A 56,946-nucleotide genomic window follows, 5' to 3' on the forward strand; every position below is an offset into this window, starting at 1 on the left:
GGGGCGGGGGCGGATCGGAATTGCGGTGCCGGAGTGGGGGCGGGTGCGGGAGGTGGTGGCAACCCGATCCCCCACCTCCAGGTGCACCGATCGACGCTCACACACCCCGATTCGCCAGAAACCGGTGCCGGACGATCGATCGGTGCGGCAGGAGTGGAGGACGGGCGGGAGCCGACCGACGCCGGGCTCGGGGTCCGCGGGCACGGCGGCCCGACGGTCCCGACGGCCCCGGCGGGCCGGCGGGCCGGCGGGCCAGCGAGCCTCGACGGCCCCGACGTCACCGGTCCGCGCAACCTCCTCCCACGCGCACCGATCGACGCTCACACACCCCGATTCGCCAGAAACCGGTGCCGGACGATCGATCGGTGCGGCAGGAGCGGTGGACGGGCGGGAGGCAGACTGATCCGCGGGCCCGACGCGCGGATCCGGGGCGCGGATCCAGGGCTCGGATCCGGGGCACGAGGCGCGGCACGAGGCGCGGGTTCGACTCGCGAGACGCGGATCCGACACGCGCGTTCGGGACGCCGAGGCACAGCGACCCGGCGGCGCGGCGACCCGACAGGACCCGACCTCCACGCCTCCCCCGACGGTGCCGACCTGCGCGACCTCTCCCAACCCACGCGCACCCATCGACGCTCACACACCCCGATCCATCTGAAAGCGGTGCTGGCGGATCGATCGGTGCCCTAGGCGGATGGCCGGGCGCGAGGCAGAGTGAAACGCCGACTCCGAGCACCGGCCTGGAACGCCGACTCCGAGCACCGGCCCGGAGCACCCGCTCCGAGCACCCGACTGAAGCGTCGGCCCGGCACGCCAACCCGAAGCAACTCGCGCCCGGGCGGGCGAGCACCGCGCCGGAGCGCCGGAGCGGGCTAGTAGTGGTACGGGAACGGGCTCCAGTCGGGCTCGCGCTTCTCGAGGAACGAGTCGCGTCCCTCGACGGCCTCATCGGTGCCGTAGGCGAGACGCGTGGTCTCGCCGGCGAAGAGCTGCTGGCCCACGATTCCGTCGTCGACGGCGTTCATCGCGTACTTGAGCATGCGGATCGCGGTGGGCGACTTGCCGAGGATGGTGCGCGCCCACTCGATGCCGGTGCGCTCGAGCTCGTCGTGCGGGACGACCTCGTTGACCGCGCCGATCTCGCGTGCGCGATCCGCGTCGTACTCGCGGGCGAGGAAGAAGATCTCGCGCGCGTTCTTCTGCCCGACCTGGCGGGCGAAGTAGGCGCTGCCGTAGCCGGCGTCGAACGAGCCCACGTCGGCGTCGGTCTGCTTGAACTTCGCGTGCTCGCGGCTCGCGATCGTGAGGTCGCACACCACGTTGAGCGAGTGACCGCCGCCCGCCGCCCAGCCTGGCACGAGCGCGATGACGACCTTCGGCATGAAGCGGATGAGCCGCTGCACCTCGAGGATGTGCAGACGGCCGGCACGGGCCTGCGCCTCGGGCCCCACGGTCGTCTCGGAGTCGCTGTACTTGTAGCCGTCGCGGCCGCGGATGCGCTGATCACCGCCCGAGCAGAACGCCCAGCCGCCGTCGCGCGGCGAGGGCCCGTTGCCGGTGAGCAGCACCACGCCCACACGGGGGTTCACCCGCACCCGCTCGAGCGCGTCGTAGAGCTCGTCGACCGTGTGGGGGCGGAACGCGTTGCGCACCTCGGGCCGGTCGAAGGCGATGCGCGCGATTCGGCCGTCGAGGCTCAGGTGCGCGGTGATGTCGGTGTAGCCTTCGGCCCCCGGTGCGGTCTGCCATTCGGCGGGGTCGAAGAGATCGGAGACGGGGCGAGGCGGTTCGTGCTGCGCACCCTGCGGGGAGGGTGATGCGGACGAACTCTGCGGAGGCTGCTGCGTCATGCCCCCAGCTTACTTGCGCGGTTTCTTCGGCTTGGGGGCGGGCAGCGCCGCCGCCGTCAGGTCGATGAGCGCGGTGAGCCACTCGCGGTCCTCCCAGCGGTCGCCGCTCACCCGGAAGTAGAGCTTCGATCCCGGATAGGCGGGCGCTTCATCGGGATCGCCGAGGTACTCCCGGCCGGCGTCGGTGGGTTTCACGAACAGCTCGTCGTCGCACACGAAGGCGACGGGCTTGTCATCGCAGTACAGGCAGTACTCACCGAACATCTTGCGGCTGCGGATGGTGGGCAGCGCGCTCAGCTGGTCGGTGAGGAACTCGACGGTTTCGGCCCGGGTGCTCATGCCGCCAGGCTACCTCCCTCACCCGTCGCGCAGTAGATGATCCGCTGTTCGGATGAGTTCCCCGCCATCCGTCCGCACGGCGGCGGATCCACTGCGCGTCGAGCGCACGAGGTGGGAGGATCGGAGCATGAGTGATGCCCCCGATCCCGAGACGGCCACCCTCCCCCCGCTCGCGGAGGTGCTCGCGGCACTGCGCGTGGTCACGATCCCCACCCGCACCCGGTTCCGCGGCATCTCGGTGCGGGAGGCGGCGATCCTCGATTCCCCGCTGGGGGCGAGCGAGTTCTCGCCCTTCCCCGAGTATGGTGACGGCGAGGCGTCGGCGTGGCTCGCGGCCGCCCTCGACTTCGGCTGGTGCGAGCAGCCGGCGCCGTTGCGGGATCGCGTCGAGGTGAACGCGACGGTGCCCGCGGTGGCGGCGGATCGTGTGCCCGAGATCCTCGCCCGCTTTCCGGGATGCCGCACCGCGAAGGTGAAGGTCGCCGAGCGGGGTCAGGATCTCGCCGACGACGTGGCGCGGGTGCGGGCGGTGCGCGAGGCGATGGGACCGGATGCGCTCGTGCGCGTGGACGCGAACGGGGGCTGGGGCGTCGATGAGGCCGTGACGGCGCTGCGTGCGCTCGCCGAGTTCGACCTCGACTACGCCGAGCAGCCGTGCGGAGGCGTCGACGAGCTCGTCGAGGTGCGGCGGCGGCTGAGCACGGGCGACGCCGGGGAGGGCCCGCTGCTCGGCGAGGGCACTGCGTCCGAAGGATCCGGAGTCCTCCCTTCACCCCTCGTGCGCATCGCGGCCGATGAGAGCGTGCGCAAGGCGGCCGACCCGCTCGCGGTGGCGCGGGCGGGCGCGGCGGATCTGCTGATCGTGAAGGCGCAACCGCTCGGGGGCATCCGACGCGCGCTCGGGATCGTGGCCGAGGCCGGTCTGCCGGTGGTCGTGTCGAGCGCGCTCGACACCTCGGTCGGCATCGCGATGGGGCTGCACCTCGCGGCGGGGCTGCCGCTCGCCGAGCGCGACGGGGCGCAGGGTGCGGTGCTCGCCGGCGCGTGCGGCCTCGGCACGGTGGCGCTGCTCGAGGGCGACGTGTGCTCCGATCCGCTGCTGCCGCGCGACGGCGCGATCGAGGTGCGGCGCCCAGAGCTCGATCCCGAACTGCTCGCCCGTTACGCGGCTCCCGCCGCGCGCGAACGGTGGTGGCGGGAGCGCGTGGCCCGCTGCCACGCGCTGCTCAGCGCCTCCCGGTGATCGCAACCGCGCGGCGAGCACCGCGGGCGGGCGCTCAGCCTTTGAGCCCCGGGAAATCCTCCTCGCGCCACTCGGTGGCGATCCGCTGCCCCTGCCGGTGCGCGGCCAGCTCGCGCTCCCGCAGCTCGACTCGGCGGATCTTGCCCGACGAGGTCTTGGGCAGTTCGAAGAACTCGACCCGGCGCACGCGCATGTAGGGCGGCAGAGCGGCTCGGGCGTGAGCGAGGATCGCGCGGGCGGTGTCGGCGTCGGCGGAGGCCCCGGCGGCGAGCGCGACGTACGCCTTCGTGACGTTGAGCCGGGTGTCGTCGGGGGCGCCGACCACGGCGGCCTCGGCCACGAGCTCGTGTTCGATGAGCGCGCTCTCGACCTCGAAGGGGGACACCTTGAAGTCGCTCGACTTGAAGATGTCGTCGGTGCGTCCGACGAAGGTGAGCACCCCCGTCTCGGGATCGCGCTGGGCGACGTCACCCGTGTGGAAGAGCCCACCCGAGGTCGCTCTCTCGGTCGCCTCGGGGTTGCCGAAGTAGCCGGGCATGAGGTTCTTCGGCCGCTCGGGGGTGAGCCGCAGGCAGATCTCGCCCTCCTGCGTCTCGGCTCCGGTGAGCGGGTCGACGAGCACCGCGTCGACGCCGGGCAGCGGGATGCCCATGGCGCCCGGCACGATGGGGTCACCCGGCATGTTGGCGATCAGGGCGGTGGTCTCGGTCTGGCCGTAGCCGTCGCGGATGTCGAGGCCCCACCATTCTCGGATGCGGGCGATCACCTCTGGGTTGAGCGGCTCGCCTGCCGAGAGCAGTTCTCGGAGCGCGCGCGGCTTGCGGTCGAGGCGGTGCTGGATGAGCATGCGCCACACGGTGGGCGGCGCGCAGAAGGTGTTGACCCCTGCGCGGTCGAGTTCGGAGACGAAGTGCTCGGCGTCGAAGCGCGTGTAGCCGAGCACGAAGATGGTGGCGCCCACGTTCCAGGGCGAGAAGAAGCTCGACCAGGCGTGCTTGCCCCAGCCGGGTGCGCTCACCACGGAGTGCACGTCGCCGGGGCGCACCCCGATCCAGGCCGTGGTGGTGAGGTGCCCGAGCGGGTAGCTGGTGTGGGAGTGCTCGACGATCTTGGGCAGGCTCGTGGTGCCCGAGGTGAAGTAGATGAGCGAGGGATCGGCGCTGGCGGTGGTGTGCGGGATCACCGCGAGCGAGGCGGCGCTCGACTCCTCGTAGCGCAGCCAGTCGAAGAGGGCGGCGCGGTGGTCGCGGTGCGCCTGCTCGAGACCGACGCCGACGCGCCCGTAGTCGCCGGGCACGTCGGCGAATTTGAGGGCGTCGTCGGCCGCGGCGAACACCCAGCGCACGCGGCCGCGCTCGATGCGGTCGCGCAGTTCGTGCGCGCCGAGCACCACGGAGGTGGGCAGGATCACGACGCCGAGTTTCAGGGCGGCGAGCATGATCTCCCAGAGCTCGATGCGGTTGTCGAGCATCAGCATCGCGACGTCGCCCTTGCGCGCGCCGATGCCGCGCATCCAGTTGGCGACCTGGTCGGAGCGTCGCTTCATCTGCGCGAAGCTGCGCTTCTGCTCGCCGCCGTCGGCGTCGACGATCCACAGCGCGGTGTCGTCGTTGCCCTCGGCGATCACATCGAAGACGTCGTGCGCCCAGTTGAAGCTCGGCCCGACGTCGGGCCATCGGAATTCGGCGCGGGCGCGGGCCGGGTCGCCTGCGAGGTCGAGCAGTTGGTCGCGGGCGTCGAAGAATGCGCGCGTGGCGTCGATGTCGGTCATGGTCACTATTCTGCCCTTCTCTTCAGCCCCTCGACCGGGATGCGCGGCGCGACGCGGGCCGGAAGCCGGTTTCGGGTCGCCGCACGCTCACCGCGGGGTCGGTTTCGGCGGTGCGGCGCCTGAGTGCGAACACGAGCTGCACGATCACGGCGGCGAGCATGAGACCGCCCATCGCGACACCGAGCCCGCCGCGGACATCGCTGCCGCTCATGGTGGGCACCACCCAGAAGAAGAGCACGCACTGCGCGAGCGCCGCGACTGGGATCGCGACGAAGGAGATCGCGGCCAGGGAGAGGCTGGTGCGGCGGCCGGTGCGCACGAGGAAGGCGATCACGCCGACCGAGGCGGCGACGACTGCTCCGGCCAGGGCGAGCAGCGCGGTGAACGGCAGCCGGTAGGAGTTGAGGTATCGCCCGTAGGCCCCCGCGTCGACCCGCGCGAAGGTGCCGGGTGCGAAGTCGAGTCTGGCGCCGAGGTCGGTGTTCTGGTTGAGCTCGTGTTTGCCGAGCCAGGAGTTGAGGTCGGGGTCGACTGCGAACGGCTCGGCGGGCTCTTCGAGCGCGCTCGAAGAGCCGGGGCGCGACTTGACCTCGTCGACGTCGAGTTCGACGACGAGGGCCCCGTCGTCGCGCCGCTGCTGCGAGCCGATCCGCAGTTCGTGCGCGCCGCTGCGGTCGTCGTAGACGCGGTTCTCGTAGACCCAGGGCCGCATCCAGTTGCCGTGCTCGCCCGGCTGCTTGCGCAGGTCGTGGTCGGAGACGATCCAGCCGGCGTCGACGATCTCGTCGACGAGATCCGGTGCGACCACGAGCTGCACCCGGATGGGCCGCACCGGCGATCTGCCGTCGAAGTAGGCGCCGGCCGTGGTGTAGTACTCGTCGTCCCAGAAGGAGTAGAGGGCGGTCCAGCGCACCTGCTCGACCGGGCCGCCCGCCTTCGGGGCCTCGACGGCGGCGTCCGAGAGCGTGTACTCGATCTCGATCTCGTGCGTGCCGTCGAGCACCTGCTCGAATTGGGTCACGACCGCCAGGCTTTCGCGCTGCGGCACCTCGCGGAACGGAGCGGGGTCGCCGTCGATGCGCACGGACCCGACCTCGACGCCGAGCCGCTGGCCGAGGCGCGCGCTGGGCCACTCGCGGGCGAACTGCGGCACTCGCGAGGCCGAGCCGTCGAAGCGCACGGTGTTCGTCTCGGTGACGCTCAGCCGCGCGCGGCCCGATTCGTCTCGTGAGAGCTCCGCCTCGATCTCGAAGCCCTGCACCTCGGAGTAGAAGGTGCCCGGCAGCTCATCGTGCCGGGTGACACGATCGATCGAGCTGTCGTACGGGGGCGGTTGCGCGGAGACCGTGAAGATGGATCCGGCGAGCACGAAGATCGCGGCGACGATCGCGAGCAGGGCCGGGGCCGAGATGAAGTGGTCGGTGCGCCATCCGCGGCCGGGCTCGTCGTCTCCGGTCTCGCCGGCGGCGTGCAGCACGACCGCTCGGCCGGCGTCGCGGGCTCCCTCGAAGAGCAGCGCGTACGGCAGCAGCGGGTCGTCGAGCGGGCCGCGATCCCGCAGCCGGGTCGCCCGTGCGAAGACATCGATGCCTTTGAGCTGCTGCACCGCGAGCGCGCCGTCGCGGGTGAGCGGCCGGGGCCGCCACACGGCCGCCACGGTGACGACGGCGAGCAGCGTCGAGGCCATCACGAACGCGAACGGCCACCACACGACCAGCAGGACGACCTGATGCGACAGCTGCCGCAGCAGCCCCCACTGCACGAGCGCGATGGCGACGGGCGCGAACAGGAACACGTCTCGCACGTAGCTGTCGGGAGCCCAGCGCAGGCCACGGGCCTCGACGGCGCCGCTCAGCCTCCAGCGCGCCCTCCACTTCCACATCGACGGCAGGTTGCCGAGGCGCCCGGCGCGATGCCCGGCCCGGGCTGCACGGGCGATCCAGCGCGCGCGAGCCGCACCCCCGGTCTTGGGCCTCGAACGGCCGCGGCTGGCCGACGCGGGCGGGCGCTCGAGCGCGTTCATCAGCTCGGCGTGCCGCGGCCGTCGCAGCAGCTGCGCCGCGAACTCGGGGGTGATGCGCTCGGGCGGCTCGCTGCGCGACAGATACCAGGGATCTCCGGCGCTGTCGGCCCAGACGACGCGGCGCGCTGCGAGGGAGAAGAGCAGCAGCACGGCGAGCAGGGCGAGCGGCAGCAGCGGTCCGTAGCTCTGCACCCAGAACAGCGTCGTCTTCGGCGGCAACTCGAAGGTGCCCTCGCGGAAGCTCGCGTCGACCCAGATGTCGGCGTTGGGCGGCAGCGTGTCGTCGTTCGTGAAGGAGTAGCGCACGCCCTCGGCAGACTCGCCCTCGGGCGTCAGCCACTCGGTACCGCTGATGAGCAGCCAGCCGACGTAGGCCCGCGGCTGACGCACGAGGGCATCATCGAGTTCGGGGGCGAGCGCGAGCGAGACCTCGATGCCCTTCGTCGCCTGCGGCCACGTGGGCGCGAAGAGCGGCCACGACAGCGCATCGACGGTGCGGCCGGTCGCCTCGTCGAGTTCGGGGGCGATGAGGTGGTGCAGGTCGTAGGCGATCGTGATGCGCTGCTGCCCCGCGAAGCGCTCGCCGTCGGGCCTCGTGAGGCGCACCGTGGTGGTGGTCGCCGCCGGTTCGACCGCTGCCGTGGCCGCTTCGCCGTCGACGGTGGCGGCGTGCAGGGCGAACTCGACGTCGTGGCCCTCGAACTCCGTGACGATGGTGCGCTCGACCGCCGCCTCGGGCCCGTTCCTGAAATCGGCGGTGTAGCTCTCCTCGACGCGCGCGACGAACGCACCCTGGTCGTCGCGCTCGACGACGTAGTCGACCTCGACATCGCGCGCGATCCAGTCGACCTCGTCGACCTTCGCCGACGCGATCACGTCGTCGAAGTCGAGGGGCTCGTTGATGACCGGCCCGACGAGCAGGAAGACGCCGATCGCCGCGATCAGCCCGCACGCGAGCCGGATCACCCATCGCAGCGAGACGCCGCCGACCGCCCGCAGGCGGGCCTCGACGGCCGTGAGCACGCCGGCGAGCCATCGGAAGAGCGCGGTGTGCTCGGGCTGCGGATCGGGGATCCTGCCCGTGTTCAGCAGCTCGGGATCAGACGCGTCGAGGTCGAAGGGGTCGAAGCGCTCCGATCGCTCATCGTCGTGGTGCGGCGTCTCTCGCATGCTTCGACCCTAACGACGACCACCGACACTCGGCGCCCGTGTCAGCTGCGGAACACCGTGTGCAGTCGCGGGTCGCCCACCGCGTCGCGCCCGCCGAGGTCGTCGATCTCGAAGAGCACCGCGGTGCCCGCCACCTCGTAGTCGAGCTTGCGCAGCACCTCGTGCGCCGCCGCGAGGGTGCCGCCCGTCGCGAGCACGTCGTCGATCACGAGCACTCGGGAGCCCCGCGGGAAGTCGGCGTGCGCCTCGACCTCGGCGATGCCGTACTCGAGCGAGTAGCCCACCCCGGCTGCGGGGCGGGGCAGCTTGCCGGACTTGCGAATCGGCATGAGGCCGGTGCCGCTCGCGTAGGCGGCCGCACTCGCCAGCAGGAAGCCGCGCGCCTCGAGCCCCGCGATCGCGTCGAAGGTGCCGCGGAACGGGGCGATGAGCGCGTCGACGGTGGCGCGGAAGGCGGGCCCGTCGGCGAGCAGCGGAGTGATGTCGCGGAAGAGGATGCCGGCGCTCGGGTAATCGGGGATCTCGAGGATCAGGGACTCGGCGCGCTCGAGCTCGGCGCTCGACTCGGGGTAGTAGGGCATGTCGAGGGGCTCGTTCGTCGTCTCCGTCACGCGAACCAGAGTACCGGCAGGCGGCGCGGCGGAGCGCGCGGATCCCCGGGATCCGAACAGCACGACCGCCGCCATCCCACCCGGCCCGCGAGCGGTCGCGGAGGGCGCGCGAGGGCGACACGCCCGTGCGCCGCGGAACCCGCCCCGATTTGAAGAGCGGAGCGGAGTCGTGTAATGTCTTCCTGGTTGGTGAAACCAACGTGCGCCCCTAGCTCAGCTGGATAGAGCATCTGACTACGGATCAGAAGGTCGGGGGTTCGAATCCCTCGGGGCGCGCCAGAAGAAGATCCCGGTCAGGAATCATACCTGACCGGGATTTCTTTTCCGGCTCAACAGGTGCCGAGCTTGTGCCGAGTTGCGCGCTCACGCCGCTCGCGAGCAGCCAGTGAAGTTGCAGCTGCCCGGGCGATAATCACCTGCCGGATCCTCCGCGTTTCACGCGCTCAAGAAGTCCCGAAGAATCGGCAGGAGTTTCTCGGGCTCATCGATGTTCGGCTCGTGGGCGAAGTCGCCCAGCAGGCTCCTCGATCCTGGCGTCAGTTCACGAAGGCGCTCCGACCAACCGGTTTCCAGCAGACGATCCCGCTTCCCCTCCACGAACCAGACCGGCACCGAAACACTCCCCAGGTCGCCAAGGAAGGTGTCCTCTCTCGGGGGGCTCTGCCGATTCGGCGCGCGCAGCCTCGGCGCGTTCTGCGCCTCCCAGTGCCCTGGCATGAGGCTGAGCTCGAGACGCGTCTCGATGTGATCTTCCAGATCGTCGACGTTTGATACGACCAGCGAAGTGATCTTGCGGGCCGCCTCGAGCGTGGAATCGAAATCGGCGAGTGCCTCGATTCCCGATGGGAGCCGGTACGGCCCCCCGCTTCCCGACAGCGTAAGAACCCGACTCACCGGCCATGCCCCGGGTGACTGCGCAACAGCTCGCAAAGCGAGGGATCCCCCGAACGACGCCCCGATGAAGGCCGCATCCCCGATACCGAGCGTGCGGCAGAAATCCGAGATGTGATCGACGCGGAAGGAGTACGGCGAGCGATCGAGGAATACCGCTTTGTCGGTCTCGCCGAACCCGAGCAGGTCCGGGGCCACGACGTGGTAGTCCTCAGCCAGTGCGCCGATCAGCTCCCTCCAGCACAGCCACGCAGACGCCCCATAGGCGCCCTCGTGCAGCAGCACGACGGTCGGGAGCTCCGGTCGGCCGGCTTCGATGTAGGCGGTTCGGAAGCTTCCTGCCCTCACCGTGCGGAACTGCGCGGCGGTGCTCTCCGGGGGTCTCTTACTCATTGTGTACGTTCCTTTCGTTTGATTCGCGCATGTACCGTCCCAGGTCACGGCATGACCGATCCGCCGTCGACGTACAGGTTCTGGCCCGTGACGAACGCGGCATCTTCGGAGACGAAGAACGCGACCGGGCCGACGACGTCCTCCGGACGAGCACTCCTCTGGATCGCACGGCTCCGAACATTCGCGTCTTCCGTGTGGCGGAATCCCTGCACCATCCCGGTCTCCGTGAAGCCCGGGCTCACGACGTTCACCGTGATCGACCTTGGCCCGAGCTCTCGGGCAAGGCTTCTCGCGAAGCCCATGACCCCCGCTTTGGAGGCGGTGTACCCGAACATCTCGGCCGGCCCCTTGGGCACCGTGCCCGACCCGAACATCACCACGCGCCCGCCGTCGTTCATGACCGGAACCAGTTGCTGGAACATGCCGATAGTGGCGACGAGGTTGACCTGGATCACTCGCTGCCAGACCTCCGGGTCGGTCTCCGTGAGGCCGGAGAAATGCACCACCCCGGCGCAGTGCACGATCGCCCGCACCCCTGCCTCATCGACGCTCTCCCGAATCGCCTGGCGCACCTGTTCAGGATCCGTGAGATCCATCAGGACGCTGCGCGTGTCGGGCGCTGGCCCGGGAACCCGATCCCAGCCGACGCAGCGATGCCCCCGCGTCGTCAGCGTCTCGATGGTCGCGCGCCCGATTCCTCCTGAGGCGCCCGTCACAATGGTCACCCCGGCGGTCACGATGCCCGCCCCTTCGAGGCGTGGTACCACGAGAGCACGCGGCTCTCGATCAGATCGAAGACCGCGTTCAGCACGTAGCCGACCACCCCGAGCAGAATGATGCCCGCCCACATCGCTGGCATGTCGAACTGCCGCTGGGCCTGGATTACGAAGTAGCCGATGCCGTCCGAGCTTCCGACCATCTCGCTGATCACCATCAGAATGATGCCGAGGGAGAGCGACGTCTTCATGCCCGCGAAGAGCTGCGGCGCAGACGCGGGGACGGTGATACTGAAGAACCGGTCGAGGCGACTGAGCCTCAAGGATCGCGCGGTATCGATGTTCGTCGCGTCGATGCTCCGCACACCCCCGACCACGCTGATCAGCACCGGCCAGATGGTTCCGAACACGATCAGGGCGACCTGGGTCTGCACTCCGATCCCGAACACCACCATGAGCACGGGGAGAACCGCGGGCGCTGGGAGGCCCCGGCAGAACTCGACCACCGGCGAGTACATGCGATAGAGCGCATCGGAGAGTCCGAACAGATACCCGAGCACCGCTCCCAGCAGCACCCCGATGGCAAAGCCCAGCGCGAGCCGGCCGAGGCTCGGAAGCATATCGGTCGGCACGCGGTCGAACAGCCAGGCATCGGCGAACGCCTCCATGATCCTCGGCATCGAAGGGAGGAAGAACGTCTCGGAGCCCAGGCTGGCGATCCAAATCACGGCTACGAGCAGCACCGGAACCACGATCTCCAACGAACGCCACCGCCGGTTTCCGCCTGATGGACGGCGCTGTTTCGAACGCTTCAGCGAACGGATCCGGATCATCGCCGTCGATGATCCATCTGAGGGTGTGCTCATCAGCTCCCTGCCTTCCTGTGCGAGACGTGCCAGTTGAGCAGCCGTCTCTCGATCTGCACCATCACGATGTTGATCAACACCCCCAGGCAGCCGGTGACGAAGATCAACGCGTACATCTCCGGGACGTTGCCCGACGAGCGCGAGACATTAATCAGCGAGCCGAGTCCCGGAGCCCCGATGATGATCTCCGTGCTGACCACGAGCGCCAGGGAGATCGCCGATGCGAGGCGGATCCCGGTGACCACGTAGGGGAAACTGCTCGGGATCAGCACATTCAGAATCATGCGCCGGGTGCCGACCCGCGCCGATCGCGCCACATCGAACTGCAGCGGATCGAGATCTCTCATGCCGTAGATGGTTTGCACCAGGATCGGCCAAGTGGACGCGAACGCCGCGAGGAAGACCTTCGACTCCATTCCTGCCCCGAACATGATGATCGCGAGCGGGATCAGCGCGACCGAGGGAACCGGGCGCAAGAACTCGATGATCGGGCGCAGCGCATAGTAGATCGGATCGACGAGCCCGCAGATCAGCCCGACAGGCACTCCGATGGCGAGGGCGATCAGCAACCCGAGCCCCCAGCCGCCCATCGTCAGGAGCACACTCGACCACAGCGTCGCAGAGCCAAGCTCCTGTCCGATCTGAAGCACGATCTCGGACACCGGAGGAACGAACCTCGGATCCACGAGCCCGAGCCGCGACGAGAGCTCTGCCGCGATGAGAATGCTCCCGATACCGAGCAGCGCGAGCAGCAGGTTCCGCGCCGGAAGGGGAAGACGCTTCTCATGGCTTCCCCTTCCGGCGGACGGCGCACTCACCGTGATGGAAGTCAACGAGAAAGCCCCGCCGTCAGCGTCTCAAGGTCGACCTCACCCTCGACCAGGTCGTATCGCTGGCCCAGCTCGACGAAGAGCTCGATGTGCTTGGGATCGGCCTCGGTGATGAACGTGGGAAGATTCATCTCGGCGACGATGTCTTCAGGGATGCTGAGAAAGGTCGGCACGACGGCGCGCGCGGCATTCGGATTCTCCTTCGAGTACTCGACCGCGGCCTTCAGCCCGTTCTGGAACCCAGTGACCGTCGCCTCACTCTCCTGCAGGAAGGGCATCGTCGTGAAATAGACGCCGGCTTGGAACCCGGGGGTCACGAGCTCGTAGGGGAAGGCCACGGGGCGGGCGTCATCCTGCATCTCCGACATCGTCACGAACGGTTCCAGCATGAACGCCGCATCGACCTGTCCCGAGGCGAGCGCCGCGGGCATTTCCGGGAACGGAATCTCGACCATGTTGACGCCGTCGGTGTCGATCCCCTCGGCCTCAAGCGCGTTCTTCAGCGTCACCTCGAGGATGTTGCCCAGTGCATTGACCGCGATGGTCTTCCCGGGCAGCGACTCGAGCCCGACGATGTCGCTGTCCGAAGGCACCAGCACGGCGGCGTTCGCATCCGAACCGCCCTGGACGTCCTGTCCGGCGGCGACGCCACCCGAGACGACGGTGATCGGCAGGCCTCGGCTGCTGGCGATCACCAGCGACAGCGTGTTCGAGTAGCCGAAGTCGATATCCCCCGCGACGACGGCGGCCGTCACAGCGGGACCGCTGTCGAGCACCTGGATGTCGACGTCGAGGCCCTGCTCCTCGAAGAAGCCCTGTTCGACCCCCATGTACAGTGCAGCGTTATCGGCAGCCGCGAAGACCCCGACATTGACGGGAACGAGTCCGTCGCCGTCACCCGGCTGCTCGGCGCCGGCGGATCCGCTGCAGCCCGCCAGGAGCGCGATGGAAGCGGTGGCGGCGAGCGCCGTCACCATCGTCTTCTTGATGTAGTGCTTCATTGCAGTTCTCTTCTCTCTCGTTTCTCTGGCCTACGGACTACCCGTCGCTGCAGGGCGGCCGACCCCGGTCGACGAAATCTGGATAGGGGAATCGTGCGGAGGTCCCTCCGTCGATGACGATCGACTGGCCTGTGAGGGATCCGCAGGATCCGAGCGCGACGAACAGCAGCACCGCTGCGACCTCCTGTGGCGTCACGAGTCGGCCGAGCGGGATCGCGCGCGCGAACTCCTCGGCGCGCTTCCCGGCGAGCAGCTCGTTCATCCTGGGTGTGGCGACGACTCCGGGCGATACCGCGTTCACCAGTACCCGTCGCTCGGCGAGCTCGACGGCCGCCGATTGCACGAGCGAGTGCAGGGCGGCCTTGGCTGCGGCATACGCCGCCATGCCCTGGCCACCGCTGTGCGCGACCGCCGAACTGACGAAAGTGATCGTGGCGCCGTCCGGAAGCCGCGGCTGCAGATCTCGCAGAATGCGTCTGGCGTGGTCGACCACGATCGCGAGCTGTCGATCCCAGGAACCGTCATCGATCTCGTCGACCCTCGAGAAGTACGCGACCCCGATGACATCGACCACGCAGTCGACGACCAGGCCCTCTGTCTCGATGACCTCGATGACACATTCCATTCCGACCTGCTCCGTGGCGTCCGCGCTGCAGGCGATCCCGCCGACCTCATCGGCCACCCGTCGCGCTCGCCGGTCGTCGATATCGACGCAGATGGTCCGCTTGCCCGTCTGCGCTAAGGCGTGCGCAGCCTGTCGGCCGATGCCGTTCCCGGCGCCGAACACGATCGCAGCGCCATCCGATCTCACCGGCGTGAGATAGTCGGGAACCGCGCTGACGTCCTGGTCAACCACGATCCGCTCCGAGGGGCGACCCTGGACGCACGGAGGTCATGATGGACTCGAACACGTGCGCCCTCAGATGCGCGAACTCCGGAAGTTCCTTCGTGGTGATCTGATCTCGCGGCCGGGGCAGGTCGACCGCGAGCTCCTCACGCACCTGGGTCGGTCGGGACGACAGGATGACGACGCGATCGGCCAGGTAGACGCTCTCATCGATGTCGTGCGTGACGAACACGACAGTCACATCGTAGGTGTGGCGCAGCCGGAGCACCAGATCTTCGAGTTCGCTGCGCGTCTGAGCATCGACCGACGCGAAGGGCTCGTCCATCAGCAGCACCTTCGGCTGGAAGGCCAGCGCGCGGGCGATAGCCACCCGCTGCTGCATGCCGCCCGACAGCTGCCACGGGTACTTGCGCTCGAAACCGCTGAGGCCGACTGCTTCGAGGGCCTCGCTCACACGCCGCGTACGCTCGGTCTTGTCGATCGGCAGCCGTTTCAGCGTGAACTCCACATTCTGAGCCACCCGCATCCAGGGAAAGAGCGACCTGCTGTAGTCCTGGAATACCAGCCCGAGGTCCGCCGGCGGCTCGGTCACCCGTTTGCCCAACACTTCGACCTCGCCTTCACTCGGGCTCATCAACCCGGAGATGCACCGCAGCAGCGTGGTCTTTCCGCAGCCGGAGGGGCCCACCACGCAGATCAGCTCGTTTCGCGCCACCTCGAAAGAGATGTTGCTGATCGCCTCGACCGCCTCGTCTCCTTGGCCATAGACCTTCTTGAGACCACTCACCCGCATCACGACGGAGGCCTCCTCGGAGACCGCGTCTGCGAGCGTGCTCATGACCTCGCCTCTTCGTCCTGCGCCTCGAGCGTCTTCCCTCCGACGCCCCAGTGATCGCGCGGGATCGCGGAGAGAACCACCTGCACCTTGGCGGCTGGGATCTCGGCCGACTGCGCGTAGGCTTCGGTGACGGCGCGGACGATGCGTCCCGCCTCCTCAGAGCTTCGCTGCTGGGCCTCGAAAACTTGAATGTACGGCATCTTCTACTCGCTTCCTTCTCGTTTGCTCGGCGACACCGAGACGTAGTCCTGCGTTTCGACGCTTCTCGAGTCCTCAAAGAAGCGATGCAGCGAGAGCGGCCAGTTCTGAGTGACCGTGCCCCGCTTGTTCTTGTACCAGTTGTCGAATCCGTCGACGCCCCAGGCGCGCAGCCTGTTCTCGCGATCCATCTCCCGCGCGTACTCGCGGTACGCCTCATCGGTCACGTCGATCTGCCGACCGCCGCGGAGCTCCATCTCGATGATGAGCCGCACGATGTACTCGGCTGCACACTCCGACATGAAGACCGCTGAACCGGTGACCACCAGGTTGGTGTTCGGGCCGTAGAGCATCCCGAGGCCGGGGAAGCCCGGCACCGATACCCCTTTGTATGCGCGGGCCTCGCCATCCCAGAACTCCCGGATCGACGTGCCGCCCGTGCCGCGCACATCGATGGTGGAGAGGAAGTCGCTCGCGGCGAAGCCGGTGGCGTAGACGATGACGTCCACCTCGATCTCCCGGCCCCCGACAAGCATCAGCCCGCCTGGCGTGATGTGCTCGACTCCGTCGGTCACCAGTTCCGTGTGCGGAGAGGTGAGGGCCCGCGCCCATGATCCGTCATCGCGCAGAAGGCGCTTACCACCCGGCGGGTAGGTGGGGATCACTCTCTCCAGCAATTCGGGGTGGTCCGCGAACTGGCTGCGGAATCTCTCGAGCAGTTGTTCGCGGAACTGCAGGTTCGACATGGAGATGGTGCTGGCATTCGAGGCACGATCCCATTCGGCGTCAACGGTGACGAGGGACATCCTGCCCTCTGCCGCGAGCCAGAATTGCCAGAAGCGCAGCCACTTCGCGTACTCCGGAAGCAGTTGCAGAAGAGTGAGCATGCCCTCGGGGAGCGGTTGCTGGTAGGTGGGTGTCGGCATCATCCAGGGCGCTGTGCGCTGAACGACGTAGAGCCCCTGCACCTGGTCGACGATCGAGGGGACGATCTGGTAGGCACTGGCGCCCGTGCCCACGACTGCGACACGCTTACCCGTGATGTCGAGGTGTTCAGGCCACGTCGCAGAGTGGCACCACTCGCCGGCGAAGTCTTCGATCCCCGGGATGTCCGGCAGCTTGGGAGTGTTGAGCTGGCCGACCGCCATCACCACGAAGTCGAAGACTTCGGTGAGAGGGAGCCCGTCGGAGCCGGCGGAGGTCACCAGCCACTTCGCCTGATCCTCGTCGAAAACGGCGGAACTGACGTACGTATTGAACCTGATCTTGTCTCGGATCTCGTACTCGTCGGCCACGACGTCGAAGTACTGCCAGATGTCATCTCGCTTCGAGAACTGGTCGGGCCAGTCGGCTCTCTGCGCGAACGAGAAGGAGTAGGCGAAATTGTTCGTATCGAGCCGGCACCCCGGGTAGCGGTTCTCGAGCCAGGTGCCTCCGCATCCCGCGTTCTTCTCGAACACCACGTGGTCTACCCCGGCGCGCTTCAGGTTGTACGCCATCGCGAGACCAGACATTCCGGCGCCGATCACGGCCACCCGATAGCGAGAGAGATCGATCCCCCTCGGAACGGTGGGCGTGCCGTGCTTGGGCTCGCCGAGCTCGTGCAGCAGCAGATCTTCGTACTCCTGCGCTTCTCCACCGGTGAGGAAATCCAGAATGCGCTGGGGCGGCACGCTGACTGCGGCGCGTTCTCCGGAGAGGTACCGCGCCACCCCCTCCACTGCTAGTGTCCGAGCCTGCTCCTGCTGTTCCGGCGACATCCCGCCCTGCGGGAAGATCTCGGCCTGCGCCGGAGTGAGCGGGGGTCTCACCTGTTCGGAGACGAATCGTTCATCGCCGAGCAGGAAGGCCAGGGTCGCCAGGAGCGGCGGGAGCTCCGCACCGGCGACCAAGCCGCGTAGTTCGCTCTTGGAATAGTTCGGCAGCTGCGGTGCGACTGAGGGATTGATTTCGATGGTGCTCATGAGCGGTGGGGGTTCTCCTTGCGGGTTGACGGATTGCGGATGAAGTCGACGATGACGCGGACGAACTCCTCTGGCGCATCCAGGTTCGGCAGGTGCCCCGATCCGGGGATCTCCACGATCAGGCTTTCTCCGAGCGCGGTCGCTACCTCTTCAGAGAGGACTCGAGGCGTCTTCTCGTCTCGGTCTCCGATGAGCACCAGACTTGGGCAGACCACCCGAGCAGCAAGCTTCCGCGCGTCGACGCCGAAGCAGACGGCCGCTACCGCGGCATAGTCGTCGGCTGGAATACCGGCGATTGCGTCTACTAGCCGGCCCGGATGCGGTTCGGGAACATCGCGCGTCAGGGTCGTCTCGACGTAGCGCTCGGCATAGCCGCGCATTCCAGCCTCGACCACCGACGCGTCGATGCTGTTCAGTCGCGCCTCGACCGTCTGCTCCGGAAGATAGATGAACGAGTCGGAGACCACGAGTGAGCGGACTTCTTCTGGGTGCAGTGCCGCGTATGCGACGGCCTGGAAACCTCCCATCGAGACCCCGACGAGATGCACCGGCCCCTGGTGCTCGGCTCGTATCTGCCGCCGCAGCGAGGCTACCCAATCGAGGAGGCTGTGCTCACCGGGACGCGGCTGCTCCCCGTGGGCGGGAGTCTCCGGTGTGATGGCCAGCATGTCGGCGGGCAGCAGATCGACGACACGCGCCCATGAGCCGGCATCCGCCCCGAGGCTGTGCAGGAAGGCGACCGGTATCTCTTCGTTTCTCAGGTGATTCATGTGCCTGTGCGCGCCTTTCAAGCTTCGTTGCTGTTCGCGTTCTCAGAAACACAAGCACATATTCCAGTCAATGTAATCTTGCTTTTCGCCTAGTGAAACACGCGCCACCCGGATACGATGGCCAACATGGCACAGAAACGCTCGGAGCCTTTGGAGCTGGTCACCAAGACCACCACTGTGATCGAGCTGATTGCCGATCGAGGCAGCGCCGGAACCACGCTCATCGCTCGCGAACTCGACATGTCGAAGGCGAGCGCGTACCGCATCTGCCAGACACTGGTGTCGCGTGGATGGTTGTCACAAAACCAGGCAAAGCAGTACCAGTTAGGCCCGGTGCTCCGCACCACGCTGCAGCAAACCACGGGAGTCGCCTCCTACAAGGAGACGCTCTTCCCGTACATGACCCAGTTGCACCGCTTGACGCAGGAGTCGATCCATCTCACCCACCTGGAGCGCCGCCTCGTCGTCTACGATGAGCAGTTGGTCTCGACCCGCCCCGTGAGGTCGGTGATCAAGGTCGGCGGCCGCTCGCCGGCACATGCGGTCTCTCCCGGGCTCATCCAGCTGGCGTTCCAGACGAATGAGTATGTCGAGAACTATCTCTCCGCTCCGCTGGCGAGATTCACTCCGGGAACCATCGCCACGCCTCAGGCGCTCCGAACGACGCTCGCCGAAGCCCGGGAGCGAGGCTACGCGTTCAACCTCGGCGGGTACCGTTACGACGTCGGAGGCGTCGCGCGGGCGATCCTCGTCGGGGGGCGCCCGGTCGCGGCGATCTCGATCTGCTGCCCCGTGTATCGTCTGAGCGCAGACGTCGTGTCCGACTATGCCGAACTCCTGATGTCGGTTGTGGGTGCGGCGCAGAGTGAGATCGACGAGGTGGCCGGGGAGATCGCCGCATAAAGGCTCCGGCGGTTCGTCCGATCCTCGCGACAGGGAGGCACCTGAGCGACGCCCACTTCAAGAGACGACAAGCCGTCTTGCGCTATATTCGGGGCGAAAGGGTCGAATCACAACCCGGAATCTCGATGAAGGGCCGAAAATGAGCAGAGTGCGATCCATGGACGAGAAGGATCGCATGATCCTCGCCTGTCTCCGCGAGGACGGCCGCATGGCCAACACCCGCATCGCCGAGCGGGTCGGCCTGACCGAGCGCACCGTGCGGAAGCGACTGCAGCGCCTCACGCAGGATCAGGGCCTGAAGGTGCTGCCCGTGATCGACCCCGATCTCATCGGCCTCGACACCTGCATCTACGTCGGCTTCAACGTCGAGCGGTCGAAGCTGCAGCAGGTCGCGGCTCGGGTCGCGGCGATGCCCGAGGTGCGCTATCTGGCCCACGTCGCCGGCCCTTGGGACCTGCTCGCCGAGGCCTTCCTCGGCTCGAGGGAGCACCTCGCCGACTTCCTGCTCAAGGAGATCGGCGAACTCGAGGGCGTGACCTCGACCGAGACCATCAACGTGCTCAGGATCGCGAAGTTCGGCTACGAGTGGGAGGTGCCCGACGTGACCAAGGAGCACCTGCCCGAGCACAGCATCGCGCATCCTGAGGGGTAGCCGGGATCGCGGCTCCGGCAGGAGCCGGACACCCCGGGAGGGTGCGGGCCGGATCGCCTCGGGCTGATCCGTCCCGCGCCATTCCCGGGGCTTCGCACTACCGCAGATTGTGCTTCGCGTTGGCGAAGAGCATCTGGCTCAGCACCTCCCAGACGAGCCGCGCGGTGATGTTGCTGGGATCGTACAGCGGGGCGAGTTCGACGTTGTCGACCGCGCTGGGCCCCCGCTCCCCGATCATCTGACCGATGCGGATGATCTCGGGACCGGTGAAGCCGCCCGGCTCGGGGCCCGTCGTGCCCGGGGCGTAGGCGGAGTCGATCACGTCGCAGTCGAAGGACACGTAGACGCCGTCGACGCCGTCCCAGGCCTGGTCGAGCGCCTCGGCGATGGTCTTCTCGAAGCCTCCCCGCCGCACGTCGGACATGGTGACCACGTTGATCTCCCGCCGCTTCACGGCCTCCCACCAGTCGGGCACGTTGATCGTGCCGCGCGCGCCGATGGCGACGACGTTCTCGGGGCTCACGTTCGGGAGGTCGGCGGCCCGCACGAGCCCGCTGCAGTTGGTCTGATACTCGCCGCCGATGTCCTCGCCCGCGTCGAGGTGGGCGTCGAGGTGCACGTACCCCATCTTGCGATCGCTGCCGAGGTGCTCCGACAGAGCGCGGGTTCCCGGCACGCACACGGAGTGGTCGCCGCCGACGATGAGGGGCATGGCGCCGGCATCCAGGATCTTGGCGATCTCGGCCTGCACCATCTCGTGCGTGCGCTCGAGATTGCCGACTGCGACCGGGCTGTCGCCGCAGTCGACGAGGTCGTAGCTCTCGAAGAGATCCACGTCCCACTCGAACGACCAGGGGAACGTCATGTTCGAGGCGATGCGGAGCCCTCGCGGCCCGTTCGAGCTTCCCGGGCGCTCGATCGCGGCGTTGCCCCCCTCGTAGGGGAAGCCGAGGAACGCCGCCCTGGGGCGCCGGTCGCGCAGCTCATCGGTGGGCACGTGCGGGGCGCCCAGAAGCGAGATCACCCCGCTCGAGATGGCCGCGAAATTACTGATCTGGTTGTGCGCACTCACGATATTTCCCTCAAAACTCCGATTCGATCACTGCGGTCCGAATTATGGCCCCTGATCTTCATTACAGCGCCGTAATTCGTCGCTAGTATTGCACATTAGGCCGAGATAAGGGTACCTTCAAGTCGCTGGAATGTTGAGGACAGGAACATTGGAGTTCACATGAGCCAATCAGGCACGCTGGCGGCGCCCGAGCCGGGCAGAACGATGAAGCGAGAGTTCACGACGGGCTCGGCCCTGTCGATGGCCTTCGTCTTCATCTCGCCCATCGTCGCGATCTACAGCGTCTTCGGCGTCGGGCTGCAGGCCGTCGGGCCCGGCTTCTGGTGGGGCTGGGTGGTGGTGTTCGTCGGCCAGACCTTCGTCGCCCTCACGCTCGGCGTGCTGGCCTCCCGCTGGTCGGACGCGGGCGGCGTCTACCAGTGGTCTCGTCGCCTGCTCGGGGAGCGCTACGGCTGGTTCGCCGGCTGGACCTACATCTGCGCCCTGCTGATCGCACTGACCTCGGTCTCGTACAGCGCGGCGATCTTCGTCGCCGCGCTCTTCGACCTCGACGCCGGCAACGTCGCCCTCGTCACGCTGCTGGCGATCGGCATGCTCGCCGTGACGACCGCGCTGAACCTCGCCGGGCGCTGGGTGGTGAAGGCGATCGCCTACGCCTGCGTCGCGGCGGAACTCGTGGCGTCGATCGGCATCGGCGTCTACCTGCTCCTCTTCGAGCGTCACAACAGCCCGGCGATCCTCTTCGAAGGCCTCGATCTCTCGCCGGGCGGCGCCCTGCTCTCGGCCCCGCTCGTGCTCGCCCTCGTCTTCGCCGGCTGGTCGGCACTCGGTTTCGAGAGCGCGAGCACCATCGCCGAGGAGGTGCACGAGCCGCGCCGGGCGGTTCCCCGCGCGATCGTCTGGTCGATTGTCCTCATCGCCGTCACGGTGCTCTTCACCGGCCTGGCCTTCATCCTCGCGATCCCGAGCGCCGATTTCCTCACGAGCACCGAGGCCGCGGCCGACCCGGTGCTCGCGATCCTCGCCCACTACCTGCCCGGCGAAGCGGTCAAGGTGATTCTCGTGATGTTCATCATCGCGTTCCTCGCCAGCCTCATGAGCATCCACACCGCGGTCTCCCGAGTGATCTGGGTGTACGGACGTGACGGCAAGCTGCCCTTCGCCAGCTCCCTCGGCAAGCTCCGCGGGCGGCAGTCGCTGCCCATCACCGCTACGCTCGTGGCCGGCATCATCCCGATGCTGCTCTTCATCCCGCTGCAGAGCGAGGGCATGTACAACATCCTCATCGCGTTCACAGTGATCGGCTTCTTCCTCGCATTCACGTTCCCGGTGCTCGGGTTCGCGATCGCGAGGGCCACGAAGCGGTGGACGCCCCCGAGCGACGAGCCGCTGTTCCTCGGCCGCTGGGGCGGCCCGGTCTCGTGGATCGCGCTGGCGTGGCTGGTGTTCGAGACGATCAACGTGCTGTGGCCCCGCGAGAGCGGCGGCGGTTGGCTCGCCGACTGGTCCTCGGTGCTCGCGACCCTGCTCATCGCCGGCATCGGCGCGGTGATCTACATCACCATGCGGAAACGCTCGCCCGGCATGGATGATCGGGCGCTCACCCGACCCGAAACCGTGGTGGGCGTCGACTGAGGCCGTCTCGCCGCTCCGGCCCGTCCTCCCGTTCTCCGGGAGGGCGGGCCGGGCCCCGCACCGCGCCCCTCGCGCCCTCGCGCTCTCCGCGTCCCTCGCCCGCCGAACCGAAGATCATATCCGGCATTCGCACGGCGGCACCAGCCCCTCCCGCGCGACGCCGGTCTCGCCGATACTGAGTGTCCCTGCACGAAGGAGCACGCCATGACCGACAGCACGCAGCCGCCTGCGGCCCCGCCCATCACGAACATCCACGACGACTCCGACGAGCTCGAAGCCACGATCCCGCTCCCCCGATACCGGCCCGAGCGCCTTCTCTGAGACCGCTTCCGCCCGCACCCTCCCGCGGGGTCGCGAGCCGGCGCGCAGCCGCAGGCGACCGCCCGCCCCGCCCGCTCCACCCGCCACGCTCCGCGCCCGGCGAACAGCTCCGCGAGTGAACCCCGCCCCGTTCGGGTAAGGGGAGGGGGACCGCAGACGGCACGAGCACGAGACGAGGAGCGCGCATCATGACGACCGAGGGCACGAACACCGACCCGCACACGAACGCCGACCCTGGCACGAGGTCGAACCCGGGCGCGGGCGAGGGCATCGCGATCACGGATCCCCACGACGGCACCCCGGTCGGCACGGTGCCGGTCGCCGCGGAGAGCGCGATCCGCGAGGCCGTCGCGCGGGCTCGAGGAGCCTTCTCCGCCTGGCGCGCGACCCCCGCGGCCGAGCGGGGAGCGGCGCTCCGCCGCGCCGCGCACGCGCTCGGCGAGCGGGAGGACGATCTCGCCGACCTCAATCACCGCGAGACGGGTCGGGACCGGGAGGAGGCCGCGGGCGGAGTGCGGGCGGCCGTCGACACGCTGCTGCAGTACGCCGAACTCGCCCCGCTCCATCGCGGGCGCAGCCTGCTGGGGGAGAATGAGGCTCTGGATCTCATGCGCGCCGAACCGCGCGGGGTCGCGGCACTCGTGACCCCCTGGAACGACCCCGTCGCGGTGAGCGCCGGCCTGATCGGCGCGGCCCTCGGTGTCGGCAACACCGTCGTGCACAAGCCGAGCGAGCGCTGCCCGCACCTCGGCCGGCTGCTCGGGGAGGTGCTCGAGCCGCACTTCCCGAGCGGCGTGATCGCGACGGTCATCGGCGGCTCGCGCGAGGGCGAGATGCTCGTGGGCTCGCCCGACGTCGACGTCGTCGCGCACGTCGGCTCCACCCTCGCAGGTGAGCGCATCGCCCGCATCGTCGCTCTCACGGGCGCGCACCTCATCCGCGAGAACGGCGGCAACGACGCGCTGATCGTCGACGCCGACGTGGATCCCCGCTGGGCCGCCGCCCAGGCGGCGGTCGGCGCCTTCTCGAACAGCGGGCAGATCTGCACGGCCGTGGAACGCATCTTCGTGCACCGCGACATCGCCGACGAGTTCCTGGCGGCGCTCGCGGAGGAGGCATCGGATCGCACCGAGCGCGGGGTCGTCGCACCCCTCGTCGACGAGCGGATGCGCGAGACGGTGCACGCCCACGTCGCGGACGCCGTCGCCTCGGGCGCGCGGGTGCTGACGGGCGGGGAGCTGCCCCAGGGGGCCGGCAGCCGCTACCCCGCGACCGTGCTCTCGGACTGCGCGCCGAGCATGCGGATCTTCTCGGAGGAGACGTTCGGGCCGGTCGCCGCGGTGATGACGGTCGACGGCTTCGCCGAGGCGGTCGAGTCGGCCGCGCACGACGACTACGGCCTGGCGGCCACCGTGCTGACCGCCGATCTCGCCCACGCCCACCACGCGATCGACGCGCTGCCCGTGGGAACGGTGAAGGTGAACGCCGTGTTCGGGGGCGCCCCGGGCGGGTCGGCGCAGCCCCGCGGGCGCAGCGGATCCGGCTTCGGCTACGGCCCCGAGCTGCTCGACGAGATGGCCACCGTCAAGGTGGTGCACCTCGGTGCGGCCGTGCGTCGCTGAGGATCCGGCGGTGAGGGTCCGGCGGATCGCTACGCCGCCGTGGGCGCGCTCGACGGCACCGAGCCCCGGTTGGTGAGTTCGGCCGCGTCCATCACGACGGCGCGCAGGCCGCCCGAGAGGCGCAGCACCCGTCGCTGGCGGTCGGCACCCGTGCCCTCAGCGAGGATGCGCTCGAGGCCGCTCTCCACAAGCTCGCGATCGCCCGCGTGGTCGAGCGCGGAGGCGACGTGGGAGAGCAGGGTCGCGACCGCCGCACGGGGGCTGCGGGGCGCCCCGAGGATCGGATCGACGAGACCGCTGCCGCCGATCCCGAACCGGCTCGCCGACCACATGGCGACCCGCAGCAGGCCGGTCTCCGCCGGTGAGGGCGCCGCACCGCGCCGCCAGTCCCGCGACGCGGTCTCGACGAGCGCGCGCACCAGGGCGGCGATCACCACGGCGTGGCCCGCGTCCATGCAGACGTCGGCCACCCGCACCTCGACCGTCGGGTAGTGATCGCTCAGACGGGCGTCGAAGTACACCATGCCGGAGTCGAGCACGACGCCGCTGCCGATGAGCGACTCGACGATCCGGTGGTACTCGCCGGGCGATCCGAAGACGTCGTAGGCGCCGGCCGACGGCCAGCGGCCCCACACCTGGTAGCGGTAACTCGCGTACCCGGTCTCCTCGCCCATCCAGAACGGCGAGTTGCTGCTCAGCGCCAGCAGCACGGGTAGCCAAGGCCTGATGCGGTCGAGCACCGCGACGCCCTCGGCGTCGCTCGACACGGCCACGTGCACGTGGAAGCCGCAGGTCAGCTGCTCCCGCATCGTGAGACCGAAGCGCTTGCCGATCGCGGCGTAGCGGGGGCTCGGCGTCAGGTGGGAATCGACGGGCAGCGCGCTCGTGCCCATCGCCACCGCGCGGGCGCCCACGCGGCGCGCCGCCTGATCCGCCAACCGTCGCCCGTCGAGGATCGACCGCGCGAGCTCGTCGAGAGTGGCGCAGGGGGGCGAGACGATCTCGATCTGCTCCCGCTTCACCTCCCGGTCGAACCCGGGAGGGGCGGTGCCGCCCCCGAGGGCCGCTGAGCGGCGCTCCCCGGGGCCGCGCTCCCCGTCGCCGGGCCCGGGATCACGGCGCTCGCCCCCGAGCAGCACCTCTGCGGCATCGATCACCGCTTCGACGGCGGCGATCGGCTGACCCGAGTGGCGGTCCACCAGCAGCAGCTCCTCCTCGACCCCGACCGTGCGGGGCGCGGATTCGGCGTTCCTCGCGACCATGCTGATCCTCCCGTCCACCGCTCTCGAGCCGGTCATCCGTACCGGCGGCCAGCCGATCCCGAGCCGCTCCGGCCCGTCGGCTGCGCCGCCGACACGTCGTCGGGAATCGCATCCAGCTTCGAGGGTGGGGCAGCGCCCGGTAAGCCCCTTGACTTTTGGCCCGGGCTCCCTCAGGGGCCTGCGAGGCTCTCGGTCCACCTCAGCACGGCCACCGGCTGCCGGGGCGCGCGGTCCGGTCGCGGCTCGTCCGCGGCCGCGTAGTCCTCCTCGAGCACGTGCAGCTGCGCGCCCGTGAGGATCGCCGCTCGGGCGAGCGCCTCGTCGGCGGGCCGCGATCCGAGGCTCGCCGCCTCGCCGGGCACCGACGCGCCGCCGAGTGCGACCCACGGCGCGGAGTCGAGCGCTTCGAGCCGTTCCGCGCCCCGACGGCCCTCGCCGTCCTCGCCGCTCTCGACGTCCGTCTGCTCGGCGTCGATCGAGCGCCCGTCGATGAGCAGCGTCTCCACGCGCGCCTGCTGCAGCGCCTCCACGACGGCGCCCATGCCTCTCGCGCCCCGGCTCCCGTTCTCGGCGGAGGCGCGGTCGAGCGCCTCCTCGACGGCGCGGTGCGTGCGCTCCGTCAGCGCATCGGCGATCGCGTCGTCGAGCACCCGCTCGTCGGACCCCGCCGCGCGGGTGTGCGCTTCGACCTCCACCACGAGCTCCCGGCTCGCCGGCGCGAGGCGCTCCCGCAGCAACTGCCGCGCCCGAAGGTCGCCCGCGAGCACCACCACGACCGGACGTTCCTCCCGCACGAGGCGGTCGACCACCTCTGCGACCTCGGACTGGTTGTGCTTCCAGATCTCCTCGGAGTGGCGCTGATACCGGGCGTGCGACCACCCGCCGGCCTGCACCTTCGGCAGGCTGTCGTCGCGGCCCTCCACCTCGACGACGTGCTGCGGTGCGGATCGGTCGGCCGACTCGGCGCGCACATCCGCGCCCTCGCGCCCGGTCTCCACGACGAGGTACCGGATCGACGACGCCCGATGCCGCAGCAGCGGCAGGATCTCGGGCACCGGGCCGTGCCCGAGCCGTTCCGGCCCGCGGCGGGGCTGCGCGAAGCTCGCGTCGAGCGCCACCTCGCCGCCGCGCACGAGCAGGTACCGGGCAGATGGGCTCGGCACGCCGGTCGCCTGCTCCAGGGCGCGCAGCACCGCTCGTGCATCCTGCTCGGGGGCTCCCAGTTCGAGCAGCCGGTCGCGCACGGAATCCCTGCGCGACTCCTCGACCACCTGGGGCTCGGCGCCCGGCCCGTCGACGTAGGCGAACGTCCACGGCCCCGGCTCGGCGAGCAGTTCGGCGAGATCAGCGTTGGCGGTCATACGTCGCCCTCCTCCCCGTCGCGGCGGTCTCCTCGGAAGGCGCGCTCCACCTCGGGCGCGTCGGTGTCGTCGGGCAGCGGTTCGCTCTCGCGGAACGGTTCGACGTGCGGGCTGCCCCCGTGGCCCTGCACCATCCCTCGCGTCTCCTGCTCGAGCTGCTCGTCCTGCTGGGGGCCGTGCTTCGTGTTGCCGCGCTCCGCGTTCATCGTGCTCTCCTCCCGGTCGCTGTCGTCGCACTGGATCGTTTCGGGCCACGATAGATCGGCGGCCCGCCCGATGGGAGCGGGTTGACGCGTCCGGCGGCGGGCGCTAGAGGCGACCGCACCGCCGCTTAGCAGAGCCGGGATCGCGGAACAAGCCCCGCCCGCGCCGGACGAGACGCGGGTAGCATCGGGCACCCCACGATTCGAAAGGCGGTGCCCCGCATGCAGCAGGATGAGCGAGAGAACGTGCCGTCGCCGGAGGAGCGCCGGGGGCAGGATCCCGAGCAGCCGACCGCGACCGCGCCGGATTCGGTGGATCGGTCCGTACCCACCGCCGATCAGGCGGGCAAGGTCGGGCCGGACGCCGCGGATCCGCCGCGGGCCGCCGACAAGCACGAGCCTGACGATCGTGCGGCCGTGCAGAGCGGGAACGCGGATCAGGACCCCGAGCTCGACGCCGACGAGGGCGCCGACGCGTTCGAGACGGCCGAGGAGGCCGACTCGGGCGCATACACCGGCGGACCCGAACGACGGGACGAGGATCACATCACCCTCGACACCCCCGACTGACCGGGTGCGCCACCCGACTCCGGGGGGAGAGGGGAAAACGGAAGCCCCCGCCGAGGCGGGGGCTTCCGTGCTGTTCGGCACATGGCGGAGACGGGGGGATTTGAACCCCCGGTCAGGTTTTAGCCCGACCCTTCATTAGCAGTGAAGTCCGTTCGGCCGCTCCGGCACGTCTCCATACGCGAACAACGTCATCCATTCTAACCGGACGATGCGGCCCACGGGAAATCGCCCGGTTTCCGCGCGCCCAACCGCGAAGGGAGGGGATCAGCAGGGGCAGCGCGAGCCGGACGCAGAGAAAGAAAGAGAGTAGAGAGAGCGAGAGAGCGAGCGGCGCCGGATCCGGCTCAGCGCCGGGGCACCCCGCGCAGCGCCCGCTCGTAGACGTCGATCATGCGCGCGGTCTGCGCCGACTGCAGGAAGCGCCTCCCCTCCGGCTCGGGCACGCGCAGGCCCTCGCCCCGCTCCCCGGACTCGACGAGCCCCGCCGCCAACTGCTCGGCGGCGACCCGCAGGGTGCGCGCGAGCGCGGCGACGCTCTCGTCGGCCACGCGCCACTCGACCGAGGCGGCGACGTCGTCGGCGATGTCGTGGTCGCAGAAGACGGTCGGCGTGCCGAGCGCAGCCGCCTCGAAGGGGGTGAGGCCCTGCGTCTCGAAGCCCATCGAGGTCTGCACGAGGGCGTCGGCGTCGCGCATCGCGGCGAGCGCGTCGCGGTAGGGCACCGGGCCGGCGACGGCGACCCGGTCGGTGAGGCCGTGGCGGGCGATGCGCTCGCGCACGCGGGGCAGCAGCAGGCCGGCCCCGTGCAGCACGACGTCGGCGTCGATCCCCGACTCCGCGACGGCGTCGATGAACTCGAGCACCCGTTTCTCGTGGCTCATGCGCCCGAGCCACACGAACCTCGGCCGGTCGCGCGGCGAGCGGGGCGTCGCCCGCACCTCGTCGATCGCGGCGTCGTCGACGCCGCCCCGCGTGACGAGCACCTCGTCGGCGACGCCGTGGCGTTCGAGTTCGTGGGCGAAGTGCTGCGACGGGGCGGTCACCGCGGTCGCCTCGGCGGCGAGTTCGGCGAGGTAGCGCCAGGCGCCGTGCGCCGCCCGGGCGACGACGCCCCGCGGGCGGCCGAGCACGAGCCCCCGCCACGCGCGCAGCCCGAGGAACACGATCGGGGCGAGCGGTGTGACGGCGCGGGTGCCCTCATCGACGTGGTTGTGCATCGTGTGCACGATCGGCAGCGCCGCGCCCCGCTCGCGCGCGGTCGCGAACCCGCGCGCCGCCCCGCCCCGCCCGCGCGCCGCTCCGATCCCGCGCGCGGCGCGCAGCCCGATCATGGCGCCCCAGAAGTCGCCCTGCACGTGCACGAGGTCGACGGGCGGTCGCTGCGCGAGCGCCTCGGCGAGCGCGCGGTCGGAGCGCCGCCCGGGCCAGGTGATGCCGTACTCGCGGTCGCGGGTGATGGGCCGCGACGGCAGGTCGACGTAGGCCTCGCGGTCGGCCTCGGCGGGCGCGTAGCCGGGGCGGTGCAGCGCGGGGGCGGCGATGGTGACCCGGTGCCCGCGGCGTTCGAGGTGCTGGCGCTGCAGCCGGATCGCCACCTGCACGCCCCCGAGCGACTCGGGGTGCTGGTCGGTGACGATGAGCACGTGCATGTCAGGCGTCGCCCCGGTACAGCGACTCGAAGGTGTCGAGGGTGCGGTCGATGTCATGCACCTTGACGGCCTCGAGCGACGCCTGCTGCATGCGCCGGTACTGCTCGGGCGCGAGCCCCAGCACGGCTTCGACGTGCTCGGCGAGCTCTCGGTCGTTGCCGGCCTGGAAGAGATGCCCGTTCTCGCCCTCCTGAACGAGGTGCGGCAGCGCCATGGCGTTGGCGGCGACGATCGGCAGCCCCGATGCCATCGCCTCCATCGTCGCGATCGACTGCAGCTCGGCGATCGAGGCGATCACGAACACGCTCGCCTCGGTGAGGTGGGCGCGCAGCTGCTGGTCGCTCACGCGGCCGGTGAAGCGCACGCGATCCGCGATGCCGAGATCCTGGGCGAGCTTCTCGAGGCTCTTGCGCTGGTCGCCGTCGCCGACGACGGTGAGGCTCACATCGAGTTCGGGATCGATGCGCGGGATCGCGCGCAGGATCACGTCGATCTCCTTCTCGAGCGTGACCCGTCCGACGAACACGAGCCGGTTCGCGGTGCGCGGTTCGAGGTCGGCGGTGTAGTCGGAGGCGCGCAGCCCGCAGCTGACGGGCAGCACCCCGCGGCGGTGGGTGTTGCGCTCGAGGAAGTCGGCGGCGCGGCGCGTGGGCGTGGTGACGGCGGCGGCGCGGGTGAGCACGCGGTCGGCGTCGTTCCACCCCCAGCGCACGAAGACGCGTTTGGCGCGCTCGGGCAGCAGGGTGAAGTCGAGCACGTTCTCGGGCATGACGTGGTTGGTGGCGACGATGCGGATGCCCCGCTTGGCGCCCTCCTTTGCGAGGGCGCGCCCCACGACGATGTGCGACTGGATGTGGATGACGTCGGGCCGCACGGCGTCGAGCAGCTTGCGGGCGTAGGAGCGGGCGCGCCAGGGCAGCACGAAGCGCAGCCAGTCGTGCGGGTACCAGCGCCAGCTGGTCCACCGGTGCACCGTCATGCGCTCGCCCTCGATGGTCTCGGAGAAGCTGCCCGTGCGGTTCATCCGCTTCGAGGGGGCGACCACGTGCACGTCGTGCCCGCGCTGCACGAGCCCCGCCGCCAGGCGCTCCGCGAAGCGGGCCGCTCCGTTGACGTCGGGTGAGAAGGTGTCGCATCCGATGAGGACGCGAAGAGGGGGCTGGCGATCGGTGGTGCTCACGGTGTGCGGGAGTCCTTCGGTCGATGGGGTGTTGCCGGTGGGCGAACGCACTCAAGTGTATGCAGCGACGCCTCGGAATCATCGCAGCGCTGCGCCGAGTCGGCGCAGGCCGCTCCGAGGGGCCGATCAGGCGCCCGAGGGGGTGCGGGGCGCGGGCGGCTCGGGATCAGGATCCGGATCGGGGCCGCGTCCCGGGTCGCTCCGCATGCGGGGCACGTAGCGCGGGATCCAGCGCGCGAAGCCCGCGGCGCCGAGCACCGCGAGCACCCCCGTGACGGTGCTCGCGAGGGGCAGCGACACCGCGGCGATGGCGGAGACCGCGAGGGGCGCCGCAGCGCCGCCGAAGTCGGTGAGCGTGCGCCACGCCGCGAGGTAGGGGGCGGGGTTGCCGCGGGGGGCGAGGTCGGCGCCGAGGGTGAGCAGGATGCCGCTCGACAGTCCGTTGCCGATGCCGATCACCACCGAGCAGCCCACCAGCCACCAGACCGCCCCGGGCAGGTCGTGGGTGGTGGCGAGCAGCAGGAAGCTGAGCGCCATCGCCACGGTCGCCGGCAGCGCCGCCCACAGGCGGCCGAATCGGTCCATCACCTGGCCGCTCACGTAGAACAGCGCGAAGTCGATCGTGCCGGCGATGCCGACCACGAGCGCGACGCCCGTCGCGTCGAGGCCGATCGAGACGCCCCAGAGCGGCAGCAGCACGTCCTTCACGGAGCGCAGCCCCGAGAGGATCGCCGCCGAGCCGCCGATGCGCAGCAGCGGTTCGCGGCCGACGCGGATCGCGCCGATCACCCCGCTCGATCCCGGGGCGGGCCCGGGCCCGGTGGTGGCTGGGCCACCCGGGGGGCGGTCGGACAGCAGCCGCTCGGGATCCGGAGCGAATCCCACGAGCAGCGCGGTGAGCGCGAGACAGACGACGAACGCCCAGACGGGCGCCTCCTGCGTGCCGGTGAGGCCCAGCAGACCGGCCGCCAGGAAGGGCCCCGCGAACCTGCCGAAGCGGTGCGACCCTCCGATCAGCGACAGGGCCCGGGCTCGGAACGAGACCGGCACCCGGGTCGTCATGAGCGAGTGGCGCGCGAGGCCGAACGTCGCCTCGGCGAAGCCGATCACGAACACCGACGCTCCGAGCACGGCGAGGCTCGGGGCGAGCGCCACGCCCAGCGCGCCCGCGAACGCGACCGCGGACGCGATGAGCATCGCGATCCGCTCCCCCGACCGAGACACGAGCCAGCTCGCGGGCAGGTTGCCGAGCAGGCGGCCCACGACCACGGCCGAGGCGATGACGCCGGAGAGGCCGAGCCCGGCGCCCTGCGACACGGCGATGACGGGCACGATCGGCAGCATCGCGTAGGCGCCGAGGGTGAACAGGATCGTGGGCCCGTAGATGCTCGGGGCGAGGCGCAGCAGCAGATCCCGTGTGGAGTTCGACATGTCACCTCCAGCGTACGCCCGCGGGCGGTCGGATCGCGCCGGGCGCCGGGTGCCGGGCGGAGGTCGGCCGGGGGGCGGCCGGCTCCCGGCCGAGACGGAGGCGGAATACTAGCTCTTTTCAGCCAGTGCGTCTGCGCGCTGGTGATCGACGCATGAGGCGAGCACGCTGGATCGGTGCCCAACATCCACTCGGAAGCCGCGCTGAAGATCGGCCGTCGCGTACGCGAGGTGCGGCATCGACTCGGCATCTCGCTCGAGGATCTCGGCGAGCTCTCCGAGATCAGCTGGACGAGCATCGGCAAGATCGAGCGCGGCGTCTCCAGCCCCACGGCCGAGACCCTCGTGCGCCTCGCGACCGCACTCGAAGTCGACCCGGGCAGCTTCCTCTCGGGCCTGACCGCCGACGACTACGGCGCCCGCCTGCACCAGCTCTCGGCCCGGGATCTCATCAGGGCGCGGGCCGAGCAGGGCCGCGGGCGGCGCCGGCGCAAAGCCTGAAGGGGGTCCGCAACCGGCCCGACCGGAGTCGTCAGGCCAGCCGTCTCAGCGCAGCGTCGCCGACAGCACCGTGAAGGTGCGATCGCGGGCGACCTCGCGCACGGGCCCGATCTCGCGCTCCACGAGCGATCGGTAGCGCAGGTGCGAGTTGAAGACGAGTCGCAGCTCGCCGCCCGGCGCCAGCGCACGACGGCACGCGCGGATCAGGCGGTGGGCCACGCCGGCGTGCACCGTCGATCCCGTGTGGAAGGGCGGATTGAGCAGGATCAGCTCGGCCCACCCGTCGGGCACGGCGTCGAGCGCGTCGGCGCGGTGGATCGCGACGCGATCCGCCACCCCGGCCTCCATCGCGGTGAGCCGCGTCGCCGCGACGGCCGCGGTCGACTGATCGGTGGCGACCACCCGTGCCGCCGACCACCGCAGCGCGGCCGAGACGGCGAGCACCCCGTTGCCGCAGCCGAGATCGACCACCCTCGCGGGTCCAGCCCCGCCGTCCGGCGAGCCGCCGCCGGCCTGCGCGTCGCCGAGACCCTCGAGCAGCAGCCGGCTGCCGTGGTCGAGCGTCGCGCCGCCGAAGGTGGCCCCGAACGCCGCGACGCGGAACGCGAGCGCCGGGTCGGAGCCCCAGCGCGGAAACGGCGCCGGCCCCGCGTCCCGCGGCCCGCTCGCGGTCAGCACTCGGGCCTTGCGCCGCCCCAGCCCTGCAGAGACCTCTCCGAAGTATCGGCCGAGCACGCCGTTCTGCGCGACGGTCATGTGCTTCACCCGGCCGCCCGCGTACACGCGCACGCCGGGGTGCGCCCAGCGCGCGATCGACCAGGCGATCTCGTCGAGCGCGTCGAGTCCCCGAGGCAGCTGCAGCAGCACGAGCCGTGCACCCCGCAGCAGCGACTCGTCGAGCGGGTGCGAGGCGTGCAGGCCCGCGAACCCGAGGCGCTCCGCGTTCGCCTGCAGCGCGAGCTCGCCGAGCAGCGGGTCCTGGTGCACGCGGATCCCCCGCGCTCCGAGCACCGCGGCCCCCAGGGTCAGCGCCCCGTGGCGGTCGCCGATCACGACGACGTCGCCGTCGCCGGCCTCCCGCAGCTCGGCGGCTGCGGTATCGAGGATCAGCTCGTCGGCGGAGTCGTACGCCTGCAACTCGGGGGCGTCGAAGTCGGGATGTCGCGAGAGGCGCGCGAAGAGCTCGGCTACGGCTTCCACACGACGACCTCGGCGTTGCGGCGCACGCGGGTGCCGCGACGCAGCGTGATCACCTCGCCGCCCGCGGCGCCCGCGGCGAACACGCGCCGCTCGGGTCGCTGCAGCCGCTCCTCGGCGAGGGCGTGCTCGAGGTCTCGCACGCGATCCTCGAGCTCGCGCACGCGATCCTCGAGGTGCAGCACCCGCCGGATCCCCTCGAGACTGAGCCCCTCGGCCGAGAGCCGCGAGACCTCGCGCAGCCGCGCCACGTCGTGCAGGGAGTACCGGCGGGTGTTGCCGCGGGTGCGCTGCGGCGACACGAGCCCGATGCGGTCGTATTGGCGCAGGGTCTGCGGGTGCATCTCGGCGAGTTCGGCCGCGGCGGCGATCGCGAACACCGGGGTGTAGCGATCCATCTGCGGTTCTGCCATGCGACTCACCTTCCTCGGGTCAGCCCCGGGCGCGCGACAGGAGATCCTCGCGCGGATTCTCCTGGGGCTCCACCTGTCGGAACGCCTCGAGGGCTTCGCGGGCCTGCTCCGAGAGGTGCGACGGCACGACCACCTGCACCTCGGCGAGCAGGTCGCCGGTGCCCTTGGAGCTCTTCACTCCGCGGCCCTTGACCCGCAGCACCCGGCCGCTGGGCGTGCCCGGCTGCACCTTGAGGCGCACGGGATCGCCGCCGAGCGTGGGCACCTCGACGGTGCCTCCGAGCGCGGCCTCCGAGAAGGTGATCGGCAGCTTGAGGCGGAGGTTCTGCCCGTCGCGCTCGAAGACCGGGTGCTTGCGCACGCTCACCGTGAGGATGATGTCGCCCGACGGCCCGCCGTTGGGGCTGGGATCGCCCTTTCCGCGCACCTTGATCTTCTGCCCGTCCGAGACGCCGGCCGGGATCTTGACCTTGACGGCCCCGTTCGGGGTCTGCAGCGTGACGGTCTTGCCCTGCACCGCGGTCTCGAAGTCGAGTGTGGTCGTGGCCTGGATGTCGCGCCCCGGCTGCGGCACGCTGGGGCCGCCGCCGAACAGGTTGAAGATGTCCTCGTAGTTCTGCCCGCCCTGCGGGAAGCCGCCCTGGTAGCTGAAGTTCGCGCCGCCGCGACCGCCGCCGAACATGCCTCCGAAGATGTCCTCGAAGCCCTGCGCGCCTCCACCGCCCGCGGTGAAGCGGGCGCCGCCGGCGCCCATGGCGCGGATCTGGTCGTACTCGGCTCGCTGCTCCTTGTCGGAGAGCACCGAGTAGGCCTCGCTGATCTCCTTGAACTTCGCCTCGGCGACCGTGTCACCCGGGTTGGAGTCCGGATGGTACTTGCGGGCGAGCTTGCGGTAGGTCTTCTTCAGCTCGGCATCGCTCGCGTCCTTCGAGACGCCGAGGACGGCGTAGAAGTCTTTCTCGAGCCAATCCTGACTAGCCATCTGCCCCCACCGCCACCGCTACCTTGGCGGGGCGCAGCTCGACGTCGCCGACGCGGTACCCCCGCTCGATCACGTCCAGTACCGTCTGCTGCTCCGTGCCGGGAACCGGCACCTGGGCGATGGCCTCGTGCAGCTGCGGGTCGAAGGGCTCGCCCTTCTCGCCGTAGCTCTCGACGCCGAGGCGCTCCATGGTGCCGCGGATCTTCTGGGCGATCGTGGCGAACGCGGAGCCCTCCACGAGGTCGCCGTGCTGCTCGGCGCGATCGAGGTCGTCGAGCACGGTGAGCAGCGGGGTGACCGCCGCCGCGACGGCGCGCTGCTTCTCGAGCTGGGCGTTGGCCTCGGTGCGCTTGCGGTAGTTCGCGTACTCCGCGCTGAGACGGCGCAGATCCTCGAGGTAGGGGTGCTCCTCCGCAGGGGCGCCCTCGGCCTCGTCGGCCGTCTTCGCGTCGGAGCTCTGCTCAGCGTTCAGGATGTCGTCGACGGTGAACCCGTCTTCCTGCGGCACGGGGCCGGAGGCGTTCGCCTCCGGCCCCGTCGTCGCAGGAACATCGTCGCTGTTGGGGTCTTCGCCCGGCGTGCGCTGTTCCTGATCCGCCATGGTTACTTCTGCTCCTCGTCCTCGACGACCTCGGCGTCCACCACGTCGTCGTCGTTCGACTCCCCGGAGCCGGCATCGGTCGTGGGCTGCTCGGCCTGGGCGGCCGCGTAGATCGCCTCGCCGAGCTTGGTCTGGCTCTGGCCCAGCTTGTCGGCGGCCGTCTTCACGGCATCGTCGTCATCGCCGGCCAGTGCCTGCTTCAGCGCGTCGAGGTCGCCCTGCACCTCGGTCTTGACGTCGTCGGGAAGCTTGTCCTCGTTCTCGGAGATGAGCTTCTCGACCGAGTAGGCCAGCTGCTCGGCGTTGTTGCGCTGCTCGGCGGACTCGCGGCGCTTCTTGTCCTCGGACGCGTGCTCCTCGGCCTCGCGCACCATGCGCTCGATGTCCTCCTTGGAGAGCGTCGAGCCGCCGGAGATGGTGATCGTCTGCTCCTTGCCCGTGCCCTTGTCCTTCGCGGAGACCTGCACGATGCCGTTGGCGTCGATGTCGAAGGTCACCTCGATCTGGGGGATGCCGCGGGGCGCGGGAGCGATGCCGGTGAGCTCGAACGTGCCCAGGTTCTTGTTGTCGCGAGTGAACTCGCGCTCGCCCTGGAAGACCTGGATCGCCACCGAGGGCTGGTTGTCCTCGGCCGTGGTGAAGGTCTCGCTGCGCTTCGTGGGGATGGCGGTGTTGCGCTCGATCAGCTTCGTCATGATGCCGCCCTTGGTCTCGATGCCGAGGCTCAGAGGGGTCACGTCGATGAGCAGCACGTCCTTGCGCTCGCCCTTCAGCACGCCGGCCTGCAGGGCCGCGCCCACGGCGACGACCTCATCGGGGTTGACGCCCTTGTTGGGCTCCTTGCCGCCGGTGAGCTTCTTCACCAGCTCGGTGACGGCGGGCATGCGGGTCGAGCCGCCGACGAGCACCACGTGGGCGATGTCGGAGACCTTGACGCCGGCTTCCTTGATCACGTCTTCGAAGGGCTTGCGGGTGCGCTCGAGCAGATCCTTGGTCAGGTCCTCGAACTTGGCGCGGGTGAGCGTCTCGTCGAGGTTGGCGGGGCCGTTCTCGGTGAGCGAGAGGTAGGGGAGCTGGATCTGGGTGCTCGTCGAGTTCGAGAGCTCCTTCTTGGCCTGCTCCGCGGCCTCCTTGAGGCGCTGCAGCGCGATCTTGTCATTCGAGACGTCGACGCCGGTCGAGGCCTTGAACTGCTCGGCGAGCCAGTTGACGATGCGCTGATCCCAGTCGTCGCCGCCGAGGCGGTTGTCGCCGGCGGTGGCGCGCACCTGGATGGTCGAGAAGTCGTCGTCCTTGCCCACCTCGAGCAGCGAGACGTCGAAGGTGCCGCCGCCGAGGTCGAAGACGAGGATGAGCTCGTCTTCCTTGCCCTTGTCGAGGCCGTAGGCGAGGGCCGCGGCGGTGGGCTCGTTGATGATGCGGAGCACGTTGAGGCCCGCGATCTCACCGGCCTCCTTGGTGGCCTGGCGCTCGGCGTCGTTGAAGTAGGCGGGCACGGTGATGACCGCGTCGGTCACCTTGTCGCCGAGGTAGGTCTCGGCGTCGCGCTTCAGCTTCATGAGCGTGCGGGCGCTGATCTCCTGCGCCGTGTAGCGCTTGCCGTCGATCTCATCGCTCTTCCAGTCGGTGCCCATGTGGCGCTTGACCGAGGCGATGGTGCGGTCGACGTTGGTGACGGCCTGGCGCTTCGCGGTCTCGCCGACGAGCACCTCTCCGTCCTTGGTGAATGCGACGATCGACGGGGTCGTGCGGAACCCCTCGGCGTTCGCGATGACGGTGGGCTCGCCGCCCTCGAGCACGGCGACCACCGAGTTGGTGGTGCCGAGATCGATGCCTACTGCACGTGACATGTGTTCTCCTTACGGTTGCTGTTCCGGATCCGCTCCCCCGATCCGGAGGTGGCATCCGCGGCCTTGCGCTCAGGGCCGACCGGTTATCGGGCCAGACCTTGAGCCTGATGCACTCAAGTTTACTCGAGGCCACCTCGCCGTCAAGTCCGCCCGGGTAAACTTGAGCCGAACACACTCAACTCTCAGGGTTCACCCGGCGCCTCCCTCGTGTTTCCCTCGATCGAGTACAGTGACCACATGAGCGACATCGCCTCAGATCCCGCGCTGCACGAGAACCACTTGCACGATCCGCAGGCTCCGGGCGTCAAGAAGCGCACGATATTCGCCTGGTCGCTGTGGGACTGGGGATCCGCCGCATTCCAGGCGGTCGTCACCACCTTCGTCTTCACCGTCTACATCACCTCGTCCGCCTTCGGCCCTGAGGAGCAGACCTCGGTCGCCCTCGGCACCACGCTCTCGATCGCGGGCGTCGCCGTCGCGCTCTTCGCGCCGCTCTTCGGGCGCCTCACCGACGCCACCGGTCACCGCAAGCACTCGCTCGCGGTGACGACGGGCATCGTCATCGCCTGCACCGCGCTCATGGTGCTCGTCGCCCCCTCCCCCGACTACTTCATGCTCGGGCTGGTGCTGCTCGCGATCGGCAACATCGCCTTCGAGTTCGCGAGCGTCAACTACTACTCGATGCTCACCCAGCTGTCGACGACCCGCAACGTGGGCCGCGTCTCCGGCTTCGGCTGGGGCATGGGCTACCTCGGCGGCATCGTACTGCTCACCATCGTGCTCGTGGGCTTCATCCTGCCCGACACCGGGTGGTTCGGCGTCACGAGCGACGGCGGCTGGAACGTGCGCGTCGCCATGGTCGTGTGCGCGCTCTGGTTCGCGGTCTTCGCGATCCCCACCTTCTTCGCGGTGCCCGAGGTCTCGGCCGACCGCGATCGCCGCGTCGTCGGCGTCATCGCCGGCTACCGCGCGATCTTCCGCAGCATCGCGCAGCTCTGGCGCACCTCCCGCCACACGCTGTTCTTCCTCATCGCGAGCGCCATCTTCCGCGACGGGCTCGCGGGCATCTTCACCTTCACCGGCATCGTCGCCTCGCTCTCGTTCGGCTTCGACCCCGCGACGGTCATCATGTTCGCGATCGCGGCGAACGTCATCTCGGGTGTCGCCACCATCTTCGGGGGCGTGGTCGAGGATCGCTTCGGCGCCAAGAACGTCATGACCGTCTCGCTCGTGCTGCTCGTGATCGGGCTGATCCTCATGTTCGCGCTCGCCCCGCTGGGCGCGCCCGCGTTCTGGACCGTGGGCCTGTTCGCGACGATCTTCGTGGGCCCCGTGCAGGCCTCGAGCCGCAGCTTCCTCGCCCGCCTCACGCCGCCCGGCAAGGAGGGCGAGATGTTCGGGCTCTACGCCACCACCGGTCGCGCCGTCTCGTTCCTCGCACCGGCGATGTTCACCCTCGCCGTCGCGATCGGGGACGCGACGATCTTCGGCATCCTCGGCATCGGGCTGGTGCTGCTCGTGGGCCTCGTGCTGCTGCTGCCGGTGCGGGTTCCCGCAGACGCCTAGACCTCCCCCGCCGAACCCGAGCCGCCTCGCGCGGATCGACCGGCGGCGGGAATCCCGCCCGTGTCGATGCTGCGACGCTTGTCGCGCCGCTCGACGGCGAGGCTCACCAGCATGAGCGCGAGTCCCGCGCCGGTGAGGATCGCCCCCACCCAGCCGGGCGCCAGGTAGCCGAAGCCCGCCGCGATCACGACACCGCCGAGCCAGGCGCCCAGGCTGTTGGCGATGTTGAAGGCGGCGTGATTGAGCGCGGCGCCCAGCAGCCTCGCCTCGTTCGACACCCTGATGAGCCGTGACTGGAGCGACGGCATGAGCAGCGCCGACGTGCCGCTCGCGAGGAAGGCGAACACGAAGAGGCCGACCGGGGTGTGCGCGAAGACGGTGTAGAGCACGAGCGCGACGAGTGAGAGCGCGAGTCCGAGCGCGGCGGCCCCGCCGGAGCTGCGGTCGGTGAGCACACCGCCGACCAGGTTGCCGATCGTCATGCCGAGCCCCATCGCGGCGAGCACCCACGGCACCGCCGCGACCCCGAGCCCGACCTCGCGCGTCGTCACCTCGGCGATGTACGAGTACACGGCGAAGAAGCCGCCGAAGCCGATCGAGCTCACCCCCACCATGATCCACACGCGCGGATTGCGCAGCGCCGAGAGCTCCCGCAGCGGGCTCCTCGTCGGGTCGCCGGGGTAGCGCGGCAGCAGCACGAACACGAGCAGCAGGGTCGCCGCGAAGAGCAGCGCGACGAGCCCGTAGACCCACCGCCAGCCCAGCTGCTGTCCGACCATCGTCGAGAGCGGCACCCCGATCACGTTGGCGAGCGTCAGGCCCGACATGGCGAGCGCGATCCCCCGCCCCTGGCTGCCCGGTCCCATGAGGCGCCCCGCGAGCAGCGACACCACGCCGAAGTAGGCGCCGTGCGGCAGCCCGGCGACGAAGCGGAAGACCGCGACCGAGCCGAACGTCGGCATGAGCGCCGAGGCGAGCGTGCCGAGGGTGAGCAGCGCCAGCAGCCAGTAGGTGAGCGTGGTCTGCGACATGCGCGCCCCGAACACCGCGAAAGCCGGAGCCCCCACCACGACGCCCAGCGCATACCCCGTGATGAGCACGCCGGCGTGCGCGATCACCTGGGGCGGATTCTGCTCGTAGTCCGGCAGCAGGTCTCGCGCGATGTCGGGCAGCAGGCCCATCGTCGCGAACTCGGTGATGCCGATCGCGAAGCCGCCGAGCGCGAGCGCGAAGAGAGCCAGGTTGCGTCGGAGCCGGGTGATCTCGGGCACGGGCGCGCCGCCTTTCGTTTCGGGATCGCGGGCCCTACCTGAGGCGTCGCTGCTCGAGCTCCCAGTACTCGAGGCCGAACGCCTGCGCCTCGGTGACCGTGCGGTAGCCGCCGAGCCGTTCGGCCGCCTCGATCACCCGGATGGTGTGCCGGTAGATGTCCATGACGGCCCCCGCAGCCTTCGCATCGGCGCCGACGGCGACGAGCCCGAGATCGGGGTGCAGCACCACGCGCGGGATCGGATCGAGCATCACGAGCGCCTCGTCGGCGCCGCGGTTGCGCTCGAAGTACCGGCGGTACTCGGCGACTTTTCGNGCTGGTGCGCAAAATCGTTTCGAAAAGACGTAACCCGCCACGTCGTCGCCGAGCAACGGCACCCGCTTGGTTCGGATGACGTGCTCGAGCGTCGTCGGGCCGAGGCCGGTGAGCCGCTCGAGGTCGGGGCGCGCCAGGAAGGCGCGCACTTCGTCGTCGTCGCAGCGCAGCGCGTGCACGTGACCGGCCGAGTAGCGCCGCAGTTCGGTGAGCAGGGTGCGCGCCTGCTCGGAATCGCCGGGGCGCAGCTCGCTCACGGTATCGGCGAAGGGGGCGCGGATCGGCCGGCCGAGCGCGGCGATGCGCGCCTCGGCGCGCTCGACCAGTTCGAGGTGCAGTGCGAGCGCCTCGTCGACGGTGTCCCCCATGGTGAAGAGACCGTGGTGCTGCAGCACGATGGCGCGCGCGCTCGAGCCGGCCCCCCGCCACAGTTCGGGCACGACCTTGGCGAGGTCGAAGCCGGGCATCACGTACGGCACGGGGACCACCTCGTCGCCGAGCAGCTCGGTCACGAGATCGAGCCCTCGCTCGGTGTCGGTGATCGCCACGATCGCGTCGGCGTGGGTGTGCAGCACGGAGGCGAAGGGGAGGGCGTGATGCAGCAGCGCCTCGATGGTGGGGGCGGGCCTGCCGGGCTCGACCGTGGCCGCCGCATAGCCGTCCATCATCTCGGTGTCGCTCAGCGAGGCGCCCTCGAGCATGCGTTCGAGGTCGGCGCGTCGCAGCTGCACGAGGCCCTCGGGGGCGAGCGCGCCGAGGTCGAAACCGGAGGCCTTCGCCCAGAGGAAGTCGTGATCCTTGGCAGAGGTGTTGCCGCCGCCGTGGAGCACGAGGAAGGGGTCTCCTCCCAGACGGCGGGAGGCCTCGACCGTCCGCCGCCTCAGCGCTTCGGCGGGAGCTCCGCGCTGGTCCGTCGCCATCCTGTTCCTCCTTCTCCGCCGCCCCAGGCGGCTCCCCGATGAGCGCGCGGTCGGCGCCGGAGCGCCGACCGCCGCGCCCTAGTCTTCCGCGCCGCTCGAGAGCTCGCGGTACTCGGCGTGCGCCTCCTCGGCGGTCGCCCCGCCGTGCACGACCGAGCGCACAGCCTGGATCATGGCTGCCGGAGCCTTCCGCTGGAAGATGTTGCGGCCCATGTCGACGCCGGCTGCGCCCTCCGAGATGGCCCGGTGCGCCATGGTGAGCGCCTCGAGCGACGGCAGCTTCTTGCCGCCCGCCATGATGACCGGCACGGGGCAGCCGGCGGTGACCTGCTCGAAGCCCTCGGGGCAGTAGTAGGTCTTCACCATCTGCGCGCCGAGCTCGGCGATGATGCGGGTCGAGAGGCCGAGGTAGCGCGAGTCGCGGGTGAGCTCCTTGCCGACGGCGGTGACCCCGAGCACCGGGATGCCGAGGCGCAGGCCGGCATCGATCTGCTGGGTGAGGTTGTGCACCGACTGCGTCTCCTGCTCGCCGCCGATGAACACCTGCACCGCGACGGCCGCCGCGTCGATCCGCGCGGCGTCCTCCATGTCCATCGCGATGCGCTCGTCCGAGAGATCCTTGAGGATCGACGGACCGCCCGACGCCCGCACCACGAGCGCGGTGTCGAGCGAGGCGGGCACGACGGAGCGCAGCACGCCGCGGGTCGCCATGAGGGCGTCGGCCTGGGGCGCGAGGGGCACGATGTTGAGGTCGACGCGCTCGAGGCCGCTCGTGGGGCCCTGGAAGTAGCCGTGGTCGAACGCGAGCATCACGGTGCGGCCGTCGTCCTTGAAGATGCGGGAGAGGCGGTGGCGCATGCCGAAGTCGAGCTGACCGGCGCCCTTCACGGGCGACCCCGCGGTCACCTGCGGGGTGCCGAGGCCGAAGTCCTTCGAGTCGATGTTGCCTTCAAGATCTGCCATGGTGGATCCTTTCTCGATGATTCGCTGGAGTGTCGCGCGCGACGACGCGCGAAGCTGAGGGTCTGGTCTAGGCGTCGCCCTTGGCGCGGGCGATGGCCTCCGTCGGTACGGGGTCGCCCGGCACCCAGGGCACCTGCACGCCGTCGGCCGGATCGTAGGGCGCCTTCACGAACAGGGCGCGGAACAGCTCGTCCGACTCGTTCACGAAGTAGTGCATCTCGCCGGGGTCGCAGCGCACCACGTCGCCCGCGCTCAACCGGTAGCTGCGCTCGCAGTCGATCCAGAGCGTGCACGTGCCCTCGAGCACGACGAAGCTCTCCTCGATCTGCGCGTGGTAGTGGTTCGAAGCGTCGTCGCCGGGGCGAAGCTGCACCACGCCGAAGTCGGTGCGGGGGCCACGGAGCAGGTACCCGGGGCCGTACTCGCCGAACCGGTACTCCGCCTTGCTCGTCTGCGTCAGTTCCATGCTTGCTCGTCTCTCTTTCCGCTGTTAGCTTCCCGGTGCACGCCAGAGCGACGTCGTGATCCCGGCATTCATGAGGTCCCGCTGCGGGGCGTAGGCCTCGGCCCATCGCTCCCTCACGCCCTCGTAGGTCTGGTGCGCCTCCGCGTCCGGCTCGACGGCGCCGTCCCAGGCGAGCCACGAGCGCGCCGCCGCCGAGGGGGTCTCGAACTCGCCGGCTCCGGCGGCCGCGCAGGCCGCGGCGCCCTGGGCCGTCGCCTCGGTGACGGCGGGGATGCGGATCGGGCGGCCGAGCACGTCGGCGACGATCTGGGCCCACACGCCGCTCTTCGCCGAGCCGCCCGCGAAGATCACCTCGTCGGCGTGGGTGCCGCTGAATCCCTCGACCATCTCGAGGTTGAGGGCGGCGACGATCGCCGCGTTCTCGAGCAGGGAGCGGAACATGGCCGCCCGCACCCGCGCGCCTCCCTCGAGGGAGAGGTTGAGGAACGAGGGCGCGGCGTGCTTCCACCGCCGGTAGTTCATGACGTCGGAGAAGATCGGGATGACGCCGTCGGAGCCGATCGGGATCCCGGCTGCGGCCTCGGTGAGGATGTCGAGCGGGTCACGACCGGTCTCGCGGGCGCGCTGCTGCTCCTCGTGGGCGAAGGTGTCTCGGAACCAGCGCACCGCGGTGCCGGTGTGGAAGGCGATGGCCTCGGCCTGCCAGAGGTCCGGGACGGCGGCGGCGTTGACGCGCACCCGCATCTCGGGGTCGGCGGACGCGGTGGGCAGGTTCACGAACTGCTGCCAGAAGGTGCCGGCGATGATCGCGGCCTCGCCCGGCTCGGTGAGGCCGAGCCCGAGGGCCGCGAGCTGCGCATCGCCTCCGCCGAGCACCACGCGGGTGCCCGTGCCGAGGCCGGTCTCGGCCGCCGCAGCCGCGGTGACGGTGCCGATCGCGGTGCCGGGCTCCTCGGTGCGGGGCAGCAGGTCGTCGCGCAGGCCGCACATGCGCAGCAGCTCGGGATCGCCCCGGCGCGAGCCCAGCGAGACGAAGCCCGACGTGGAGCCGTTCGACGGCTCGATGGCGCGCTCCCCGCTCAACCGGTACAGCACCCACTCGCTGAGCATGAGCACCGTGTCCGCGCGCTCGTAGAGGTCGGGGCGGTGCGATTTCAGCCAGCGCAGCCGGGGCCCGGCGGCGAGTGCGAAGGTCTGCCCGGTCGCGGCGTAGATCCGCTCCTCGAGTCGAGGGTCGGCGGCGAGCGCGCGCACCTCGGCCTCGGCGCGGGCGTCGACGTTGGCGCACGCCCAGATCTCGCGCCCCTCGGCGTCGAGCAGCACGATGCCCTCGCGCATCGAGGTGGAGCTCACCGCGAGGATGTCGTCCCCGCGGAGGCCGGCCTTCGCGAGCGCCTCGCGCACGATCTCGACGATGAGCGCCCAGTTGCGCTCGGTCGCGAAGCCCATCGAGCCCGGAACCCCCGGTTCGGGGTCGTGCTCCCAGCTGCGCTGGGAGATCGCGACGGGGGATCCGTGCAGGTCGAAGATGCAGGCGCGCACCGATCCGGTGCCCGCGTCGATCGCCATGACGTGGCTCATGCGTGTACTCCTGGGTTCATGCCTCGACGCCCTCGGCCGCGAGCAGCGCTCGGGCGACGTCTTCGGTGGTGACGAGCACGTCGAGGTAGCCGCCGCGCAGCGCGCCGAGAATCGCGGGCACCTTGTGCAGGCCGCCGGCGATGCCCACGACGTTGGGGATGCGGCGGAGGTCGTCGACGCCGACCCCGATCCGCCGGGTGTGGAGCGGCAGGTCGAGCACCTCGCCGTTCTCGTCGTAGAACAGGCCGAGGATGTCTCCGACTGCGCCGAGCTTCTGGAACTCGACGAGCTCGTCGTCGGTCACGTAGCCCTTCTGGGCGAGGGTGGCCTGCTCGGCCACGGCGCCGATGCCGATGAGCGCGTGGTCCGCGGCGCGCGAGCGTTCGAGCACGCGCTGCACCACCCCCTCCTTCTGCAGCTCGGCGGCGAGACTCGCCGACGACACCACGATGGGAGCCGGGATCACGGCGTCGGTGTGGCGCGCGGACTTGCCGCGCACCCGGCGCAGGGTCGGCACGTAGGCGTTCACGCCGCCCGTCAGTGTGACCGTGCTGATCTTGGCGGTCTGCTCGACCGGCAGGCGCTCCATGGTGGCCTGCACGGTCTCCCCCCAGCCGATCGCGAGCGTCTGGTCCGACTCGAGCAGGTTCTGCAGGTACTGGGCTCCGCCGCGCGCCAGGCGGCGCGAGACCGAGAAGGCGTCCTGCGTCTCGTCGCCCAGTGCGGGGGGCACCAGCGCCTCGGTGAGGCCGAACGTCTCGCGCAGCTTGCGCCCGATCTGGAAGGCCTCGAAGTGGCTCGAGCCGATGGTGAAGGTCACGATCCCGTTCTGCCGGCTGCGCTCGAGCAGGCGGCCCGCCGTCGCCCGGGAGATCGAGAGCTTCTTGGCCACCTCGTCCTGAGTCAGCTGATCCACGTAGTAGTACCAGGCGGCGCGCAGGATCTGCTCCCGGGTCTCCCAGTTCTCCTCTTCGAGGCTGCCCATGGTCTCGTCCCCTCCCCCAGATTGCTCTGATGTCTCGAATGGCGGTGATGCGGTGAGGGGCGGGGCCCGCCCCTCACCGCGCGGTGCTGCTAGAAGTCGAAGTCGTCGATGTTCTCCGCAGTGAACACCGTACGCTCAGGCATCACGATGATGCCGTTGCCGTCCGCCTCGTAGTCGTAGCCCTGCACCGAGTTGGGCTGCACCTCGAGCTCGCCGAAGCCCTCGACCTCGAACTTGTCGCCGACGTTCAGCTCGGTGCCGTCGAGCAGCATCGACGCCACGTGCACCGACAGCGCGCCCTGCGCCTGCGCGTCCCACAGCGCGAAGCGCTTGAGCGTGCCGTTGTGGATGTACTCCTTCATGGCGTTCGGGGTGGAGAAGCCGACGAGGGTGATGTCGGTGCGGCCCAGGTTCTCGAGCGCCTGAGCGGTGCCCGGCAGGGCGTTCGCGTCGGGGGCGATGATCGCCTTGAGATCGGGGTTGGCGTTGATGAGCGCCTCGGCCTGCTGCACCGCCTGCTCGGTCTGGTTCTCCGAGAAGATCGTGTCGACGACGTCCCACTCGGTCTCGTCCGCGATGATCGACTTCGCCACCTCGGCCCACTGGTTCTGGTCGGTCACGGTGGGGCTCGAGTAGTGGAAGGCCACCTTCGCGGCCTCGTCGGCCGCGATGTCCTCGAGCGTCATGTCGACGAGCAGCTCGCCCAGCTGGTCGGGGGTGCCCTGGCTGATGTAGAACTGGCGGCACTCGGGGTTCACGTCGGAATCCCAGGTGAGCGTCACCACGCCCTGCTCGCGGGCCTTGTCGAGCGACTGGCACAGGCCGTCGGGGGTGGTCGACGACACGATGACCGCGTCGAAGCCCTGGCCGACGTAGGTGTTGATGAGCTCGACCTGCTTCGCGGCCGAGGCCTCGGGCGAGCCGAGGTACTGCACGTCGAGCCCCAGCTCCTCGCCGGCCTCGACGGCACCGGCGCCGCCGGCCTCGAAGAAGCCGACGCCCGTGAGCTTCGGGATGAACGCGATCTGGGCGCCGCTACCGCCGCCCTCGCCGCCCTCGCCGCCGCCCGAGCCGCCGTTCGAGCTGCATCCGGTGAGGGCCACGACGCCCACTGCTGCGACCGCGATGGCCGCCTTCAAACGATTCCGCATCGAATCTCTCCAATCAATCTGTGGCGATCGCTCGCCGTTTCTCTACTTCACACTTCCGACGCGGCAGCTACCGGGGTGCGCGGTCCGTCGACCGCCCCCGCCTGCCTGCGCAGGTTCTCCCGGCGCACGCGGTTGTTCCGCACGCGCTCCGACCAGTTGGCGCTCCACCAGCGCAGGCTCGCGACGGCCACGAGGATGACGCCGGTGAACACGGCGACCTCGTTCTCCGAGAGCCGCGCGAACCGCAGGCCCTGCTGCAGGAAGCCGATCACGAAGGTCGCGACCACCACGCCGAAGATCGATCCCTCGCCCCCGTACATCGACACGCCGCCGATCACCACGAGGGTCAGCACCGGCATGAGCAGCGAGGCCCCGATGTCGGCGCGCGCCGATCCCACGTACGAGGTCAGCAGGATCCCGACGATGCCGGCGGAGAGCGACGTGAGCACGTAGGCGCCCACGATGACGGCGTCGGAGCGGAAGCCCGCGTAGCGCGCGGCGACCGGGTTCGCTCCGATGAGGCGGGCCTGACGGCCGAAGGTCGAGCGGCCGAGCAGCACCGCGAACAGCACGGTGACCACGGCGAAGACGAGCAGCATGTTCGGCAGCCCGAAGGTGCGGCCGCCCGCGATTCCGGTGAACTCGTCGGGCAGGCCGGAGACGCCCTCGAACGAGGAGATGCCGCCCAAGCCCGACGCCGCGAGCGCGAGTCCGGCGAAGAGGAACTGGGTGCCGAGGGTGATGACCATCGGGTTGGCGCGGGTGAGGATGATGAGCAGGCCGTTGACGAGCCCCGCGGCGACCGCGGCGAGCAGACCGATCACGAGCGCGCCCCAGATGCCGACGCCGCTCTTGAAGCTCACACCCATCACGATCGCGCTGAGCGAGGCCACCGAGGCGAAGCTGATGTCGATGCCGCCCGTGATCATCACGATCGCGAGGGGCAGCGCGATGATCCCGAGGTAGATGAAGTCGGACATCGAGAACAGCAGTCGGTTCGGGTCGAGGAACTTCGAGTTGAGCGAGCTGAAGATCACGAGCTCGAGCACCAGCACCCCGATGAGGCCGACCTCCCAGCGTGCGAAGATCTTCAGTCGCGACTGCAGCGCGTTCATGAGCGCACCTCACTTTCGAGCTTCGGATGCCCCTCGGCCGTCTCATCGGCGAGGGCGCTGTAGCGGGCGGCGAGCCGCCGCTTCGAGACGAGGGCGCGCACGCGGGAGTCCGCGAAGAGCGCGGCCAGCAGGATCGCACCGATGACCGTGTCGGACCAGGAGCCGGGGATCCCGAGGAAGCTCAGCGAGCTCGTGGCCGTGCTGATGAAGATCGCACCGAAGACGGCGCCGACCACGGTGCCCACGCCGCCCGTGAGCGAGACGCCGCCGATCACGGCGGCCGCGATGGCCCGCATCTCGATGCCCTGACCGGCCTGGTTGCCGATCGAGCCCACCTGGGCCAGGAACACGAGGGCCGCGGCGCCGGCCAGCAGGCCCGAGATCGTGTAGGCGAGGATCACGATGGTGTTGGTGGAGATGCCGACGAGGTACGCGCCCTCGGCGTTGTCGCCGGTCGCGTAGAAGCTGCGTCCGAACTTGGTGCGGGCCATGAGCAGGGCGAGCGCGGCGATCACCGCGACCGCGATCCAGATGAGGATCGGCACGCCCAGTATCTCGATGCGCCCCACCCGCCGGTAGGCCGCGGGCAGGCTCTCGATCGAGTGGCCTCCGGTGATCAGGAAGGAGATGCCCCGGTAGGCCGCGAGGGTGCCGAGCGTCATCACGATGGAGGGCACGTGGCCGTAGGTGACGCCGATGCCGTTGATCGCACCGAGCACCGCGCCGAGGCCGAGCACCGCGAGCACCGCGACCCAGATGGGGGCGCCGTCGCGCATGAGCATCGCGCCGACGATGCCCGAGAGCGCGAGCGTCGACCCGACCGAGACGTCGATGTTGCGGGTGATGATGACGATCGCGCTGCCGGCCCCGAGCAGGGCGAGGATCACGGTCGAGTTCAGCACCCGGACGAGGTTGGCGGGATCGAGGAAGCTGGAGTGGAACGCGCCGACGATCGCGACGAGCAGCACCACTCCCCCGATCGTGATGATCTCGCGATGCTTCAACAGGGACTTCATGACTGGTTGCCCTCTCTGACCGAACCGAACGAGGCGTCGCGCACCGACCTCAGCGAGATGTCGTCGCCGGCGAGCTCGCCGCGGATGCGGCCGTCGCGCATCACGAGCACGCGGTGGCTCAGGTCGACGACCTCCTCGAAGTCCGAGGAGATGAGCACGACCGCGAGGCCCTCGAGCGCCATGCGATCGATGAGGCGGTAGAGGTCCTCGCGGGCCGCGACGTCGACGCCGCGAGAGGGCTCGTCGAGGATGATGACCGATGGGTTCGAGGCGAGCGCCTTCGCGAGCGACACCTTCTGCTGGTTGCCGCCGGACAGGTTGGCGAGCCGCCGCCTGCGGCTGCCGGCCTGCAGCGAGAGGTCGTTCGCGAAGCGGTCGGTGAGCTCGTTCTCCTTGCGGGTGCTGAGGATGCCGGCGGTGCTCACGCGCTTCAGCACCGAGGCGGTCGTGTTCTCGACCACCGAGGCGATGAGGAAGATGCCGTGCGCGTGGCGATCCTCGGGCACGTAGGCGAGACCCCGCTCGAGCGCTTTGCGCGGCGTCGGGCGCTCGAAGGCCGCGCCGTTCAGGTGCACCGCGCCGGCACCCGGGCGCAGTCCGTACAGGGTCTCGGCCAGCTCGGTGCGCCCGCTGCCGACCACGCCCGCGATCCCGAGCACCTCGCCGGGGTACACCTCGAACGAGACATCGACGAAGCCCTGCCCGCTCATCGACTCGACCGTCATCACCGGTGTGTCGCCGCGATCGAAGGCGGCGCCGCTGTTGCGGCGCTGCTGCAGCTGCGCATCGGGGACCATGGCCTGCACGAGCGCGTCGACGTCGACCTCGGAGGTGTGCGACTGCAGCACCATGTTGCCGTCGCGCAGCACGGTCACACGGTCGCAGAGCTCGAAGATCTCGGACATGCGGTGGCTCACGTAGAAGATGCCGACGCCGCTCGCGGCGAGCTGCCGCAGCTGGGCGAAGAGGCGGTCGACCTCGCGGGCGGTGAGCGCCGCCGTCGGCTCGTCGACGATGAGCAGCCGGGCCTCGCGCAGGATGCCGCGCACCAGCTCGATGAGCTGCTGGTCGGAGATCGACAGCTCGCTCGCGGGCTGCTCGAGGTCGATGGGATGGCCGAGCGATCCGATCACCTCGGAGACCTCGTCGCGGCTCACCTTGCGCGAGCCGAGGGCGAGCACGACGTTCTCGTAGACGGAGAGGTTCGGGAAGAGCTTCGGCTCCTGCGGCACCATGTAGACCGAGTTGGCGTGGGCCGCCTTCGGCGAGAGGTTCTTCACCTCGTTGCCGCCGATGGCGATGCGACCGGCGTCGGGCTCGATGAGGCCGGTGATGGCCTTCATCAACGTCGACTTGCCCGCGCCGTTGCCGCCGACGAGGGCGTGGATCTCGCCCTGGTGCACGTCGATGTTGACGCCGCGCAGCACGGGGTTCCCACCGAACGACTTCCACAGGTCGTCGACCTCGACGACTACGGGACGTTGGGTCAGCGTGTCCGACACTGTCACCTCCACAGCACTGTGAGCGATAATTCACGAGGTGAGCATGCGCTCACCCTCTGACCAGATGATCTTGACACATGCTCACGGTGTAAGCAAATGTAACTTTTCTGATCGTTACCGAAACGTGGCCTCCCGCCCGCACCCTCGCGACACCCCCTGCAGCGCCACGCCTTCCGGCGCACCCCGACGGGCCGGCGCCGGGGTAGCCTGGATCGGTGGCACGCCCCGACCTCTCCCCCGAGCAGCTCGCCGTATACGAGCGCATCGAGCACACCCGCGAGCACGTCTTCGTGACCGGGCGGGCGGGTACCGGCAAGTCGACGATCCTGGGCCACCTGTCGTGGAACACCAGCAAGATCATCGCGGTCTGCGCCCCCACCGGCGTCGCCGCCCTCAATGTGGGCGGCCAGACCATCCACTCGCTGCTGCGCCTCCCCACCGGCATCATCGCCGATCACGACCTCGACCAGCCCGCCGAGCTCAAGAAGATGCTCGCCTCCATCGACACGCTCGTCATCGACGAGATCTCGATGGTCTCGGCCGACCTCATGGACGCGATCGACCGCTCGCTGCGTCTCGCCAGGGGCAAGCGCCACGACCCGTTCGGCGGAGCCCAGATCATCATGTTCGGCGACCCCTTCCAGCTGCCGCCCGTGCCGCCCCGAGACCCCCACGAGCGCGCCTACTTCGCCGACACCTACCGCTCGCTGTGGTTCTTCGACGCGAAGGTCTGGGCCACCACGCCCATGTCGGTGATCGAGCTCAACGAGGTGCACCGGCAGCGCGACGACCGCTTCAAGCAGATCCTCGGAGCGGTGCGCCACGGCGTCGTCGAAGAGGATCAGGCGGCCGAGCTCAACGCGGCGGGCGCGCGCCCCGCGCCCCGCGACGTCATCACGCTCGCCACGACCAACGCCACCGTCAACCGCATCAACGCCGAGCGGCTCGCCGAGATCCGCGGCTCATCGCTGCGCGCCGTCGCCGAGGTCAACGGCGAGTTCAGGGAGAACACCTACCCCGCCGACGAGGTGCTCGAACTCAAACCGGGCGCCCAGGTGATGTTCCTGCGCAACGACTCCGACGGTCGCTGGGTGAACGGCACCATCGGCACGGTCTCCCGCATCGACGGCACCGTGTGGGTCGAGGTCGACCGCGAGGAGTTCGAGGTCGAGCCCACCGTCTGGGAGCGCTACCGCTACCGCTACGACGCCGAGACCAAGAAGCTCGAGAAAGAGGTCGTGGCCGAGTTCGAGCAGTTCCCGCTGCGCCTCGCCTGGGCCGTGACGGTGCACAAATCGCAGGGCCACACCTACGACGCCGCCGNCGAGATCTACACTCTTTCCCTACACGACGCTCTTCCGATCTGAACGGCACCATCGGCACGGTCTCCCGCATCGACGGCACCGTGTGGGTCGAGGTCGACCGCGAGGAGTTCGAGGTCGAGCCCACCGTCTGGGAGCGCTACCGCTACCGCTACGACGCCGAGACCAAGAAGCTCGAGAAAGAGGTCGTGGCCGAGTTCGAGCAGTTCCCGCTGCGCCTCGCCTGGGCCGTGACGGTGCACAAATCGCAGGGCCACACCTACGACGCCGCCGTGATCGACCTCGGCCCCCGCGCCTTCAGCGCCGGCCAGACCTATGTGGCGCTCAGCCGCGTGCGCTCGCTCGACGGGCTCTTCCTGCGGCGCCCGCTGCAGCCGCGCGACGTGATCGTCGACCCCAACGTCGTGAGGTTCTTCGCCGAGCGCCGCAGCCTCGAGAAGGCCTGACCCCGTTCGACGGGCCCGTGCTCGCCGCGGTCGGCTCGCGCAGCCCGGCCGCGGCCTCCGCTCCCGGCTACGCCGCGACGGCGTCGCGCGCCTTGCCGAGGTCGATGAACACGGCCGTGTTGAACGCGTATGCGGCCCGCACCTCGTCGAGCATGCGCGCGCGCTCCTCGTCATCGAGGCCGGCCCCGAGCGCGTCGAGCGCGACCCGGTACTCGTTCTTGAAATCGACGAGCGAGCCCAGCTCCGAGAAGTCGTAGAAGGCGACCCCCTCACGATCCAGGCCGTGCTGCTTCGCGACCCGCTTCGCGATCATCTGGCCGCCGGACAGGTCGCCGAGGTAGCGCGTGTAGTGATGGGCGACGAGGCCGGCGACCCAGCCCTCCTCGGCGATCTCGCGGATGCGCGCGGCGTACGCCGCGGTGGCGGGCACCGCCTCGATGCGCTCGCGCCAATCGTCGCCGATCAGGTGCGCGAGATCGGCCTCGATCGCCGGCATGCGCACGAGCCCCCGCGAGTGGAAGGGGGCGAAGGCGGGATCCGCCGCGAACCGATCGGAGCTCTCCTCGAGCGCCTCGTACATGTAGAAGTGCTGCGCCACGAGATCGATGTAGTCCTGCAGCGAGCCCTTGCCGCGCATGATGTCCTCCATGAAGGTGGCGCCCTCGCTGTCGGAGTGATCCGACCACGAGCTCTCGCGCACCACCGTCGAGAACGGCTTCTCGCCCGACTCGGCGTCGCCCGCCGCGTGGCGCCCGCGCTGCGCGCCCCCGTGATGGTGGGCCCCGTGCGGCGAGGCGCTGCCGTGCTCCTCGCGGGCGGGCACCCCGAGCTTCTCGCAGGCCGACTGGTAGAGCGCGACGACCTCGCGGCGGATCTCGGGGCGCTCCGAGATCGCGCCTCCCGGCCACGGGACCGACACCTCGCGCTCGCCCGACGCGTCGGCCACGAGCCACACGCCGGCCTCGCCCGTCACCCCGACCATGCGGCTCGACACCGCGTCGGGGTAGCCGAACGCGCGGGCGATCAGCAGATTGTCTTCCGGGTGGTCGCCATTCATGTGACCGGTCACTGCGGCGATCACGTCATCTGCAAAGCTCATCACCGTCCCATCTTACTCAGGTAAGCCTTACCTGGGGAGCCCCGGGAACCGCACTCCCAGACTCCCGCACTAGAATCTCATTTGTTCTTTATCGTGTTTCAGCCGAGATTGGCGGTCGAGTTTGATCCCGAGACTTGCACAGCGCTCCCGCTTCGCGGCCATCGCGCTCATCGCGACAGCCGCCCTCGGCCTCACCGCGTGCACCGGCGGATCCGCCGCCTCCCCCTCGGGAGACGTCGCCACCCTCGATCAGGGCCTCTCGGCCGGCATCGACGAGGCGATCGCGACCGCGATGCAGCAGAGCGGATCGACCGAAGCCGTCGTGGGGGTGTGGTCCGGTGAGAACGCGTACGTGCGGGGCTACGGCGACGGCGTCGACGGCAAGACCCTGATCCGCGGCGCCCAGGCCACGCAGCCGGTCATGTGCGCGCTGCTGCTCGACCTCGTCGAAGACGGCACGGTGAAGCTCGGCCGCCTCGTCGAGAAAGATCTGACCCGCCAGTCGGGCCTCGACGAGGTCACCTACGGCCAGCTCTGCGAGATGACCTCCGGGATCGCCGACTACAAGGCCGGCCTCGCCGACATCTTCGTCAACAACCCCACCCGCCCCTGGCCCGAGCAGGAGCTCATCGCCCAGGGCCTCACGGACTCGCCGCTCCCGTGGCCCGGGCTCGACGTGAACGTCTCCGACACCAACGCGCTCATCCTCTCCCGCGCGCTGCACGTCAAGACCGGAGACGACATCTCCGAACTGCTGAAGAGCCGCGTCTTCGAGCCGGCGGGCATGGGCTCCAGCTACTACCCCGCGCTCACGAGCACCACCATCGGCGGCGACACACTGGCGGGACTCGCCTACCCCTCCAACGGGGGCGCACCCGTCTGCGAGGCCGGAGCCGTCGAGAAGCCCGAGGTGTCGCCCTCCATGCTCGGCGGGGCCGGCGGCACGGTCACCACCGTGACCGACCTCAAGAACTTCTACGAGCACTACCTCGACGGCGCCTTCGGGGGCGAGGCCGCGCAGCAGGTCACGCAGACCGCTCCACTGCAGAACCCCGAGCGCGACGCCGAGGGCACCCCGACCGGCGAGCCCGACGAGGCCGGCCCCCAGTGGGCGTTCGGCATGGACAAGGTGGGCCCGCTCTACGGCCGCAGCGGGGCCATCACCGGCACGCTGACCGCCGCTTACCACGATCCCGAGTCCGGGTTCTCCGTGGTCGTCGCCCTCAACAACTCGTCGGCAGGCGCCGGTTTCGTGAAGACGCTCGCGTTCGAACTCGCCGCGCTCTCGTCCGAGGCGGGCGCCGGACCGGAGCTTCCGTGGACCGCCGCCGACCAGGCCGGCCTGCTCGCGCAGGCCGCCATCTGCCAGGCCGCACCCGAGGCCGAGGCCGCCGAATAGGGCGCCCGGCGAGCGCCCCGCGCCCTGCTATAGTTGGTGCGGCGCCATCGCCCTGGGATCGTCGTCTAATGGTAAGACATCAGCTTCCCAAGCTGAGAACGCGGGTTCGATTCCCGTCGGTCCCTCCACTCCTGAAGGCCCGCCCCCGGCGGGCCTTCCCCCATTCCAGGACCTCCGGCAATCCCCGAGAACCCGGAACCGCGGCCGAGGCGGCCGCTTCGACGCGCGGACCGCGCAGACAGCCCCTCCCCGAGATGGGAGAATGGTGCTCATGTCTTCACGCGCACACTCCGCACACACGCCGCTCGAGATCGGCGAGACGATCGAGCTCGACGTCACCGGCATCGCCCACGGCGGGGTGAGCGTCGCCCGGCACGAGGGGCGCGTGGTGTTCGTCGCCGACGCGATCCCGGGCGAGCGGGTGCGCGCCCGGGTGACCGACGCGAAGAAGAAGTCGTTCGCCCGCGCGACGACGGTCGAGGTGCTCGACGCGTCAGAGGATCGCCGCGACCACGTCTGGGCCGAGGCCGCGCTCGATCGCGACCCCGAGGATCGTGCGGGCGGTGCCGAGTTCGGCCACATCTCGCCGGAGCGCCAGCGCGCGCTCAAGGCCGAGGTGCTGACCGACGCGATGCGGCGCTTCGGCGACGTCGAGCTCGCCGCCGAGGAGGGCGAGGATCTCGCCGAGGCGCTGGCCGAACTGGTCGAGCCGGCGCCCGGCGACGAGCAGACGGGCGGCCTCGGCTACCGTACGCGCGTGCGGCTGCACGTCGACGCCGAGACCGGCGCCGTCGGGCCCTACGCGGCGCGCAGCCGTCGTGTGATCCCGGTCGAGTCGCTGCCGCTCGCCACCGAGGGTATCGCGCAGATCGCGCCTCTCGGCGAGTCGATGCCGGGTGCCGCGACGGTCGACCTCATCGACCCGGCCGCCGACGACCCCCGCATGCTGCTCGGACTCACCGAAGAGAAGACGCGGGCAGGTGAGAACGACACGATCCGGGAGCTGGTCGAGGATCGCGGCTTCCTGGTGCGCGCCGGCGGCTTCTGGCAGGTGCATCGCCAGGCGCCGGCAGTGCTGTTCACCGCAGTGCGCGACGCGATCCTCGATCTGATCGACGACGGCCGCTTCGATCCTGCGGCGGGCAACCTCGATCTCTACGGCGGCGCCGGCCTGCTGGCCGCCGCGATGGCGGAGGCCGCCGGGCCCGCGCTCAAGGTGACCACGGTCGAGGCTGACGCCGGCGCGACCGACGACGCGGCCGAGAACCTGTCGGAGCTGGTGGGCGCGCTCGCCCTCACGGCTCGCGTGGACCGGCACCTGGCCGAGCTGCTGCAGGCCTCGGCGCCGGTGCGGGATCGACTGCGCCGCGGCACGGTGGTGCTGGATCCGCCCCGCTCGGGCGCGGGCGGCGGGGTGACGGGTCAGATCGCCGAGCTCGCCCCGGCGAACATCGTGTACGTGGCCTGCGACCCGGTCGCGCTCGCCCGCGACACGAAGACGCTGCGCGAGTCGGGGTACGAGCTCACAGGGCTGCGGGCGTTCGACATCTTCCCGCACACGCACCACTTCGAGACGCTGGCGACGTTCCAGCGGGCGTAGCGGCGGGGCCGGTCGGGCTCGATCCCGACCCTCGCCCGCTGCGCGGCCGGCTTCGCAGCCCGGGCTTGGGTTATCGCACCCGCACCACGCCGGTCATCTCGGGGTGCACGGAGCAGTCGTATTCGAAGTCGCCCGCCTCGTCGAAGACGTGGGTGTAGCTGCCCTCGTGCATGAGCTCGCTCACGAAACTGCCGTCAGCGGCGACCACGTCGTGCTCGGCGGTGCCCTCGAACACCCAGCGCACGGCCGAACCCGGAGCGATCTCGACCTCGGCGGGCTCGAAGCGGTTGTCGACGGCGTGCACGGTCACATCGGGTTCGGCGTCGTCGGAGGGCACGGGATCGGGCTTCGACGGCGAGCACCCCGTCAGGGAGGCGAGCGCCCCGACCCCGACGGCTCCGAGCACGCCGCCGATCGCTCCGCGGCGGGTGATCTCTGGGATTTCGCGGGACACGGTGAGCTCCTGGGGTCGAGGCGAGGGGGGTACGCGGCGACGGACGCGGCCGT

Annotated in this window: 49 protein-coding genes and 3 tRNA genes; 12 read left to right on the top strand and 40 right to left on the bottom strand. The window is 70.0% G+C overall.

All coding sequences use genetic code 11. The annotated features are described in order from the left end of the window. Nucleotides 1–872: 872 nt before the first annotated feature. A complete protein-coding gene (locus H490_RS22875) occupies nt 873–1,850 on the bottom strand; it encodes a 1,4-dihydroxy-2-naphthoyl-CoA synthase (RefSeq protein WP_017883784.1) in 978 nt (325 codons plus the stop codon). Nucleotides 1,851–1,859: 9 nt separating this feature from the next. Next, a complete protein-coding gene (locus tag H490_RS22880) occupies nt 1,860–2,189 on the bottom strand; it encodes a TfoX/Sxy family protein (RefSeq protein WP_017883785.1) in 330 nt (109 codons plus the stop codon). Between the two features lie 127 nt (nt 2,190–2,316). Between H490_RS22880 and H490_RS22885 the strand changes: the two genes are divergently transcribed. Continuing rightward, nucleotides 2,317–3,432, top strand: coding sequence for an o-succinylbenzoate synthase (locus tag H490_RS22885; RefSeq protein ID WP_017883786.1), 1,116 nt, complete (start codon nt 2,317–2,319; stop codon nt 3,430–3,432). 34 nt (nt 3,433–3,466) lie between these two features. Here H490_RS22885 and H490_RS22890 read toward each other — a convergent pair whose 3' ends face one another. The 3 genes from H490_RS22890 to H490_RS22900 are packed head-to-tail and all read right to left on the bottom strand — an operon-like array spanning nt 3,467 to nt 8,977. Beyond that, a complete protein-coding gene (locus tag H490_RS22890; RefSeq protein WP_017883787.1) occupies nt 3,467–5,203 on the bottom strand; it encodes an AMP-binding protein in 1,737 nt (578 codons plus the stop codon). A 22-nt stretch (nt 5,204–5,225) separates the two neighbouring features. Continuing rightward, a complete protein-coding gene (locus H490_RS22895; RefSeq protein ID WP_017883788.1) occupies nt 5,226–8,396 on the bottom strand; it encodes a hypothetical protein in 3,171 nt (1,056 codons plus the stop codon). A 41-nt stretch (nt 8,397–8,437) separates the two neighbouring features. Further along, nucleotides 8,438–8,977, bottom strand: coding sequence for an adenine phosphoribosyltransferase (locus tag H490_RS22900; RefSeq protein WP_031289934.1), 540 nt, complete (start codon nt 8,975–8,977; stop codon nt 8,438–8,440). Nucleotides 8,978–9,209: 232 nt separating this feature from the next. Here H490_RS22900 and H490_RS22905 point away from each other — a divergent pair. Continuing rightward, nucleotides 9,210–9,286 (top strand) — tRNA-Arg (locus tag H490_RS22905). A 156-nt stretch (nt 9,287–9,442) separates the two neighbouring features. On the opposite strand, the gene H490_RS22910 is transcribed toward H490_RS22905, so the two are convergent. The 10 genes from H490_RS22910 to H490_RS22945 form a co-directional block, all read right to left on the bottom strand. Beyond that, nucleotides 9,443–10,291 (bottom strand): alpha/beta fold hydrolase, encoded by an 849-nt coding sequence (locus H490_RS22910; protein ID WP_017883790.1) that lies wholly within the window; start codon nt 10,289–10,291, stop codon nt 9,443–9,445. 44 nt (nt 10,292–10,335) lie between these two features. Beyond that, a complete protein-coding gene (locus tag H490_RS0115835) occupies nt 10,336–11,028 on the bottom strand; it encodes an SDR family NAD(P)-dependent oxidoreductase (RefSeq protein ID WP_017883791.1) in 693 nt (230 codons plus the stop codon). Then, nucleotides 11,025–11,750 (bottom strand): ABC transporter permease, encoded by a 726-nt coding sequence (locus H490_RS22915; RefSeq protein WP_193743397.1) that lies wholly within the window; start codon nt 11,748–11,750, stop codon nt 11,025–11,027. Before H490_RS22915 ends, H490_RS0115835 begins: the two co-directional genes overlap by 4 nt. Before the next feature lie 122 nt (nt 11,751–11,872). Then, nucleotides 11,873–12,535: an ABC transporter permease gene (locus H490_RS22920; protein ID WP_152424227.1), complete on the bottom strand. Its 663-nt coding sequence runs from the start codon at nt 12,533–12,535 to the stop codon at nt 11,873–11,875. 167 nt (nt 12,536–12,702) lie between these two features. Beyond that, nucleotides 12,703–13,677 (bottom strand): ABC transporter substrate-binding protein, encoded by a 975-nt coding sequence (locus H490_RS0115840; protein WP_238560322.1) that lies wholly within the window; start codon nt 13,675–13,677, stop codon nt 12,703–12,705. A 64-nt stretch (nt 13,678–13,741) separates the two neighbouring features. Beyond that, nucleotides 13,742–14,560: an SDR family NAD(P)-dependent oxidoreductase gene (locus tag H490_RS22925; RefSeq protein ID WP_017883795.1), complete on the bottom strand. Its 819-nt coding sequence runs from the start codon at nt 14,558–14,560 to the stop codon at nt 13,742–13,744. Further along, a complete protein-coding gene (locus H490_RS22930; protein ID WP_017883796.1) occupies nt 14,553–15,389 on the bottom strand; it encodes an ABC transporter ATP-binding protein in 837 nt (278 codons plus the stop codon). The genes H490_RS22925 and H490_RS22930 overlap by 8 nt, the downstream gene beginning before the upstream one ends. Next, a complete protein-coding gene (locus H490_RS22935; protein WP_017883797.1) occupies nt 15,386–15,589 on the bottom strand; it encodes a tautomerase family protein in 204 nt (67 codons plus the stop codon). Before H490_RS22935 ends, H490_RS22930 begins: the two co-directional genes overlap by 4 nt. A gap of 3 nt (nt 15,590–15,592) precedes the next feature. Continuing rightward, a complete protein-coding gene (locus tag H490_RS22940; protein ID WP_017883798.1) occupies nt 15,593–17,551 on the bottom strand; it encodes a flavin-containing monooxygenase in 1,959 nt (652 codons plus the stop codon). Continuing rightward, nucleotides 17,548–18,321: an alpha/beta fold hydrolase gene (locus H490_RS22945; protein WP_017883799.1), complete on the bottom strand. Its 774-nt coding sequence runs from the start codon at nt 18,319–18,321 to the stop codon at nt 17,548–17,550. Before H490_RS22945 ends, H490_RS22940 begins: the two co-directional genes overlap by 4 nt. Nucleotides 18,322–18,447: 126 nt before the next feature. Between H490_RS22945 and H490_RS22950 the strand changes: the two genes are divergently transcribed. Both H490_RS22950 and H490_RS22955 read left to right on the top strand, forming a co-directional pair. Beyond that, nucleotides 18,448–19,224 (top strand): IclR family transcriptional regulator, encoded by a 777-nt coding sequence (locus tag H490_RS22950; RefSeq protein ID WP_017883800.1) that lies wholly within the window; start codon nt 18,448–18,450, stop codon nt 19,222–19,224. 157 nt (nt 19,225–19,381) lie between these two features. Then, nucleotides 19,382–19,876: an Lrp/AsnC family transcriptional regulator gene (locus tag H490_RS22955; RefSeq protein ID WP_017883801.1), complete on the top strand. Its 495-nt coding sequence runs from the start codon at nt 19,382–19,384 to the stop codon at nt 19,874–19,876. A 97-nt stretch (nt 19,877–19,973) separates the two neighbouring features. On the opposite strand, the gene H490_RS22960 is transcribed toward H490_RS22955, so the two are convergent. Continuing rightward, nucleotides 19,974–20,948, bottom strand: a complete 975-nt coding sequence (locus tag H490_RS22960; RefSeq protein ID WP_017883802.1) for an agmatinase family protein — start codon at nt 20,946–20,948, stop codon at nt 19,974–19,976. 159 nt (nt 20,949–21,107) lie between these two features. On the opposite strand from H490_RS22960, the gene H490_RS22965 reads away from it, so the two are divergent. After that, nucleotides 21,108–22,583 (top strand): APC family permease, encoded by a 1,476-nt coding sequence (locus H490_RS22965; protein WP_017883803.1) that lies wholly within the window; start codon nt 21,108–21,110, stop codon nt 22,581–22,583. Nucleotides 22,584–23,092: 509 nt separating this feature from the next. After that, nucleotides 23,093–24,526, top strand: a complete 1,434-nt coding sequence (locus H490_RS22970) for an aldehyde dehydrogenase family protein (RefSeq protein ID WP_017883805.1) — start codon at nt 23,093–23,095, stop codon at nt 24,524–24,526. 29 nt (nt 24,527–24,555) lie between these two features. Here H490_RS22970 and H490_RS22975 read toward each other — a convergent pair whose 3' ends face one another. The 3 genes from H490_RS22975 to H490_RS22980 form a co-directional block, all read right to left on the bottom strand. Further along, a complete protein-coding gene (locus H490_RS22975; RefSeq protein WP_017883806.1) occupies nt 24,556–25,788 on the bottom strand; it encodes a carboxylate-amine ligase in 1,233 nt (410 codons plus the stop codon). Between the two features lie 170 nt (nt 25,789–25,958). After that, nucleotides 25,959–27,149 carry a Vms1/Ankzf1 family peptidyl-tRNA hydrolase gene (locus tag H490_RS0115855; RefSeq protein WP_017883807.1) on the bottom strand — a complete coding sequence of 397 codons (1,191 nt, stop codon included), beginning with the start codon at nt 27,147–27,149 and terminating at the stop codon, nt 25,959–25,961. Further along, the gene (locus H490_RS22980) at nt 27,146–27,355 is read right to left on the bottom strand and encodes a hypothetical protein (protein WP_017883808.1); all 210 of its coding nucleotides are present in this window, start codon (nt 27,353–27,355) and stop codon (nt 27,146–27,148) included. Before H490_RS22980 ends, H490_RS0115855 begins: the two co-directional genes overlap by 4 nt. Before the next feature lie 219 nt (nt 27,356–27,574). Here H490_RS22980 and H490_RS22985 point away from each other — a divergent pair, with 219 nt between their 5' ends. Beyond that, nucleotides 27,575–27,922 carry a hypothetical protein gene (locus H490_RS22985; protein ID WP_152424228.1) on the top strand — a complete coding sequence of 116 codons (348 nt, stop codon included), beginning with the start codon at nt 27,575–27,577 and terminating at the stop codon, nt 27,920–27,922. A gap of 82 nt (nt 27,923–28,004) precedes the next feature. Here H490_RS22985 and H490_RS22990 read toward each other — a convergent pair. From H490_RS22990 to H490_RS23005, 4 genes are all read right to left on the bottom strand, one after another. Continuing rightward, a tRNA-Ser gene (locus H490_RS22990) sits at nt 28,005–28,096 on the bottom strand. Nucleotides 28,097–28,266: 170 nt separating this feature from the next. Next, nucleotides 28,267–29,571, bottom strand: coding sequence for a glycosyltransferase (locus H490_RS22995; RefSeq protein ID WP_017883810.1), 1,305 nt, complete (start codon nt 29,569–29,571; stop codon nt 28,267–28,269). A 1-nt stretch (nt 29,572) separates the two neighbouring features. After that, the gene (locus tag H490_RS23000) at nt 29,573–30,751 is read right to left on the bottom strand and encodes a glycosyltransferase (protein ID WP_031289943.1); all 1,179 of its coding nucleotides are present in this window, start codon (nt 30,749–30,751) and stop codon (nt 29,573–29,575) included. Between the two features lie 126 nt (nt 30,752–30,877). Then, nucleotides 30,878–32,182, bottom strand: a complete 1,305-nt coding sequence (locus H490_RS23005; protein ID WP_017883812.1) for an MFS transporter — start codon at nt 32,180–32,182, stop codon at nt 30,878–30,880. 174 nt (nt 32,183–32,356) lie between these two features. Here H490_RS23005 and H490_RS23010 point away from each other — a divergent pair, with 174 nt between their 5' ends. Beyond that, a complete protein-coding gene (locus tag H490_RS23010) occupies nt 32,357–32,680 on the top strand; it encodes a helix-turn-helix domain-containing protein (protein WP_017883813.1) in 324 nt (107 codons plus the stop codon). A gap of 45 nt (nt 32,681–32,725) precedes the next feature. Here the strand turns inward: H490_RS23010 and H490_RS23015 are convergent, their stop codons facing one another. From H490_RS23015 to dnaK, 5 genes are read right to left on the bottom strand one after another with little or no spacing between them, the layout of a single operon-like run. Beyond that, nucleotides 32,726–33,880: a class I SAM-dependent methyltransferase gene (locus H490_RS23015; protein ID WP_017883814.1), complete on the bottom strand. Its 1,155-nt coding sequence runs from the start codon at nt 33,878–33,880 to the stop codon at nt 32,726–32,728. Continuing rightward, a complete protein-coding gene (locus H490_RS23020) occupies nt 33,868–34,290 on the bottom strand; it encodes a heat shock protein transcriptional repressor HspR (protein WP_017883815.1) in 423 nt (140 codons plus the stop codon). The genes H490_RS23015 and H490_RS23020 overlap by 13 nt, the downstream gene beginning before the upstream one ends. Nucleotides 34,291–34,309: 19 nt before the next feature. Further along, nucleotides 34,310–35,272 (bottom strand): DnaJ C-terminal domain-containing protein, encoded by a 963-nt coding sequence (locus tag H490_RS23025; RefSeq protein ID WP_017883816.1) that lies wholly within the window; start codon nt 35,270–35,272, stop codon nt 34,310–34,312. Then, complete coding sequence (locus tag H490_RS23030; RefSeq protein WP_017883817.1) at nt 35,265–35,873, bottom strand: nucleotide exchange factor GrpE; 609 nt, start codon at nt 35,871–35,873, stop codon at nt 35,265–35,267. Before H490_RS23030 ends, H490_RS23025 begins: the two co-directional genes overlap by 8 nt. Nucleotides 35,874–35,875: 2 nt before the next feature. Then, nucleotides 35,876–37,723: a molecular chaperone DnaK gene (gene dnaK / locus H490_RS23035; protein ID WP_017883818.1), complete on the bottom strand. Its 1,848-nt coding sequence runs from the start codon at nt 37,721–37,723 to the stop codon at nt 35,876–35,878. A 237-nt stretch (nt 37,724–37,960) separates the two neighbouring features. Between dnaK and H490_RS23040 the strand changes: the two genes are divergently transcribed. Further along, nucleotides 37,961–39,289, top strand: a complete 1,329-nt coding sequence (locus H490_RS23040) for an MFS transporter (protein ID WP_017883819.1) — start codon at nt 37,961–37,963, stop codon at nt 39,287–39,289. On the opposite strand, the gene H490_RS23045 is transcribed toward H490_RS23040, so the two are convergent. The 11 genes from H490_RS23045 to H490_RS31685 all read right to left on the bottom strand — a co-directional run bounded on the left by H490_RS23045 (nt 39,286) and on the right by H490_RS31685 (nt 53,440). Further along, nucleotides 39,286–40,560, bottom strand: a complete 1,275-nt coding sequence (locus H490_RS23045; protein WP_017883820.1) for an MFS transporter — start codon at nt 40,558–40,560, stop codon at nt 39,286–39,288. The two genes, H490_RS23040 and H490_RS23045, sit on opposite strands and share 4 nt — an antisense overlap. Nucleotides 40,561–40,594: 34 nt before the next feature. Further along, nucleotides 40,595–41,794, bottom strand: coding sequence for a class II aldolase/adducin family protein (locus H490_RS23050; RefSeq protein WP_017883821.1), 1,200 nt, complete (start codon nt 41,792–41,794; stop codon nt 40,595–40,597). 78 nt (nt 41,795–41,872) lie between these two features. Next, complete coding sequence (gene lsrF, locus H490_RS23055) at nt 41,873–42,757, bottom strand: 3-hydroxy-5-phosphonooxypentane-2,4-dione thiolase (RefSeq protein WP_017883822.1); 885 nt, start codon at nt 42,755–42,757, stop codon at nt 41,873–41,875. Nucleotides 42,758–42,824: 67 nt separating this feature from the next. Next, entirely contained in the window at nt 42,825–43,223 is a 399-nt protein-coding gene (locus H490_RS23060) for a cupin domain-containing protein (protein WP_017883823.1), read from the bottom strand. Nucleotides 43,224–43,247: 24 nt separating this feature from the next. Further along, nucleotides 43,248–44,804 carry an autoinducer-2 kinase gene (lsrK, locus tag H490_RS23065; protein WP_017883824.1) on the bottom strand — a complete coding sequence of 519 codons (1,557 nt, stop codon included), beginning with the start codon at nt 44,802–44,804 and terminating at the stop codon, nt 43,248–43,250. 16 nt (nt 44,805–44,820) lie between these two features. Continuing rightward, the gene (locus H490_RS23070) at nt 44,821–45,789 is read right to left on the bottom strand and encodes a sugar-binding transcriptional regulator (protein WP_017883825.1); all 969 of its coding nucleotides are present in this window, start codon (nt 45,787–45,789) and stop codon (nt 44,821–44,823) included. Nucleotides 45,790–45,878: 89 nt separating this feature from the next. Beyond that, nucleotides 45,879–46,940 carry an autoinducer 2 ABC transporter substrate-binding protein LsrB gene (gene lsrB / locus H490_RS23075; RefSeq protein ID WP_081611633.1) on the bottom strand — a complete coding sequence of 354 codons (1,062 nt, stop codon included), beginning with the start codon at nt 46,938–46,940 and terminating at the stop codon, nt 45,879–45,881. 47 nt (nt 46,941–46,987) lie between these two features. After that, nucleotides 46,988–48,055, bottom strand: a complete 1,068-nt coding sequence (locus H490_RS23080; RefSeq protein WP_017883827.1) for an ABC transporter permease — start codon at nt 48,053–48,055, stop codon at nt 46,988–46,990. Then, the gene (locus H490_RS23085) at nt 48,052–49,071 is read right to left on the bottom strand and encodes an ABC transporter permease (RefSeq protein ID WP_017883828.1); all 1,020 of its coding nucleotides are present in this window, start codon (nt 49,069–49,071) and stop codon (nt 48,052–48,054) included. The genes H490_RS23080 and H490_RS23085 overlap by 4 nt, the downstream gene beginning before the upstream one ends. After that, nucleotides 49,068–50,573, bottom strand: a complete 1,506-nt coding sequence (locus H490_RS23090; RefSeq protein ID WP_017883829.1) for a sugar ABC transporter ATP-binding protein — start codon at nt 50,571–50,573, stop codon at nt 49,068–49,070. Before H490_RS23090 ends, H490_RS23085 begins: the two co-directional genes overlap by 4 nt. Before the next feature lie 1,835 nt (nt 50,574–52,408). Then, nucleotides 52,409–53,440 carry a biliverdin-producing heme oxygenase gene (locus H490_RS31685; protein ID WP_202950831.1) on the bottom strand — a complete coding sequence of 344 codons (1,032 nt, stop codon included), beginning with the start codon at nt 53,438–53,440 and terminating at the stop codon, nt 52,409–52,411. 121 nt (nt 53,441–53,561) lie between these two features. Here H490_RS31685 and H490_RS23095 point away from each other — a divergent pair, with 121 nt between their 5' ends. The 3 genes from H490_RS23095 to H490_RS23105 all read left to right on the top strand — a co-directional run bounded on the left by H490_RS23095 (nt 53,562) and on the right by H490_RS23105 (nt 56,439). Further along, the gene (locus H490_RS23095; protein ID WP_017883831.1) at nt 53,562–54,839 is read left to right on the top strand and encodes a serine hydrolase domain-containing protein; all 1,278 of its coding nucleotides are present in this window, start codon (nt 53,562–53,564) and stop codon (nt 54,837–54,839) included. Between the two features lie 54 nt (nt 54,840–54,893). Continuing rightward, nucleotides 54,894–54,967: transfer RNA gene (locus H490_RS23100), tRNA-Gly, on the top strand. A 134-nt stretch (nt 54,968–55,101) separates the two neighbouring features. Continuing rightward, nucleotides 55,102–56,439, top strand: coding sequence for a class I SAM-dependent RNA methyltransferase (locus tag H490_RS23105; RefSeq protein WP_017883832.1), 1,338 nt, complete (start codon nt 55,102–55,104; stop codon nt 56,437–56,439). A 70-nt stretch (nt 56,440–56,509) separates the two neighbouring features. Here H490_RS23105 and H490_RS23110 read toward each other — a convergent pair whose 3' ends face one another. Then, on the bottom strand, nt 56,510–56,893 hold the full coding sequence (locus H490_RS23110; RefSeq protein WP_017883833.1) for a cupredoxin domain-containing protein: 384 nt from the start codon (nt 56,891–56,893) through the stop codon (nt 56,510–56,512). Nucleotides 56,894–56,946: the final 53 nt, after the last annotated feature.

The organism is Leucobacter sp. UCD-THU (assembly GCF_000349545.1).
Classification (GTDB): Bacteria; Actinomycetota; Actinomycetes; order Actinomycetales; family Microbacteriaceae; genus Leucobacter; species Leucobacter muris.

What these genes read in the sequence shown, in the direction of transcription:
- H490_RS22875 (WP_017883784.1), bottom strand. Translation starts at nt 1,850, where the DNA reads ATGACGCAGCAGCCTCCGCAGAGTTCGTCCGCATCACCCTCCCCGCAG.
- H490_RS22880 (WP_017883785.1), bottom strand. Translation starts at nt 2,189, where the DNA reads ATGAGCACCCGGGCCGAAACCGTCGAGTTCCTCACCGACCAGCTGAGC.
- H490_RS22885 (WP_017883786.1), top strand. Translation starts at nt 2,317, where the DNA reads ATGAGTGATGCCCCCGATCCCGAGACGGCCACCCTCCCCCCGCTCGCG.
- H490_RS22890 (WP_017883787.1), bottom strand. Translation starts at nt 5,203, where the DNA reads ATGACCGACATCGACGCCACGCGCGCATTCTTCGACGCCCGCGACCAA.
- H490_RS22895 (WP_017883788.1), bottom strand. Translation starts at nt 8,396, where the DNA reads ATGCGAGAGACGCCGCACCACGACGATGAGCGATCGGAGCGCTTCGAC.
- H490_RS22900 (WP_031289934.1), bottom strand. Translation starts at nt 8,977, where the DNA reads ATGCCCTACTACCCCGAGTCGAGCGCCGAGCTCGAGCGCGCCGAGTCC.
- H490_RS22910 (WP_017883790.1), bottom strand. Translation starts at nt 10,291, where the DNA reads ATGAGTAAGAGACCCCCGGAGAGCACCGCCGCGCAGTTCCGCACGGTG.
- H490_RS22930 (WP_017883796.1), bottom strand. Translation starts at nt 15,389, where the DNA reads ATGAGCACGCTCGCAGACGCGGTCTCCGAGGAGGCCTCCGTCGTGATG.
- H490_RS22935 (WP_017883797.1), bottom strand. Translation starts at nt 15,589, where the DNA reads ATGCCGTACATTCAAGTTTTCGAGGCCCAGCAGCGAAGCTCTGAGGAG.
- H490_RS22940 (WP_017883798.1), bottom strand. Translation starts at nt 17,551, where the DNA reads ATGAGCACCATCGAAATCAATCCCTCAGTCGCACCGCAGCTGCCGAAC.
- H490_RS22945 (WP_017883799.1), bottom strand. Translation starts at nt 18,321, where the DNA reads ATGAATCACCTGAGAAACGAAGAGATACCGGTCGCCTTCCTGCACAGC.
- H490_RS22950 (WP_017883800.1), top strand. Translation starts at nt 18,448, where the DNA reads ATGGCACAGAAACGCTCGGAGCCTTTGGAGCTGGTCACCAAGACCACC.
- H490_RS22955 (WP_017883801.1), top strand. Translation starts at nt 19,382, where the DNA reads ATGGACGAGAAGGATCGCATGATCCTCGCCTGTCTCCGCGAGGACGGC.
- H490_RS22965 (WP_017883803.1), top strand. Translation starts at nt 21,108, where the DNA reads ATGAGCCAATCAGGCACGCTGGCGGCGCCCGAGCCGGGCAGAACGATG.
- H490_RS22970 (WP_017883805.1), top strand. Translation starts at nt 23,093, where the DNA reads ATGACGACCGAGGGCACGAACACCGACCCGCACACGAACGCCGACCCT.
- H490_RS22975 (WP_017883806.1), bottom strand. Translation starts at nt 25,788, where the DNA reads ATGGTCGCGAGGAACGCCGAATCCGCGCCCCGCACGGTCGGGGTCGAG.
- H490_RS0115855 (WP_017883807.1), bottom strand. Translation starts at nt 27,149, where the DNA reads ATGACCGCCAACGCTGATCTCGCCGAACTGCTCGCCGAGCCGGGGCCG.
- H490_RS22980 (WP_017883808.1), bottom strand. Translation starts at nt 27,355, where the DNA reads ATGAACGCGGAGCGCGGCAACACGAAGCACGGCCCCCAGCAGGACGAG.
- H490_RS22985 (WP_152424228.1), top strand. Translation starts at nt 27,575, where the DNA reads ATGCAGCAGGATGAGCGAGAGAACGTGCCGTCGCCGGAGGAGCGCCGG.
- H490_RS22995 (WP_017883810.1), bottom strand. Translation starts at nt 29,571, where the DNA reads ATGCACGTGCTCATCGTCACCGACCAGCACCCCGAGTCGCTCGGGGGC.
- H490_RS23005 (WP_017883812.1), bottom strand. Translation starts at nt 32,182, where the DNA reads ATGTCGAACTCCACACGGGATCTGCTGCTGCGCCTCGCCCCGAGCATC.
- H490_RS23020 (WP_017883815.1), bottom strand. Translation starts at nt 34,290, where the DNA reads ATGGCAGAACCGCAGATGGATCGCTACACCCCGGTGTTCGCGATCGCC.
- H490_RS23025 (WP_017883816.1), bottom strand. Translation starts at nt 35,272, where the DNA reads ATGGCTAGTCAGGATTGGCTCGAGAAAGACTTCTACGCCGTCCTCGGC.
- H490_RS23030 (WP_017883817.1), bottom strand. Translation starts at nt 35,873, where the DNA reads ATGGCGGATCAGGAACAGCGCACGCCGGGCGAAGACCCCAACAGCGAC.
- dnaK (WP_017883818.1), bottom strand. Translation starts at nt 37,723, where the DNA reads ATGTCACGTGCAGTAGGCATCGATCTCGGCACCACCAACTCGGTGGTC.
- H490_RS23040 (WP_017883819.1), top strand. Translation starts at nt 37,961, where the DNA reads ATGAGCGACATCGCCTCAGATCCCGCGCTGCACGAGAACCACTTGCAC.
- lsrF (WP_017883822.1), bottom strand. Translation starts at nt 42,757, where the DNA reads ATGGCAGATCTTGAAGGCAACATCGACTCGAAGGACTTCGGCCTCGGC.
- H490_RS23060 (WP_017883823.1), bottom strand. Translation starts at nt 43,223, where the DNA reads ATGGAACTGACGCAGACGAGCAAGGCGGAGTACCGGTTCGGCGAGTAC.
- lsrK (WP_017883824.1), bottom strand. Translation starts at nt 44,804, where the DNA reads ATGAGCCACGTCATGGCGATCGACGCGGGCACCGGATCGGTGCGCGCC.
- H490_RS23070 (WP_017883825.1), bottom strand. Translation starts at nt 45,789, where the DNA reads ATGGGCAGCCTCGAAGAGGAGAACTGGGAGACCCGGGAGCAGATCCTG.
- lsrB (WP_081611633.1), bottom strand. Translation starts at nt 46,940, where the DNA reads ATGCGGAATCGTTTGAAGGCGGCCATCGCGGTCGCAGCAGTGGGCGTC.
- H490_RS23080 (WP_017883827.1), bottom strand. Translation starts at nt 48,055, where the DNA reads ATGAACGCGCTGCAGTCGCGACTGAAGATCTTCGCACGCTGGGAGGTC.
- H490_RS23085 (WP_017883828.1), bottom strand. Translation starts at nt 49,071, where the DNA reads ATGAAGTCCCTGTTGAAGCATCGCGAGATCATCACGATCGGGGGAGTG.
- H490_RS31685 (WP_202950831.1), bottom strand. Translation starts at nt 53,440, where the DNA reads ATGAGCTTTGCAGATGACGTGATCGCCGCAGTGACCGGTCACATGAAT.
- H490_RS23105 (WP_017883832.1), top strand. Translation starts at nt 55,102, where the DNA reads ATGGTGCTCATGTCTTCACGCGCACACTCCGCACACACGCCGCTCGAG.